50 protein-coding genes and 1 tRNA gene (2 of these 51 only partly in view) are annotated in these 56,743 nt (G+C 65.7%); 27 read left to right on the forward strand and 24 right to left on the reverse strand.

Features of this window, described 5'->3' with window-relative positions; all coding sequences use genetic code 11:
- Positions 1-448 carry the 3' portion of a MarR family winged helix-turn-helix transcriptional regulator gene (locus BUB39_RS11990; protein WP_073053472.1) on the forward strand. The gene continues 8 nt to the left of window position 1, outside the view, so the window shows 448 of its 456 coding nt (coding positions 9-456); the start codon falls outside the window, past its left edge; the stop codon is at positions 446-448.
- Positions 449-673: 225 nt separating this feature from the next.
- Positions 674-1,192, forward strand: coding sequence for a Dps family protein (locus BUB39_RS11995; protein ID WP_073053474.1), 519 nt, complete (start codon positions 674-676; stop codon positions 1,190-1,192).
- Positions 1,193-1,315: 123 nt separating this feature from the next.
- On the opposite strand, the gene BUB39_RS12000 is transcribed toward BUB39_RS11995, so the two are convergent.
- The 5 genes from BUB39_RS12000 to BUB39_RS12025 all read right to left on the reverse strand — a co-directional run bounded on the left by BUB39_RS12000 (position 1,316) and on the right by BUB39_RS12025 (position 13,035).
- Positions 1,316-6,511: a trifunctional serine/threonine-protein kinase/ATP-binding protein/sensor histidine kinase gene (locus tag BUB39_RS12000; RefSeq protein ID WP_084527274.1), complete on the reverse strand. Its 5,196-nt coding sequence runs from the start codon at positions 6,509-6,511 to the stop codon at positions 1,316-1,318.
- A gap of 215 nt (positions 6,512-6,726) precedes the next feature.
- Positions 6,727-9,021: an FdhF/YdeP family oxidoreductase gene (locus BUB39_RS12010; protein ID WP_073053477.1), complete on the reverse strand. Its 2,295-nt coding sequence runs from the start codon at positions 9,019-9,021 to the stop codon at positions 6,727-6,729.
- A gap of 176 nt (positions 9,022-9,197) precedes the next feature.
- Positions 9,198-10,385 (reverse strand): MFS transporter, encoded by a 1,188-nt coding sequence (locus BUB39_RS12015; protein WP_073053479.1) that lies wholly within the window; start codon positions 10,383-10,385, stop codon positions 9,198-9,200.
- Positions 10,386-10,532: 147 nt separating this feature from the next.
- Positions 10,533-11,648 carry an FAD binding domain-containing protein gene (locus tag BUB39_RS12020; protein WP_073053482.1) on the reverse strand — a complete coding sequence of 372 codons (1,116 nt, stop codon included), beginning with the start codon at positions 11,646-11,648 and terminating at the stop codon, positions 10,533-10,535.
- A 193-nt stretch (positions 11,649-11,841) separates the two neighbouring features.
- Positions 11,842-13,035 (reverse strand): cupin domain-containing protein, encoded by a 1,194-nt coding sequence (locus BUB39_RS12025; RefSeq protein WP_073053484.1) that lies wholly within the window; start codon positions 13,033-13,035, stop codon positions 11,842-11,844.
- A gap of 453 nt (positions 13,036-13,488) precedes the next feature.
- On the opposite strand from BUB39_RS12025, the gene BUB39_RS12030 reads away from it, so the two are divergent.
- The 4 genes from BUB39_RS12030 to BUB39_RS12045 all read left to right on the forward strand — a co-directional run bounded on the left by BUB39_RS12030 (position 13,489) and on the right by BUB39_RS12045 (position 17,160).
- On the forward strand, positions 13,489-14,325 hold the full coding sequence (locus BUB39_RS12030; protein ID WP_073053487.1) for an alpha/beta fold hydrolase: 837 nt from the start codon (positions 13,489-13,491) through the stop codon (positions 14,323-14,325).
- Positions 14,326-14,515: 190 nt separating this feature from the next.
- A complete protein-coding gene (locus tag BUB39_RS12035) occupies positions 14,516-15,973 on the forward strand; it encodes a two-component system sensor histidine kinase NtrB (protein WP_175561838.1) in 1,458 nt (485 codons plus the stop codon).
- Positions 15,970-16,626: a response regulator transcription factor gene (locus tag BUB39_RS12040; protein ID WP_073053493.1), complete on the forward strand. Its 657-nt coding sequence runs from the start codon at positions 15,970-15,972 to the stop codon at positions 16,624-16,626. Before BUB39_RS12035 ends, BUB39_RS12040 begins: the two co-directional genes overlap by 4 nt.
- 144 nt (positions 16,627-16,770) lie before the next feature.
- Positions 16,771-17,160 (forward strand): response regulator transcription factor, encoded by a 390-nt coding sequence (locus tag BUB39_RS12045; protein WP_244540231.1) that lies wholly within the window; start codon positions 16,771-16,773, stop codon positions 17,158-17,160.
- An 857-nt stretch (positions 17,161-18,017) separates the two neighbouring features.
- Here BUB39_RS12045 and BUB39_RS12050 read toward each other — a convergent pair.
- A tRNA-Ser gene (locus tag BUB39_RS12050) sits at positions 18,018-18,107 on the reverse strand.
- Positions 18,108-18,584: 477 nt separating this feature from the next.
- Between BUB39_RS12050 and BUB39_RS12055 the strand changes: the two genes are divergently transcribed.
- The 4 genes from BUB39_RS12055 to BUB39_RS12070 all read left to right on the forward strand — a co-directional run bounded on the left by BUB39_RS12055 (position 18,585) and on the right by BUB39_RS12070 (position 21,442).
- The gene (locus BUB39_RS12055) at positions 18,585-18,896 is read left to right on the forward strand and encodes a hypothetical protein (RefSeq protein ID WP_073053495.1); all 312 of its coding nucleotides are present in this window, start codon (positions 18,585-18,587) and stop codon (positions 18,894-18,896) included.
- A 31-nt stretch (positions 18,897-18,927) separates the two neighbouring features.
- Complete coding sequence (msrA, locus tag BUB39_RS12060; protein ID WP_073053497.1) at positions 18,928-19,593, forward strand: peptide-methionine (S)-S-oxide reductase MsrA; 666 nt, start codon at positions 18,928-18,930, stop codon at positions 19,591-19,593.
- Positions 19,590-20,225 (forward strand): 2OG-Fe(II) oxygenase, encoded by a 636-nt coding sequence (locus BUB39_RS12065; RefSeq protein ID WP_073053499.1) that lies wholly within the window; start codon positions 19,590-19,592, stop codon positions 20,223-20,225. Before msrA ends, BUB39_RS12065 begins: the two co-directional genes overlap by 4 nt.
- Before the next feature lie 92 nt (positions 20,226-20,317).
- Positions 20,318-21,442 (forward strand): NADH:flavin oxidoreductase/NADH oxidase, encoded by a 1,125-nt coding sequence (locus BUB39_RS12070; RefSeq protein ID WP_073053502.1) that lies wholly within the window; start codon positions 20,318-20,320, stop codon positions 21,440-21,442.
- Positions 21,443-21,488: 46 nt separating this feature from the next.
- On the opposite strand, the gene mepA is transcribed toward BUB39_RS12070, so the two are convergent.
- The gene (gene mepA, locus BUB39_RS12075; RefSeq protein WP_073053504.1) at positions 21,489-22,544 is read right to left on the reverse strand and encodes a penicillin-insensitive murein endopeptidase; all 1,056 of its coding nucleotides are present in this window, start codon (positions 22,542-22,544) and stop codon (positions 21,489-21,491) included.
- 290 nt (positions 22,545-22,834) lie between these two features.
- On the opposite strand from mepA, the gene BUB39_RS12080 reads away from it, so the two are divergent.
- The 3 genes from BUB39_RS12080 (at position 22,835) to BUB39_RS12090 (ending at position 24,379) form a co-directional block, all read left to right on the forward strand.
- Positions 22,835-23,482 carry a peroxiredoxin gene (locus BUB39_RS12080; protein WP_073053507.1) on the forward strand — a complete coding sequence of 216 codons (648 nt, stop codon included), beginning with the start codon at positions 22,835-22,837 and terminating at the stop codon, positions 23,480-23,482.
- Between the two features lie 349 nt (positions 23,483-23,831).
- Positions 23,832-24,128: a hypothetical protein gene (locus BUB39_RS12085; protein WP_073053509.1), complete on the forward strand. Its 297-nt coding sequence runs from the start codon at positions 23,832-23,834 to the stop codon at positions 24,126-24,128.
- Positions 24,125-24,379, forward strand: a complete 255-nt coding sequence (locus BUB39_RS12090) for a hypothetical protein (RefSeq protein WP_073053511.1) — start codon at positions 24,125-24,127, stop codon at positions 24,377-24,379. Before BUB39_RS12085 ends, BUB39_RS12090 begins: the two co-directional genes overlap by 4 nt.
- 35 nt (positions 24,380-24,414) lie before the next feature.
- Here BUB39_RS12090 and BUB39_RS12095 read toward each other — a convergent pair whose 3' ends face one another.
- The 3 genes from BUB39_RS12095 to BUB39_RS12105 all read right to left on the reverse strand — a co-directional run bounded on the left by BUB39_RS12095 (position 24,415) and on the right by BUB39_RS12105 (position 28,875).
- On the reverse strand, positions 24,415-26,271 hold the full coding sequence (locus BUB39_RS12095; protein ID WP_073053514.1) for an ABC transporter ATP-binding protein: 1,857 nt from the start codon (positions 26,269-26,271) through the stop codon (positions 24,415-24,417).
- 182 nt (positions 26,272-26,453) lie between these two features.
- Entirely contained in the window at positions 26,454-26,933 is a 480-nt protein-coding gene (locus tag BUB39_RS12100; RefSeq protein ID WP_073053516.1) for a VOC family protein, read from the reverse strand.
- 952 nt (positions 26,934-27,885) lie between these two features.
- Positions 27,886-28,875: an AraC family transcriptional regulator gene (locus BUB39_RS12105; protein ID WP_342168999.1), complete on the reverse strand. Its 990-nt coding sequence runs from the start codon at positions 28,873-28,875 to the stop codon at positions 27,886-27,888.
- A gap of 76 nt (positions 28,876-28,951) precedes the next feature.
- Between BUB39_RS12105 and BUB39_RS12110 the strand changes: the two genes are divergently transcribed.
- Positions 28,952-29,974 (forward strand): SDR family oxidoreductase, encoded by a 1,023-nt coding sequence (locus tag BUB39_RS12110; RefSeq protein ID WP_073053521.1) that lies wholly within the window; start codon positions 28,952-28,954, stop codon positions 29,972-29,974.
- 397 nt (positions 29,975-30,371) lie between these two features.
- On the opposite strand, the gene lepA is transcribed toward BUB39_RS12110, so the two are convergent.
- On the reverse strand, positions 30,372-32,177 hold the full coding sequence (gene lepA, locus BUB39_RS12115; protein ID WP_073054206.1) for a translation elongation factor 4: 1,806 nt from the start codon (positions 32,175-32,177) through the stop codon (positions 30,372-30,374).
- 56 nt (positions 32,178-32,233) lie between these two features.
- Complete coding sequence (locus BUB39_RS12120; protein ID WP_073053523.1) at positions 32,234-33,142, reverse strand: LysR family transcriptional regulator; 909 nt, start codon at positions 33,140-33,142, stop codon at positions 32,234-32,236.
- Between the two features lie 115 nt (positions 33,143-33,257).
- On the opposite strand from BUB39_RS12120, the gene BUB39_RS12125 reads away from it, so the two are divergent.
- From BUB39_RS12125 to prmB, 7 genes are all read left to right on the forward strand, one after another.
- Positions 33,258-33,824 carry a GNAT family N-acetyltransferase gene (locus tag BUB39_RS12125; RefSeq protein WP_073053525.1) on the forward strand — a complete coding sequence of 189 codons (567 nt, stop codon included), beginning with the start codon at positions 33,258-33,260 and terminating at the stop codon, positions 33,822-33,824.
- A 3-nt stretch (positions 33,825-33,827) separates the two neighbouring features.
- Positions 33,828-34,340, forward strand: a complete 513-nt coding sequence (locus tag BUB39_RS12130; RefSeq protein ID WP_073053528.1) for a GNAT family N-acetyltransferase — start codon at positions 33,828-33,830, stop codon at positions 34,338-34,340.
- 31 nt (positions 34,341-34,371) lie between these two features.
- Positions 34,372-34,713: a hypothetical protein gene (locus BUB39_RS12135; RefSeq protein ID WP_073053530.1), complete on the forward strand. Its 342-nt coding sequence runs from the start codon at positions 34,372-34,374 to the stop codon at positions 34,711-34,713.
- Between the two features lie 83 nt (positions 34,714-34,796).
- A complete protein-coding gene (gene copM / locus BUB39_RS12140; RefSeq protein WP_073054208.1) occupies positions 34,797-35,234 on the forward strand; it encodes a CopM family metallochaperone in 438 nt (145 codons plus the stop codon).
- Between the two features lie 182 nt (positions 35,235-35,416).
- On the forward strand, positions 35,417-36,169 hold the full coding sequence (locus BUB39_RS12145) for a hypothetical protein (protein ID WP_139251447.1): 753 nt from the start codon (positions 35,417-35,419) through the stop codon (positions 36,167-36,169).
- Positions 36,170-36,301: 132 nt separating this feature from the next.
- On the forward strand, positions 36,302-37,522 hold the full coding sequence (locus BUB39_RS12150) for an alpha/beta hydrolase family protein (protein WP_073053534.1): 1,221 nt from the start codon (positions 36,302-36,304) through the stop codon (positions 37,520-37,522).
- 52 nt (positions 37,523-37,574) lie between these two features.
- A complete protein-coding gene (gene prmB / locus BUB39_RS12155) occupies positions 37,575-38,522 on the forward strand; it encodes a 50S ribosomal protein L3 N(5)-glutamine methyltransferase (RefSeq protein ID WP_073053536.1) in 948 nt (315 codons plus the stop codon).
- A 35-nt stretch (positions 38,523-38,557) separates the two neighbouring features.
- Here prmB and BUB39_RS12160 read toward each other — a convergent pair whose 3' ends face one another.
- Positions 38,558-40,081: an MFS transporter gene (locus BUB39_RS12160; protein ID WP_073053539.1), complete on the reverse strand. Its 1,524-nt coding sequence runs from the start codon at positions 40,079-40,081 to the stop codon at positions 38,558-38,560.
- 244 nt (positions 40,082-40,325) lie between these two features.
- On the opposite strand from BUB39_RS12160, the gene BUB39_RS12165 reads away from it, so the two are divergent.
- Positions 40,326-40,937 (forward strand): TetR/AcrR family transcriptional regulator, encoded by a 612-nt coding sequence (locus BUB39_RS12165; RefSeq protein ID WP_073054210.1) that lies wholly within the window; start codon positions 40,326-40,328, stop codon positions 40,935-40,937.
- Between the two features lie 47 nt (positions 40,938-40,984).
- Here BUB39_RS12165 and BUB39_RS12170 read toward each other — a convergent pair whose 3' ends face one another.
- Positions 40,985-42,076, reverse strand: a complete 1,092-nt coding sequence (locus BUB39_RS12170) for a choloylglycine hydrolase family protein (protein ID WP_073053541.1) — start codon at positions 42,074-42,076, stop codon at positions 40,985-40,987.
- A gap of 310 nt (positions 42,077-42,386) precedes the next feature.
- Between BUB39_RS12170 and BUB39_RS12175 the strand changes: the two genes are divergently transcribed.
- Positions 42,387-43,121, forward strand: a complete 735-nt coding sequence (locus tag BUB39_RS12175) for a carbonic anhydrase family protein (protein WP_073053544.1) — start codon at positions 42,387-42,389, stop codon at positions 43,119-43,121.
- Positions 43,122-43,270: 149 nt separating this feature from the next.
- Positions 43,271-44,497, forward strand: coding sequence for a dual-specificity RNA methyltransferase RlmN (gene rlmN / locus BUB39_RS12180; protein WP_084527284.1), 1,227 nt, complete (start codon positions 43,271-43,273; stop codon positions 44,495-44,497).
- Between the two features lie 16 nt (positions 44,498-44,513).
- Here rlmN and BUB39_RS12185 read toward each other — a convergent pair whose 3' ends face one another.
- On the reverse strand, positions 44,514-45,071 hold the full coding sequence (locus BUB39_RS12185) for an ActR/PrrA/RegA family redox response regulator transcription factor (protein WP_073054214.1): 558 nt from the start codon (positions 45,069-45,071) through the stop codon (positions 44,514-44,516).
- A gap of 138 nt (positions 45,072-45,209) precedes the next feature.
- A complete protein-coding gene (locus BUB39_RS12190; protein WP_073054216.1) occupies positions 45,210-46,586 on the reverse strand; it encodes an ActS/PrrB/RegB family redox-sensitive histidine kinase in 1,377 nt (458 codons plus the stop codon).
- Positions 46,587-46,792: 206 nt separating this feature from the next.
- Between BUB39_RS12190 and phaZ the strand changes: the two genes are divergently transcribed.
- The 3 genes from phaZ (at position 46,793) to BUB39_RS12205 (ending at position 49,841) form a co-directional block, all read left to right on the forward strand.
- The gene (gene phaZ / locus BUB39_RS12195) at positions 46,793-48,340 is read left to right on the forward strand and encodes a polyhydroxyalkanoate depolymerase (RefSeq protein ID WP_073053546.1); all 1,548 of its coding nucleotides are present in this window, start codon (positions 46,793-46,795) and stop codon (positions 48,338-48,340) included.
- 119 nt (positions 48,341-48,459) lie between these two features.
- Positions 48,460-48,918 (forward strand): DUF2852 domain-containing protein, encoded by a 459-nt coding sequence (locus BUB39_RS12200; RefSeq protein ID WP_073053548.1) that lies wholly within the window; start codon positions 48,460-48,462, stop codon positions 48,916-48,918.
- A gap of 137 nt (positions 48,919-49,055) precedes the next feature.
- Positions 49,056-49,841: a M48 family metallopeptidase gene (locus BUB39_RS12205; RefSeq protein WP_084527336.1), complete on the forward strand. Its 786-nt coding sequence runs from the start codon at positions 49,056-49,058 to the stop codon at positions 49,839-49,841.
- On the opposite strand, the gene BUB39_RS12210 is transcribed toward BUB39_RS12205, so the two are convergent.
- From BUB39_RS12210 to BUB39_RS12245, 8 genes are all read right to left on the reverse strand, one after another.
- Positions 49,838-50,317 carry an MmcB family DNA repair protein gene (locus BUB39_RS12210; protein ID WP_073053550.1) on the reverse strand — a complete coding sequence of 160 codons (480 nt, stop codon included), beginning with the start codon at positions 50,315-50,317 and terminating at the stop codon, positions 49,838-49,840. The genes BUB39_RS12205 and BUB39_RS12210 overlap by 4 nt on opposite strands.
- A 66-nt stretch (positions 50,318-50,383) precedes the next feature.
- Positions 50,384-51,319: a lipid A biosynthesis lauroyl acyltransferase gene (locus BUB39_RS12215; protein ID WP_084527339.1), complete on the reverse strand. Its 936-nt coding sequence runs from the start codon at positions 51,317-51,319 to the stop codon at positions 50,384-50,386.
- Between the two features lie 55 nt (positions 51,320-51,374).
- Complete coding sequence (locus BUB39_RS12220; protein ID WP_073053552.1) at positions 51,375-52,373, reverse strand: pepsin/retropepsin-like aspartic protease family protein; 999 nt, start codon at positions 52,371-52,373, stop codon at positions 51,375-51,377.
- Positions 52,374-52,381: 8 nt separating this feature from the next.
- Complete coding sequence (locus BUB39_RS12225) at positions 52,382-53,407, reverse strand: zinc-binding dehydrogenase (RefSeq protein WP_073053554.1); 1,026 nt, start codon at positions 53,405-53,407, stop codon at positions 52,382-52,384.
- A gap of 131 nt (positions 53,408-53,538) precedes the next feature.
- Entirely contained in the window at positions 53,539-54,819 is a 1,281-nt protein-coding gene (locus BUB39_RS12230; protein WP_073054222.1) for a beta-ketoacyl-ACP synthase, read from the reverse strand.
- A gap of 15 nt (positions 54,820-54,834) precedes the next feature.
- Positions 54,835-56,049 (reverse strand): beta-ketoacyl-ACP synthase, encoded by a 1,215-nt coding sequence (locus BUB39_RS12235; RefSeq protein WP_073053556.1) that lies wholly within the window; start codon positions 56,047-56,049, stop codon positions 54,835-54,837.
- The gene (locus BUB39_RS12240) at positions 56,046-56,525 is read right to left on the reverse strand and encodes a 3-hydroxyacyl-ACP dehydratase FabZ family protein (protein ID WP_073053558.1); all 480 of its coding nucleotides are present in this window, start codon (positions 56,523-56,525) and stop codon (positions 56,046-56,048) included. The genes BUB39_RS12235 and BUB39_RS12240 overlap by 4 nt, the downstream gene beginning before the upstream one ends.
- A gap of 7 nt (positions 56,526-56,532) precedes the next feature.
- Positions 56,533-56,743, reverse strand: the 3' portion of a protein-coding gene (locus BUB39_RS12245) for an acyl carrier protein (RefSeq protein ID WP_073053560.1). It continues 71 nt past the right edge of the window; only the last 211 of its 282 coding nucleotides appear in the window; its start codon lies beyond the right edge, outside the window; it ends in the stop codon at positions 56,533-56,535.

Below are 56,743 nucleotides of genomic sequence, written 5' to 3' on the forward strand. Positions count from 1 at the left end.
GGACCTCGAAAGGTTGGGTCGAAAAATCAAAGCCGCACAGCACCGGCAGCACCGCACGCTGGATGCCGCGTTGGCACCCCTCGGAACAACCATCGTGCAGTGGGACGCACTCCGCGCAATTGGCGCGAGACCCGCTGCATCGGGCCATGAACTGGCGCTTGCGACATTTCAGACGGATCAGGCGTTTGGCACGCTGGCCACCAGGCTCGAAGCACAAGGGCTCATTGAGCGCCGCGCCGGGGAAGGCCGCCGTATTGACCACCGGCTGACGTCGGCAGGAGCCAGAATGCTCGATGCCGCTAACAAGGTCGCCAGCGATATCCGCGTTCAAATGTTTGCATCGCTCACGGATACGGAACGAGCAACGCTCGGGGCATTGTTGGACAAGCTCTTGGCGATGGCTGAGCCCGGACAGCTTCATCCCGCCAAACGGCCATCACCGCGATGATAGACGGGCTGACCATCGCCGCACTGCTCACGAGCGCTGTCTGGCGCCCGTAGACTTGATGGCTGAGAGCTGGGCCTAAACCCTCGTATAGGCCGGCCAACCGAACAGCCGATTTCGGCGGATCGCCGAGGCTTCTATTGCTGAAGCCGTGATGACAGCGCGTTTTGTGGCGAGCCCCGCCGGATGTCGCTGCCGCGCTCAGCCCCTGCTCAAGGAGAGAGTTCCATGACCACCCTCACGGCGAAGACGCGGCAGATCGCCCCGCTCCGCACGCCCACAGACCTCGGCGAAGAGGCGACGCGCGACATTGCCGCCGCCCTCACGACCTTGCTCGCCGACGTCTTCGCGCTCTATCTGAAGACCAAGAATTTCCACTGGCACATGTCGGGCCCGCATTTCCGCGATTATCACCTGATGCTCGACGATCAGGGTGACCAGCTCTTCGCGATGACCGACGACATCGCCGAACGGGCGCGCAAGGTTGGCGGCACGACGCTGCGATCGATCGGCCATATCCAGAGGCTTCAGCGGATCGCCGACAACGATGCCGCCTATGTGACCGCACAGGACATGCTCGCCGAACTCGCCAGCGACAATTTGCAGATCACGGGATACCTCCGCGCGACCCATGCGGTCTGCGACGAGTACAACGACGTCGCCACCGCCAGTGTCATCGAGAACTGGATCGACGAGAGCGAACGCCGCACCTGGTTCCTGTTCGAGGCGACGCGCTCACAGCATTGAAGTCGCCAACAGCGCGCTCGATGTGGATGAGCGGGACCTTTCGCGCGTTCCGCTCGCCGCTTCGCGCCGTCGATCTGATCGGCGTGATCGCAACGCTGGGCAATCCGGCTGCCGCAGGAGTGATCAGGATCCCATCTGGTGCGGCTCAGGCATCAGGCCGAGGGTGAAGGAGAAGGCGGTTCCCTCGCCGCGCCTCGATCGCACCTCCAGCGCGCCGCCATGAGCCTCGATGATCGAGCGACAGATCGCGAGGCCGACGCCCATGCCAGAATTCTTTGTCGTGAAGAAAGGCTCGAAGATGCGCTGGAGCATGTCGTCCGCGATGCCGGACCCCGTATCGCTGATGGCGAGGCAGATCGACCCCTCCTGATGCGTCGTCTCGACGACGAGGCGCTTCTCGCCGAGCGGCGTCGCCTCCATCGCGTGGATGGCGTTGGTGATGAGGTTAAAGATGACCTGCTGCAACTGGACCGGATCGGCGAGTACGACCCCGCGCGATGCGCCCATGCGACGGACGACCGTAACCTGATGCGTCTCCAATTCATTCGACGTCAGGCGCAGCACGTCCTCGGCCACGGCTTCGAGCCTGACGGGCGAGAAGGCTGCGGGCGCACGCTTGGCTAGTGATCGCAGTGATTTCACGATGCCGGCCGCGCGCAGCCCCGCAGCGCGGATGCTTTCCAACCCGCTCATCGCCTCGCCAAGATCCGGCTCCGCCCGGTTCAGCCAACGGATGGCGGCATCGGCATTGGCCACGACGGTCGCAAGAGGTTGGTTGATCTCATGCGCGATCGAAGCTGCAAAGCTGCCCATCGCCGTCATCTGCGATGTGCGCGCCAGTTCTGATCGCGCTTCGCGAAGCGAAATCTCGGCCTGCGCGCGAAGGGTGTTCTCGTCGACCAGATCTCGGTAGAGCCTGGCCGTGTCCAGCGAAATCGCGGCTTGCGGCGCCAGCACTTCCAGCATCGCCGTCCGGTCGGGCGTGAAGACGTTCGCCGCAAGGCTGTTCTCGAGATGGAGGACACCGACGAGGACGCCGCGCTTGATCAGCGGCAGGCAGAGCAACGAGCGCATGCCCCGCTCGTCCGATCCGGCCTTGCGCAGATGCGGGAGCTCGGCAAGGGCATCGCCAAAGACAACGGCCTTCCGCGTGCGCATCACAGTGTTCAGAACTGCCAGCGGAAGATCTCGGTCGGTAGGCGGAGACGTCCGGATATCAACCTTGACGTCCCGATGCTCGACGCGCGCCGTCGCCTCGATGAGTGGCTCGTCGTCGTGGATGAGCAGGAGCAGGCCGGTCTGCGCGCCGGCATGGATGATCATTTCCCGCATCAGTGTGCGGATGACCGGTTCGAGCCCCACTTCCTCGGCCAGCACCTGGGCGGATTTCGTCATGGCGGCGAGGTCGAGTGCGCTCTGTCCCTCATTTTGCTGCGAAGGCGGCTCGATCTCATCTCTCAGCCAGGGAAAGTCGCTGTGCAGATGCGCGACCTTTCCATCGGCGCCCCACTGGCGATAGAGCCTTATGGCGGCAAGGGCGTAGCCTTGCGCAGCAATGTCCAATCCCTCTTCTGACAAGTGGCGTGCCGCGAGTTCATGGGCGAGAGCCTGCTCGTGGATGAAGCCCGATGCCAGCGCGGCCTCGGCGGCCTGCGCGTAGAGCTTCTGCGCCGCTAGGCCGTGGCCGGCGAGCCGCGTCGCCTCCGCCTCGAGCAGCAGGGACTTGCTCGCGAAGGTCGCCGGATTGAGCGTTCGCCAGGCCGCGAAGCGGGCGCGGGCGCCGGCCATACGCGCGATGGCGTCCTTTGGATCGGTTCTGGCGCGTGGTGACCGCGCGATCGCCAATGCGAGGAACAGGCGGCAGCCGGCACCGTCGATATGGGCGGGAACAGCGCCGATCAGGCTTTCGGACGCTTCGAGATCGAGGATTGCGCGGTCGATATCGCCGAAGAAGAACGCCGTGATGCCGGCATAGAGGTGCACCCAGAACTGTGTCGGGATGGAGACGATCGGATCGGGCGGCACCAGCGCGCCGGCGTCATAGTCTCCGGAGACGAGCGTATCGACCAGGCGCAGTTGGGCGCCGAGGATGAGTTCGATGTCCCTGTAGTTGATCTGACGCGTCCAGATCAGTCCCTCCTCGATCTCGGCGCGGGTGGAACGCAGCGGTTCGCCCAGGATCAGTAGGTCGGAGGCGACGTGGTTGCGCGCATAGCAGGCCATGCCGAGATCGCCGGCCGCCTGACCGGCTGCTGCCGCCTCGCGGGCGCGGGCAAGGGCGAAGCCGAGAGGCTTCGTCCAGACCGCGACCTGATCGAGGGCAATGAGCGCTGCCGTGCGCTGCGCCTCATAGCCATCGCGCCGGGCGATCGCCACGGCCGCGGCGGCATAGGCCGCGCCGTCCTCATAGGCCTCGTAGTGATGAGCGCTGAAGACACCGAACCAGGCCAGTCCGTAGGCCGATTCAGGCGTCATGCCATGATCGAGCGTCAGTTCGACAATCTTGATCACGTGCAGAAATCGCAGTTCCCCGTCGACGAAGGCCGAAGCGATCAGCGTGGAGAGGAGAGAGAGTGCCGAGCGCCGCGTGGCATCCTGCATCTCTGGCAGGGCCGCGATCTCCGCCATCGTGTGGCGATCGAGCTTCGCGCGGCAGGCAAGGTAGGCCTGCCTCAGATGTTCCGGATCCGGCGAGCGATCGAGATCGATGCCAAGCAGTTCCAGTCCGGCGAGCGCAGCGTCGATGGCACGGCGATAGTCGGATTGGATGGTATGGGCGATGGCCTTCAGGCGGAAGGCCTCGGCCCGGTCGAGCGGCTGACTGGTATCCTCCAGCAACCCGTCGATTGCCCGCAGCGCTTCATCTGCGGCCGAGAGGGCGAGCAGGCAGTCGCAATGCAGCAGCTCGACATCGAAGAAGAGGCGCTGATGGCTCCCGCGCCACTCCGGCGGCATCATCCCCCTCGCCGTCAGCAAATAGCTCGCGGCCCGGGGAATCGCGCCGGCTCTGCGCGCACGTCGGCCCGCCGCCGACAGGATGCGGACGAAGGACAGCCTTTCCGCCTCGCTGAGCATGGTCCGTTCGCCGCGCTCGATCTGGCTGGCGATGTCGAAGGCGAGTTCGGCGTGATCATCCCCATAGAGCGCGATCAGTTGCCGGGCGATCGCGGTATGTGCCGCCGGCCGGTCCTCCTCGGGGGTCAGCGCATAGGCCGCCTCCAGAACGCGGTCATGCGCCGCAGCATAGTCGGCGCCTTGATGGACGAGGAGGCCGCTTTCGGTCAGCAGCCCGGCGATCTCATCCAATTCGGCCCGGCGCCGACCGAGCAGGCGCTCCAGCAGCGCTGGGGAGCAGCGACCCCCGGCGCAGGCGAGCAGGCGCAGAAACTCCCGCTGGCCTTCAGGCAGGCCGTCGAGCCGGTGAAGCATGAATTCGCCGATCGAGCGCTGCTGCCCGAGCCGGCTTTGATCCCATGCCCATCGCTGTCGCTCGGTATCGAAGGACAAGATCTTCTCGTCGACGAGCTTTCGCAGCAGCTGTCCGACATAGAAGGCGTTGCCATGGGTCTTGCGATGGATGATGTCGGCAAGGGGCGCGACATCGGCCGAGGCGCTGTCGAGCGCGCTGGCGAGAAGCTCGCCCATATCGGCGGACGAGAGCGGCCGCAGGGTGAGTTCCAGCGCTGGAACCGATCCGGACCGCGCACTTGCGAGGAGGGCGACCAGATCAGGGCGATCAGCAAGTTCCTCGGTCCTGTAGCTGCCCATCAGCAGCACATGCGGGGGCGCCTCGCTCAGGAAGGACTTGACGACGGCGAGGCTTGCGTCGTCGGCCCATTGCAGGTCGTCGAGGAAAAGGACGAGCGGGGCCTCAGGCCGTGCGATCGCGGCAACTGCTTGAAGGATCACGCGGCCGATCCGCAGTTGTGTGAGGGTCGCCGACGCGTCGGGCAAGGGGGCGCTGTCGCCGAGTACGAACGCGGCCTCGGGCACCATGTCGACCAAGAGACGGCCATAGCCGGCCAGGTCGGCGATGAGCCGCGCGCGAATCGATTGGAGGACCGCGGCGTTCTCGCTGAGAATTCGTCCGATCAGGGAGCCGAGCGCCTGCGTGAACGGCGCATAGGGAATGTCCTTCTGCAGAAGGTCGCTCTTGCCGATCGCGAACTGAAAGTCAGCCGGCAGGATCTTCGACAGTTGCTCGACCAGCGCCGACTTTCCCATGCCGGCCTCGCCGGAAATGAACACGACCTCCATCCGGCCCAACTGGCGGACGCGCCCGACTGCGGCGACGAGATCGGCGCGTTCGCGTTCGCGGCCGAACAGGCGCTTCGACAGCGAGGTCCTCGGCGAAAGGTCGCCGCGACCTACGGCGAACACGTCGACGGTTCCCGTCCCCGACAGCAATGCGCGCGCATGCTGCAGGTCCGCGAGCAGCGTATCGGCGCTCTGGTAGCGGTCGTCCGGGTCCTTGGCGATCAGCTTCAGCAGGATGGCGTCGATCCCGGGCGGGGTGTCGGTACGCACGAGACTCGGCGGCGGCACGGCGATCGCGACATGGGCGTGCAGCCACGCGGCAATGCTGTTCGCCTGCAGCGGCAGGCTTCCGGTCAGGACTTCGTACAGTATCACGCCGAGCGCATAGAGATCACTGCGGGCATCGCAATGCGGATCCTGTCGCCGCGCCCGCTCCGGCGCGGCATAGCCGATGTCCGGAACCGACAAAGCCTCATCGCCGGTGATGGGGGGAAGCGCGGCAGCGAGGGAACGGCCGAACCCGGCGAAGCGCAGGCTGCCATCGTTGTCGACCAGCACGCGTGCCGGATGCAGGCTGCCATGTACGATACCGAGCGCGTGCAGCTTTGTGAGCGATCGGGCTGCCGCCAGAGCGAGATCGATGAACCGCTCGAGCGGAAGCGTGCCGGCGGCGATATCGGCAAGGGTCGCTGCGTCACGGGCCGGATAGACGAGGATGACCCGCTCGCGATGGCCGATCTTCTGCGGCAACTCCGCGATGGTGATGTCGAGCAGGCTGACCAGCGCCGCCTCGTGCTCGAGTCGCGCGGCGGCGGGCGTGCCATGGGCCGTGCTCAGAATGCGCCAAGATTGGCCGTCCGGCTCGCGCCCAAGATGGATGTCGACCCCGTCCTCGGTCCCTTCCGGCGAGACAGCGAGACGGCTCCACCATATGCCGTCGATGCGGTCGAGCCCCGGGCCCGGCGCAGCGACATTGTCCACGTCGCAAGATGCGCCTGGAAGGTCATCGCCTGGCCGCGTCGTCCCACGACCTGGCTGACCGAGCTCTTCCTCGATGCGCATGCGTCCGTCTCCCAGGGGATCTCGATATGGGCGGCGACGTGATTCAGTTTGGCGGCCTGGCCGCGTGTCAGCACTCCCTATTGCAAACAAGACGGGCAGGAAAGAGCAAGGCCCGCGAGACAGGCAGCTATCCCTGAATGGTAGTGGACGCCGATGGCGAGCGCGGCGGGCGTTTGCGGCCTCGGCTCTCGGCACGCGGCTCTCGGCCGCAGGTTTCAGCCGGCGGTCCTTGACGGAGCGACGCGCACGAGCCGCACCGGGATTCCTTTCGACGCCGGCGTGAAACTCTCGGGATCATGGGCATAGAGCGGGATCAGCGGATTGGTCTCGGGATAATAGGCGGCGCAGCCGCCATCGGGAAACGCATAGGGCACCACTAGAAATCCGCGGACCGCGCGCTCGATGCCGTCATTAGAAAGAGTGATGATGTCCACCCGGTCATCGGCCTCGAGGCCGCGCTTCGCCATCTCGCCGGCATTGAGGAAGATAACGTCGCGCTGGCCGTAGACGCCGCGATACCGGTCGGAAAGCGAATAGAGCGTCGTGTTGTACTGGTCGTGGCTGCGGACCGTCGTCAGCCACAACATCGCGTCGTCCGCCTCGGCGTCGTCCTCGCAAAGCCCGGCACAGACCAGGAAATTGGCCTTCCCCGTCGGCGTCGCCCAGATTCGCTCGCGCGCCAGCGAGTTGAGGTGGAAGCCGCCCGGCTGCCGGATGCGCTCGTTGAAGCCCTGGAAGATCGGAAAGACGGCCTCGATGTCGTCGCGGATGAGCGCGTAATCGGCGATCCGGGCCTCCCAGTCGACCTTCGATGAGGCTCCAAGAGTTGCGCGTGCCATGCCGGCAATGATGGCCGGCTCGCTCCTGAGGTCGGACGATGCTGGTGCATTATGTCCGCGGGAGGCATGCACCATCGACATCGTATCCTCTACCGTCACCGCTTGCAGGCCGGTCGCCTGAAGGTCGCGTTCCGTCCGTCCGAGACAGGGTAGGATCAGCGCGTCGCGGCCATGGACGAGATGGCTGCGGTTCAGCTTCGTCGCAATATGGACCGTGAGGTCCAGCTTGCGCATCGCGGCCTGGGTCTGCGTCCAGTCGGGAATGGCGGCGGCGAAGTTGCCACCGAGGCCGATGAAGACCCTGACATCGCCGCGCAGCATCGCCTGGAGGGCGGCGACGACATTATGGCCGAAGGCGCGCGGCGGCTCGAATCCGAACCGGGCCTTGAGCCCGTCGAGCAGCGCGTCGGAGGGGATTTCGGTGATACCGACCGTGCGGTCGCCCTGCACGTTCGAATGGCCGCGCACGGGGCAGATACCGGCGCCCTCGCGACCGACATTGCCGCGCAGCAGAGCAAGGTTGGCGAGTTGCTGGACATTCTTCGTGCCGTGGCGGTGCTGGGTGATGCCCATGCCATAGACGAGGATCGCCCGATCGGCTTTGGCATAGACTGCCGCCGCCGCCGCGATGTCGGCGCGGGCGATGCCGGACCGGCGCTCGATGGCGTCCCAGCTGGTTGCTTCGAGATCGGCCAGCAACGCGTGGAGGCCGGCGGTGTGGCCGCGGATGAAGTTCCAGTCGAGCACCGGTTGCCGATGTTCGCGCCGTGCCGCCGCATCCGCCTCGACGAGGCACTTCATCAGACCCTTGATGAGCGCGACATCGCCGCCGATCTTGACCTGATAGAGGCGTGAGGAGATCGGCGTCGAGCTCAGTGTCGCCATCTCGACGACGCTCTGCGGTGACTGGAAGCGTTCCAGCGCGCGCTCCCGGAATGGATTGAACGACAGGATGGCGGCGCCGCGGCGCGAGGCGTTGCGGAGCTCGGTCATCATGCGCGGAGAATTGGTGCCCGGATTCTGGCCGAAGATAAGGATGCAATCGGCCCGGTCGAAATCTTCGATGACGACGGTTCCCTTTCCGACGCCTATCGAGGGCGGGAGGCCGACGCTCGTCGCCTCGTGGCACATGTTCGAGCAGTCGGGGAAGTTGTTTGTGCCGAACTCGCGGGCGAACAGCTGGTAGAGGAAGGCTGCTTCGTTCGATGCGCGGCCGGACGTGTAGAACTCCGCCATGTCGGGGTCGGGCAGGGCCTTGAGGTGCTGCGCCACGAGGGCGAAGGCGTCGTCCCAGCTCACCGGCTGATAGCGATCGCTGGCAGCGTCATAGCGCAAGGGATGGGTGAGCCGTCCCTCCATCTCGAGCTCATAGTCGGAGAGACGGGCCAGGTCGCTCACCGTATGGGCGGAGAAGAACGCCGGCGTGCAGCGTTTGGTCGTCGCCTCCCAGGCGACGGCCTTGCCGCCATTCTCGCAATATTCGAACCGCGAGGTGTGCTTCGGCTCGCCCCAGCCGCAGCCGGGGCAATCGAAGCCGTCCGGCTGGTTCATGCGCGCCAGCGTGGCCATGCCGGAAACGGCGATGTGCTGCTCGACGAGCGCCGTACCCATGGACTTGAGCGCGCCCCAGCCACCGGCCGGCTGGTGATAGGGACGGATGGACTTGGCCATGGCGGGCTCCTTCATTGCACAGGACAGCGCGGGGATGGGCGACTGCCCGCCACCTTTGCTCTGCGGCCCATTATGGCGAGGATCTGCAGCGGAGACATGATCCGCTGATCTGGCCTTGGCAAACCAAGGTATGAGTGCCGCGAACCGGAGTGACCGACCGAGCGTCGAGGGCGGTGCTAGCGTCTCCGCCAGGCGAGCACCTGCATCCCGGCGGCGACAGCCGAGAACGCCGTGCCGAGCGCACTGACCCAAAGCCAGCCGCCCACGGTCCAGGCCAGCGTTGCGCTCGCGGAGCCGACGGCCCCGCCGAGAAACATCGTGCCCATGAGGACGGTGTTCAGTCGCGCCCGCGCCGCTGGATCCAGCGAGAACACGATATGCTGGTTGGAGACGAGGGCGCTCTGGATGCCGAAGTCGAGCAGGATCACGCCGAGAACGAGACCGGGCATCGTGGTCCAGACGCCGAATACCAGCCAGGCGACGAGCGTCACGATCGCTCCGAGCACGACGACGTCGTCGGGGCCCTTTCTGTCGGCGAAGCGGCCTGCAATCGGGGCGGCGAGGATGCCGACGGCGCCGACAAGGCCAAACAGTCCGGCAATCCCGGCGCCGAGGCCGAAGCGGGGCTCGGCGAGGTGAAAGGCGAGAATGGTCCAGAACGCCGTGAAAGCCGCGAACAGCGCCGATTGCGTCAGCGCCGCCAGGCGGAGCGGCGGGTATTGCCGCCACAAATGCCAGATCGAGCGCAGCAGCTGCGGATAGGTCAGCGTCGATTGCGCCCGGCTCTTCGGCAGGACGACAATCATCAGGACGCCCCCGGCGACGGAGAGCGGCACGGCGAGCCAGAACATCTCGCGCCAGCCTGTCCCCGCGGCGACAAGGCCGGCAAGGGTCCGGCTGAGCAGGATGCCGGTCAGGAGACCCGCCATCACCGTGCCGACCGTGCCTCCCCGCTGCTCCGGACGGGCGAGATGGGCGGCGAAGGGCACGATCTGCTGCGCGACGGTGGAGCAGAGCCCGACCGCCAGCGACGCCAGAACCAGGAGCATGGCATTGGGCGCCAGCGCCGCAAGGGCCAGCGCAGCGGCGAGGAGCAGGAACTGCACGACGATCAGGCGCCGGCGTTCGACGAGGTCGCCGAGCGGAACGAGCAGGAAAAGCCCCGCAGCATAGCCGAACTGCGTGGCGGTGGGGATGGCACCGGTGAGTCTCCCGGGCAGATCCTGCTCGATCAGTGCCAGCATCGGCTGGTTGTAATAGATGTTGGCGACGGCGAGACCGGCAGCCGTCGCCATCGCGTAGGTTGCTCCGACATGGAGTTTCGATCTTGCGTTGGGATCGTCGGTGGCGCGAACAGTGGTCATGGATTTTACCTCTCCAGGGAAGTCGACCGTTCGAGGTCGCTTTGCTGCGTTGATGACCACAGTGGGCCGGCGGTGCATCTCGCGACATCGGTCCTTGATTTCGCCGGGCCATACGATGGTTTGCAGGATGATCTGGCGACGCCGCCGCTAGCCGAGTGCGGCGCCGAGCCGCACGCCATAGGCCACGACGGCGCGGTCGATATCGAGGCGCGAGCGCTCATAGGCTGCGAGTGCCTCCGGAAGATCCGGATAGCGAACGAGCGCATCGCGAAGCGCGAAGGCATCGCCCGCGGCCTTGGCGACGCCCATCGCCGTATGCGGCCGCGCGACGAAGGCGGCGTCCCCGAGCAACGCGACGCCGTCTTCGACCATTCGTGGCGCGTTGTAATCGAAGATCGCGTGCACGAAGGGGCGCGGCTCGGCTAGGACCGCCGCGGCGAAGGCCGGCGGCAGGAGGTCAGCCGCGTCTGCATGCAGTCTTTCGACCGCCGAGCGCGGAACCTGCGGCGGCGCCAGCGAGAACGGGTGCACCTTCCCGTCAGCGTCCGTGAGAACCGACGAGAGTTCCGTCTCGGAATAGCGCCGATACCAGACCCAGTTGTAGCGGCGGCGTCCGGGCTCGACAGAGCCGTCGGCACCTGGCACGAGATAGCCGAGGATGTGCGAGCCGGGCATTTCATAGAAGGCGAACCGTTCGAACAGCGTCTCGGCAGCCGCCGCCGGCATCGCCGCTTCAGGCACCAGGCCGCGCCAGGTGGCATAGCCGACATAGCGCGGGCGGGATTCATCGCCCGCCACAGCGGCGCGGATCCGCGAGCCGATGCCGTCCGCGCCGATGACGAGGTCGGCGCGCTCGCCGGTGCCATCGGCATGGCGCAGGATCAGCCCGGCGCCATCGCGTTCGACCCGCTCGATGCCGACACCGCCTTGGTAACGCTCGCTCGGGATCATCGCCCTGAAGGTCCGGAACAGCGTGTCCCAAGACAGCTGCGTCTGTGGCATGCTCTGGCGCGAGAGGATTGCGCCGGTCCGATCGAGATAGATCCGCTCTTTCGCCGTTACGCCGAAACGGGCGAGATCGACCCGCCCGATCTCACGCAGCATGTCGAAGACTTCGCGCTGGGCGACGAGGCCGGCGCCTCGTCCATCGAGACCGTGGATCGATCGTTCGCGGATGGAGATGTCGAACCCTTCGCGCTGCAGGAGCGTCGTGACGAAGAGGCCGCCAATCGAACCGCCGACGACCAGAATATGGGGGGACATGATTGTCTTCCGATTCAAGAATGGCGCGCGAGCGCGGCCGGGCCAGCATGGGTGTCGGTAGCGCGCGTTGGCACGGCCGCACCGGTTAAGGGGTCGGTGAGCGATCGGCATGCCGATCGGGTATGGATGAATGGGCGATGACGGCCGCAGGCGATCGGTGCCTGCGCCCCGTCAGGGCTGGCTCGGCGATAAGTCAGCGCAGCAACGTCGTGTCGCCGGTTGGAATCGTTTCGATCTCGGTGCCGGAGAGCCCGGTATGGGCGGCGACCGCCTGTTCCGGGAGCGCCCGCAGCCACTTGTTCAGGGAGATTTCCTGGAAGCTCGGCGCGACGAACATCTCCAGGAAGACGAGGTCTTCATCGCCGGTATTCTCGATGTAGTGGCCGGCCATCTTGGAGACGAAGCCAACGTCATTGGCGTTGAAATCCATCGTCCGCGCGGCTTCCTGGCCCGGAAAGACGGTCATCCTGCCTCTGCCCTTCAGCCAGTACTGCCATTCGCTGCCATTGGGATGCCAGTGCATTTCGCGGATGCAGCCCGGCCGCACTGTCACGATGGCGGCGGCGATCTTCTGCGACGCCGGGAAATTCCGAGAGTCAATGATTTTGACGCTGCCCGCTTCGCTTTGCTTGGTCGGCGTCATGGAGCCAGCCTTGAATGTGTAGCTAAGCTCCGGAGCCGGCGCGAAGCGCCTGACATCGGCGAGCTCATCGGCAAGCGACTTTGCCGGCTCCTCGCTGGCGAAGATATAGAGCGGCTCGCCCTTCGGCAGCTTCGCGATCGCTTCGGGCGGGAGACGGAAATTCCGCTCGAGGATCTCAGGCGGTGTGTGCTTCAGCCAGTCCGAGAGGAGCAGCGTGCTCTCCTCCGAGAAGTTGCCCTGGTTGAAGACGAGCAGGAATTCGCAGCCGTCGTCGCCAAGTGCCTGGATCGAATGCGGCGCGCCGGCCGGGAACAGCCAGAGGTCGCCCTCGGAAACATCGTCGATGAACATGGCGCCATCAGGTGTGAAGACGGTCACGCGGGCACGGCCGGAGAGCATGATCGCCCACTCGTCGGCAAGATGCCAATGCAACTCGCGGAAGCTGCCCTTGGTCAATCGCATGTTGACCCCGGCCATGTCCGTGGAGATCGGCAGCTCGCGTGCGGTGACCTGATGTGTCCAGCCGCCTTCCTGAATGCGGCGATGCGTCAGATCGAAGGAATACCAGAACGGCTCGACGACACCGTGGTCGGTCGGAGGGGGGATGTCGGAATTCGGATTGAGCTGGACAAGGCGGGTGTTTCGCGGACCCGGATTGCTGGCGGAGATACCGTGTTCAGCCTTGTCGGTTTCGAGCGAGAGGGTGCCATAGAGTGAGCGCTGATCATCGGGGGATGTAGACATCGCTTGGTTCCGTCCTAATCGAGGTGCCAGGGTTCCTCCGGAAACCTTCGCCTGTAACGGATCAACTGAAAATAATACGGGGCCGCCATACCGTCATGTCTTGGGATTGGCGACCCGATACCTTCGTATGAAGGCCTCGCTCTGAGGACGACGAGACTGTGCTCTTCGTTCCGCCTAATGATATCCGACCTGTCGGCCCCGCCACTGCGCCAGGCGGTATGAACGCTCGTTGGTCGGCTCATCCGGCGCGTCAAGGCTGCCAATCATATCAAGGTATGAGGAGGTAATCGACAGTCACTATCCGAGAGATCGTTCGGATCAATTGCAGCAAGGGCTCAAATCCTGAAGATTAGCTGGCATGGAAGCGGACGACGACCGACCGAAGAATTCGCAAAGCCATCGGTCTCCATTCCAAATGATAGTAGTTAGCCTCTCGCAAAATGGAAAACGATCATGCCTTTCGTCACGACCAAAGACGGTGTTGAGATTTTCTACAAGGACTGGGGTTCCAAGTCGGCGCAGCCGATCGTCTTTCATCATGGCTGGCCGCTGTCGTCCGACGACTGGGATGCGCAGATGCTGTTCTTCCTCTCAAAGGGCTACCGCGTCGTGGCGCATGACCGGCGTGGCCATGGCCGTTCCGAACAGGTGTCGGATGGTCACGACATGGACCACTACGCCGCGGATGCCAGCGCCGTCGCAGAGCATCTCGACCTCCGCAATGCCGTGCATATCGGTCATTCGACGGGCGGGGGCGAAGTGGCCCGCTATGTCGCCCAGTATGGCGAACCGCAGGGCCGCGTCGCCAAGGCCGTCCTGGTCTCGTCTGTGCCGCCGATCATGGTGAAGACCGAGAGCAATCCGGACGGCACGCCGATCGAAGTCTTCGACGGCTTCCGCAGCGCGCTTGCTGCCAACCGCGCCCAATTCTTCCTCGACGTCGCGGCCGGCCCGTTCTACGGCTTCAACCGCCCTGGCGCCAAGGTATCCGAGGGCGTTATCCGCAACTGGTGGCGGCAGGGCATGACCGGCTCCGCCAAGGCGCACTACGAGGGCATCAAGGCGTTCTCGGAAACCGACCAGACCGAGGATCTCAAGGCGATCAGCGTGCCGACGCTTGTCCTGCAGGGCGATGACGACCAGGTGGTGCCCTACAAGGATGCCTCGCGGCTGCAGGCGAAGCTCCTGCAGAACGCCACGCTCAAGGTCTATCCGGGTTTCCCGCACGGCATGCTGACCACGCATGGCGATGTCATCAACCCCGACCTCCTGGCCTTCATCGAGGCCTGAGGGCGATGGGCGCGAGATTGCGCGCCCGACACCGCTCCGGCCCCCGTCCCCTGCCAATCGGCAGGCGGACGGGGGCCGGCGCAGATCGCGGAGACGGGGGACCTTGCGGCATACCTACGTATACGTCCCCGCAACGCAGGCGTTTGCTAGGGTGGGCATGTCATTGGCTGCGGAGGCGATCGGAACCGACGTGCGTGAACCTGTCGCCCAGCAACGATGGGTCGCCATCCCGACCACAATGGTGCTCGCCATCGCCGCCGGCTTGGCGATCTTCATTGTCGATACGTTCACGCCGCTCGATACGGCGATCGCGGCGCTCTACGGCGCGATCGTGATGCTTCTCGCCGATCGCCTGCCGAGACGGGGCATCATCCTTGCTGGCGTTCTCTGCATCGCGCTCACTTTGCTCAGCTTCTTGGCCACGCATGGCGCGAGCCTCGAGCCTTCGGCGCTAATGCGCTGCGCCGTGAGTGTCAGCGTGATCGCCGTGGTGACGCTGCTCGCGGCGCGCACCGTCGCCGCCCGCCAGTCGATGCGCGATCAGGCGGAACTGCTGGATTTGACCCACGATGCCATCGTGGTCCGCACTCTTTCAGACGAAATCCTCTACTGGAATCGCGGCGCTGAGGACCTCTATGGATGGAGCCGGCACGAGGCGGTCGGCCAGGGGACCGACCGCGTCTTGAAGACGGATCCTCGAAGCGCGCCCGCGGACGCCGTGGAGCAACTGCTCCGCGCCGGCCGCTGGGAAGGCGAATTGCGCCGTGTGCGCCGCGATGGCAGCGAGATCATGGTCGCGGTCCGATGGGGTCTTCAGACAGACGGGAGCGGAAAGCCTGTCACCGTGATCGAGACCAGCAACGACGTCACCGGGCGGCTGGAGGCGCAGGCGGCGCTCAGAGCCGCACAGGCCGAGCTGGCCAACGTCAGCCGGGCCGTGATCGTTGGACAGTTCACGGCCGCGCTGGCGCATGAGATCAACCAGCCGCTCGCAGCCGTGCTCACCAATGGGGCAGCCGGCCTCCGCTGGCTCGATCGGCCCGAGCCCGATGTTGCCGAGGCACTCCAGACGGTGCGGCGGATCGTCGAGAACGGCCGCCGCGCAGGTGATGTCGTAGCCCGGCTGCGGGCATTGGCGCGCGGCGAAGAGCGGACGACGGCGCCGCTTGATCTCGGGGCAGTGGTCACCGATGGTCTCGCCGTCATGGAATGGGATCTTGACCAATGCGGTGTCGTTCTCGACACGCGGGTTGATCCGGCGATGCCCAAGATCTGGGGCGATCGGGAGGCGCTGCTGCAAGTGGTCATCAACCTCATCACCAATGCGGCGCAGGCCATGCAGGACATAGCGCCGCCCCGCCTCGTGACGGTCATTGGATATCCAGAATCCGTCCCTGGCGGCGCGGCCGCATGCATCGAGGTGCGCGACCGGGGGATCGGTATCGATCCGGCGCGCCTTGCCAGCATCTTCGAGCCATTCAACAATGCCCAGCCCGGCCGTCTTGGGCTGGGGCTCTCCATCTGCCGGACTATCGTCGAGGCCCATGGAGGACAGATCGATGCATCGATCAATGGTGAAGGCGGCATGACTTTCCGTTTCGTGCTGCCCGCCAGATCGGCAATCCAGCCAGAGGAGGCGCAGTCGTGAATTCGCCTGCAAGTCGGTCCGGGGTTCCTCAGGCCGCCGCCCCGCTCGTCATCGTGGTCGATGACGATCTCGGTGTCCGGGAAGCCTTGTCGAGCCTGTTCCGTTCGGTCGGGCTTGAGGTAGCTCTGTTTGGATCCGCCGCCGAACTGCTGGCGGCCAAGCTTCCGGACAGGCCGCGTTGCTTGGTGCTGGATATCCGGCTGCCTGGAGTGAGCGGGCTCGACTTCCAGGCTCAGCTTGCAAATTCTGCGCTCGATATGCCCATCATCTTCATGACTGGCTATGGCGACATCCCGATGTCCGTCCGCGCCATGAAGGCAGGTGCAGTCGACTTCCTCACCAAGCCGTTTCGGGAGCAGGACATGCTCGATGCCGTATCGAGCGCTGTCGAAAAGGATCGGGAGGCTCGTGCCTCGGCGAAGGCTCTGGCAGGTGTCCAGACACTCTATCAGGGACTCACGGCGCGCGAGCGGGAGATCATGGCTCTCGTGACCGCGGGATTGATGAACAAGCAGGTCGCCGGGCAAGTGGGGCTGTCGGAAATCACGGTGAAGATCCATCGCGGCAACGTCATGCGGAAGATGGGCGCTCGTTCGCTCGCCGATCTTGTCCGGATGGCCGAAGCGCTGGGGCTCGACAACGCGCGACCCTGATCGTTTTCGCCGCCCGCAAGGCGGATGAACCGATGAGCCCGGCAAACGTTGACGGAATTCAGGACTGCAGACTTCAGGCGATCATACACGAAGAACAGAACACGGTGCTGCTCTCGGTAGTCAGCGGCGCGGAAGGATGCGGACATGACCCCGATGGAGACCCGCCGGCCAGCGTTGGTCGCGATCATCGATGATGACGAAGCCGTGCGCGTGGGGACCGCCAGCCTCATTCGTTCGGTCGGGCTGAAGACGGCGACATTTTCCTCCGCTGAAGACTATCTGCAGTCCCCACTCCGGCCGGCCAGCGATTGCGTGATCACCGATGTCCAGATGCCGGGCATGGGCGGACTCGGCCTTCAGACCGCACTCCGGGCTCTCGGGAGTACGGTGCCCTTCATCTTCATCACAGCCTTTCCGGAGGAGAATATCCGCCGACAGGTGGAGGAGGGCGGCGCGGTAGGGTTTTTCGCCAAGCCCTTCGACGGCGAAGCCATGATCTCGTGCCTAAAGGCGGCCCTCGGAGGCACCGCCTGATCCGAAGAGCCGGCCAGGCGCCACAAAGGCGCAGGCGGGTAGCTTGGCCGAGGTCGGCGAGGCCCCTCGGGTCGTCGCGGTTCATTGTAATTACGTCGAACTCTCGATCGATCGGTCAGCGTTGCTGCAGAGGCAAGATTTCTGATCGATGAAGGTTTCGAGTGGGGTCGACCACCTCAATCCGGGTGATCTCACAACCGAAAGCGATGCGCTCTCACTCGTTGCAACGCCATCGCCATCAACTGAGACATGCTTTGACCCGAGCGAGCAGAGCATCGTAAAGCCGTCGTTCCAATCGTCGCAAAGGGGCCGGCCTTGAATTGCGGTTGGTCGTGCCAAGGACGGCAACGGCGTCTTCGCCCGTCAGAATCTCGTCCGCGTTCTCCCCCAGTCACCTCGGATACTCGATCGTGTTGTTGCTAATCCCGACATGACGATATCGACGCTCTGGGATTGCGAGCAGATGACGTCTTGGCGCGTCACCCACCGTTCTGATTGGCCTCCTCGCCTGACATGGGGTGCGCAATACTTAAGGGTCGCCAGCAACCCCTTTATCCGCTCCTCCGGGCTGGATGTTTGACGGCCACGGAGCTTGCGTGCGCGCAGCCCTCAGCGCTGATGTACCTTTCGCCGGAGTGTGAACTCGAGTGCCAGCTTGCGCTCGCGGAGTTGGGCCGCTACCGGCGGATCGGAACGCCCCCGCCAAAGAAGCCGAAGATGTCGAGACTAATCATTCCCTCTCGCAAGCCGCCTGAAGCGAAATGTGTAGCGATTTGAGGAACGGCGGGCCAGCCAATGTCAGAAATCGGAAAATGCCGACACATTCAGCCAGTTGCCGGCGGCGCGGAGACGTTCAGTGGCGGAGGGAGCGGGATTCGAACCCGCGATACGGTTTCCCGTATACACACTTTCCAGGCGTGCGCCTTCAACCACTCGGCCACCCCTCCGTCGCGCCCACGGCGCTGCCGTTGGCGTCACGCTGCGGCAAAGCCGGCTGGACGCCGTGCGGGCTGTGGAACAGCCGGCCGGACGAGCGGTGCGGTATCACGAAGCGCGGCGGCGGCGCAAGGGCGGTCGTTGCTCTGGGAGGCGGGTCTAGGGCCCAATTGGGCGGGACATCCCCCGTCCGGACTCTGTTTCCCCTCGGAGCATGCGGTGTGGGCAGCCCGCGCCACGTCTCCGACTTGCCGGAATGCGGCCACCATCCCACATATCGGCTCGTTCCTCTGGTACGACTGCACTGACGGAAGGCGGGCGATCGGCGGCACAGCTGCGCTTGAGTTCGTCGTCTCCCGACTGCCGCTGTGTTGCTGTCTCTCAAGCGTTGGCTGTGCAACTGGCGGGGCCGTTGCTTGGCCTTGTCCCGTCGATGCGGCATGATCTGCAGCGTGCGGCACATGTTGAGTGGTTCTGGAGATGTCCGGATGCTTCGTCTTTTCGTGCGTCTTGGGGGCTTGTTCGCGCTGGCGGGTGCAGTGATCGCTCTGGTCGTCGACGGCACGAAGTCGATTGCGGCATCGGCACTCGTCCTGACGCCGCTCAGCGAGGCCTGGCTTGCGGTCAATTCGGTAAGCCTTGGCCGTGCCGAGTCGTTTATCGAGGGTCATCTCGGCCGGTTTGCGTGGGAGCCGCTTGCGACCGCTCTGCTGGGGTTGCCGGTATGGCTCGTGTTTGGCGCGATTGGCGCTCTGCTTCTTCTGGCCGTCCGGCCGGCGCGGCTTCGCGTCGCAGCCTGACGGCGCTTCAACCCGAACTGGGAGACCGACCATGAATCTCCTCGACCTCTTTGCGCGACGCGCCAGTATGCCTGGGTCCGGACGTGCGCTGCCCGGCCGCGCCGAGCCCATCACGACACCCGGTGCGCATTTCGTCAATGGCCGTCCGATCGCAGGACCATATCCTGACGGCATCCGCACGGCCGTGTTCGGCCTCGGCTGCTTCTGGGGTGCCGAGCGGGCGTTTTGGAAGGCGCCGGGGGTCTATGTCACGGCCGTTGGCTATGCGGGCGGAGAGACACCAAACCCGACCTATGACGAGGTCTGTTCCGGCCAGACCGGCCAGAACGAGGTCGTGCTCGTCGCCTATGATCCGAAGGTCACCTCCTACGAGGCGCTGGTGAAGCTCTTCTTCGAAAGCCACGATCCGACGCAGGGGATGCGTCAGGGCAATGACGTGGGCACGCAATACCGCTCGGGCATCTATGTCGCCGATGCGGACGAGCGCGCGACGGCCGTTCACGTTCGGGATGCCTATGCCGCCGAACTAGCGAAGCGCGGCTATGGCGACATTACGACCGAGATCGCCGACCGGGGTCCGTTCTATTTCGCCGAAGACTATCACCAGCAGTATCTTGCCAAGAATCCGGGCGGCTATTGCGGCCTTGGCGGCACCGGCGTTGCGTGCCCGGTTGGCGTCGGCGTGGCCGCAGCTTGAGCGACGCGGCCGCTTCCGCAGATCCGCCGCCAGCGCTCGATGCGCTGATGGAACAACTCGCGGCGGCGGGCTATGCCGTCGCCGATGACATCCTGCCGATCGGGCTCGCTGCAAGTTTGCGGACGGAGCTGCTGGCACTCGAGGCTGCGGGGGCGCTCAGCGTCGCCGGAATTGGGCGCGAAACCGCCTATCGACGCGACGGCGATGTCCGCCGCGCCGCCATCCGCTGGCTTGACGGCGGCACAGCCGCTGAACGCGAACTGCTGAGTCTCGCCGAGACCCTCAGACGGGTCATCAACGCCCGCCTCTTTCTTGGCCTGTTCGATTTCGAGTGCAACTACATCGCCTATCCCATCGGGGGCTTCTATGGTCGCCACCTCGACCGGCTGCAGGGTGAGCGCAATCGCGTGGTGTCCTTCATTGCCTATCTCGATCCCGATTGGACCGAAGTGGATGGCGGGGCGCTGCGGCTCTGGCGCGATCCCGACGACGCTGGCGAACCGGTCCTAACCGTGCTGCCGCGTGCCGGTCGCGTCGTGTTGATGCTCTCGGAAGAGATTCCGCATGAGGTTCTGCCGGCCAATCGGCCACGTCATGCGATCGCCGGCTGGTGGCGCATCAACCGAGCGTGATCAATCTGCGTCGTCGCCTGGTCTTCCGCTTGCAAGGCAGGCGGCCTATCTCCGGCCATCGCCGATCTTTTCCTCCCATGTCTGGACGCCTTATGACCTCTGCCCTGTTCTCCCAGCTGACGCTTGGACCGCGCACCCTTTCCAACCGCATCGCCATCGCGCCGATGTGCATGTATTCGGCCGATGATGGTTCGGCGACCGACTGGCATCTCCATCATTGGACCTCACTCGGCATTTCCGGAGCGGCGATGGTCACCATTGAGGCGACAGGGGTCGAGCGCCGCGGCCGCATTTCGCATGGCTGTCTCGGTCTCTATTCCGATGCCAACGAGGCCAGCGCGCGCCGGGCGCTCGAGGCTGCGCGCCGCTACGCGCCGACGAGCACCGTCTGGGGCATCCAGCTCGGCCATGCGGGACGCAAGGCGTCGACCCGGATTCCGTTCGATGGCCAGGGCGGTCTCGGACCGGACGAGGATCCCTGGCAGACGGTGGCGCCGTCGGCGATCGCGTTCTCGCCTGACTATCCGATGCCCGAGGCGCTGGACGAGGCGGGCATTGCGCGCGTCATCGCCGCCTTCGTTCAGGCGGCGCTGCGGGCCGAGCGCGCGGGCTTCGATTTTGTCGAGCTGCATGGCGCGCATGGCTATCTCCTGCACGAATTCCTGTCGCCGATCTCTAATCAGCGCACCGATCGCTGGGGCGGCAGCCTTGAGAATCGCATGCGGCTCATCGTGACGATTGCGCGCGAAGTGCGCGCTGCTTTGCCGGCACATATGTTCGTCGGTGCCCGCCTTTCGGCGAGCGACTGGGTCGAAGGTGGCTTTCAGGTCGAGGATGCCATCGAGGTGGCAAAGGCGCTGAAGGCTGAGGGCGTCGTCTATATCTGCGCTTCGTCCGGCGGCAATGTCCTCGACGCGAAGATCCCTGTCGGCCCGCTCTATCAGGCGCATTTCGCCGAGGCGATCCAGCGCGAGGCCGGGATCCCGACCCGGGCCGTGGGCCTGATCACGACACCGGCCGAGGCCGAGGAGATCGTCGCCTCTGGCCGGGCCGACATGGTGGCGCTGGCCCGCGCCGTCCTTGCCGATCCGCGCTGGCCCTGGCGGGCTGCTGCCGAGCTTGGCGCGAAGCTCGACGTCGTCGATCAATATGCCCGCAGCCAGGCGACAATCCGCCACTGGATCACGCCACCGGCGCCGGCGCGCACGGCAGCCTGATCCTCCGACTGCCGACGCTCAGCAGGCGGCGGCAGTCTGAATGCGCCTAGTGCAAAGATCCGGTCGACAGTGTGTCGGCCGGATTTTCCACGTCGACGCCGGGCGGGCTGTCTTCGGCAGGCAACGCGGAGGCCGCCCGGCCAGCGCCGACGATATGCTGTGGTGCCAAGCCGGGCGGCGCGCCGAGCAGCACCTCGCGGCAGGCCGGCGGCAGGTCGGAGAGCATGATCTGGCGCGGCGGCGCTGGCGGCTTGACCGGCTTGGTCGGCGGCTTGACCGGCTTCGGCGGCTGCAGCCAGGCATCGAGCTCCGGTCCGCAGCCATCGCCTGGCGGCGGTGCCTTCTGCGGAACGCAGCTCGACATGCCGGCGGGGCAGTCGAGGCGGACATGGAAATGATAGGTGTGGCCCCACCACGGCCGCACCTTGTTCAGCCAGCCGCGATCGGCACCGGCGCTGACGCAAAGCTGCTTCTTGATCGCCGGGTTGACGAAGATGCGGGCGACTTCCGGATCGAGCGCGGCACGGCGGATCAGCTTGAACTGACCGCTCGTCCAGGCCGACGGATCGATCCGGCGCGCTTTCACGTCGACCATCGACTTCGGCGCCATGGTCTCGCGCTCGTCGAGCGAAAGAGTCCGCTTCGGCATCGGCGTCAGCCACAGGTCGACATCGAGTCCGATCTGGTGGCTGGCGTGACCGGTGAGGGCCGGGCCGCCACGCGGCTGGCCCATGTCCCCGACAAGCAGTCCTGGCCATTTGTCGAGCGTCTTGGCGCTGTCGGCCAGGCGCTCCGTGAAGGCGATGAGCTCGGGCGTACCCCAGTTGCGATTGCGCGAAAGGCGCATGGCCTGCCAGTCGGGACCATCGACCGGCAACGCGACGGCGCCGGCAAGGCAGCCCTTGGCATAGGAGCCGATCGAGCGCGCCTCCAAAGGCAGTGGCGTGTTCATGCGGCTGAAGAGGACTTTCGCAGGCGTCGTCTGCAGGGAATCGCTGGCGAGCGCTGGAAGCGCGCCGCTCAGCAGCAGGGTCAGCGTTGCCCCAAGCAGCCGCGCATTGCGGCCAAGGTTCGATCGGGCAGCGCGCGATAATTCCGCCATCGAAGTCGTCCTCGTTCCCTTCAAAGCCCTGCCCACTGCAGCAGTTTGACGTGATTTCGTTAAGGATTCATCAGCCATCCCGCCTCGCGGGCTTAGGATGAATTTTTCGTCACATATGCCCCGAAGGCGCAAATTCGGAATGAAATGGCGGAGAGGGAGGTCAAACGGCGGTTTCATACTCCAAAGCAGCGGAATTGCGCGATTGACCCGGCGGTTCGTCCTGCGATAATCGCCGCTTGAAATAGAGTGACGGCGCGTGATGCGCCGCTTGAGGACGAGGGCATCTCGACATGGCACTGAATCTCGGCGATGTGGTTCCCGATTTCGAGGCCGATACCACGGAAGGCCGAATCTCCTTTCACAAGTGGCTCGGCGACGGCTGGGGCGTGTTGTTTTCGCACCCGAAGAACTTTACCCCTGTTTGCACCACCGAGCTCGGCGCCGCGGCGAAGCTCAAGCCGGAATTCGACAAGCGCAACGTCAAGCTGATCGGGCTTTCGGTTGATCTCCTGTCGAATCATGACCAGTGGACGCAGGACATCAAGGATGCGACCGGCGCGACGCTGAATTTCCCGCTCATCGCCGATCACGACAAGACTGTGGCCAATCTCTACGGCATGATCCATCCGAACGCCTCTGACACGACGACGGTGCGCTCGGTCTTCGTTGTCGGACCGGACAAGAAGCTGAAGCTCTCCCTGACCTATCCGGCCTCGACGGGCCGCAACTTCGACGAGATCCTCCGTGTCATCGACAGCCTGCAGCTGACGGCCAAATTCTCGGTCGCGACGCCGGCTGATTGGAAAAATGGCGACGAGGTCATCATCGTCCCCTCGGTTTCCGACGATGCCGCCAAGGAGAAATTCCCGGCCGGCTGGAAGGCTGTGAAGCCGTATCTCCGCTATGTCGCGCAGCCGACGGCCGGCAAGCCGAGCTGAAGACTTCGAGAATTCCCAGAAACGGAAGGCGTCGGCTCTGGCCGGCGCCTTTTTCGTTTTGCAGAGGCCCACACACGCGCCGCACAATCAATGCAACCATAGCGCGATCCGCCCTCAAAATCATTCGAAAGTTGAAGTCGGCGCTCTGCCCACCCATATCAAGTGCACGGTCGAAGGTGCGATCGCCGCGCCGCCGGGGTCGCCGGTTGCAGGGCGCGACCGCAGCGGCCCCTGATCATCTTACGATGGCAACCAGCGCAATGGACTGACCGCGACGCCTAAAGGCGCCGTGACGCGGGCCGGCATCATGCAGGCGCCGTTTTCGTCGACGAGCAGCAGGAGAGCCGCCATGAACAGCCGCAACAGCTACCAGACATACGCCAATGGCGCCGTCGTCAGTGTCGACCGCGAAACGCTGCAGGGGCCGCGTTCCGAAGGCCCGTTCCGCGTTCTCCGCCGCTATCTCGTCGAGAACATGCAGGCCATCTATCGCATCACCAGCCTCCTCGGCACAGGCGAGCGCATGGTGTTCGAATCCGAGCTGATCCCGGTTCGCGTCACCGTCGCCGGCAGCACGATGCGCGGCGGCAACGCCGTCTCGCGAAATGTCGACGTGTCCGGCTTCACCTATGGGCCGGCGCGATGAGCATCCGGACCGCCGTCTCCAATGTGACGTTCCAGCGGCCGTTCCGGCTCCCCAATATGGATCGCGCCTATCCCGCCGGGCGCTATGCCATTGAAACAGAGCAGGAGACCCTGGATCAGGTCTCGCTGCTTGCCTATCGCCGCATCGCGACCCGCATCCATCTCGTCAGGCCGGGCTTGACCGAAGTTCTCACCATCGACCCGGCGCATCTGCAGGACGCGCTTTCAGCGGATCTCGCCGAGGCCGGCTGAGGTGTCGGCCGGCGCGTTTGCGCGCGCCAGCCACCCTAGATCCGCCCCTGGACGCGGTGCAGTCCCGCATAAACCCCATCCCGTGCCATCAGTGCGTCATGCGTGCCTTCTTCCACGATGCCGTCCTCCGTGAGCACCAGGATGCGATCGGCATGGCGCACCGTCGAGAGCCGATGCGCGATCACCAGCGTCGTCCGCCCGCGCGTCAGCGCCAGCAGGGCTTGCTGCACGGCACGTTCGCTCGCCGTGTCGAGGGCGCTGGTCGCCTCGTCGAAGATCAGGATCGCCGGATCCTTGACGAAGGCGCGGGCGATGGTCAGCCGCTGCTTCTGCCCGCCTGAAAGCTTGACGCCGCGCTGGCCGATATCGCTGTCATAGCCTTGCGGCAGGCCGAGGATGAAGTCATGCGCATGCGCCGCCTTCGCCGCGGCGATGACTTCGGCGTCAGACGCCTCGGGCCGGCCGTAGCGAAGGTTCTCGGCGACGCTGCCGGCGAAGAGATAGACATCCTGCTGCACCACGCCGACCGCGCGCCGGAGCGAGGCGAGCGTCACGTCGCGGACGTCGACGTCGTCGATGAGCACGCGCCCGCTTGTCGCCTCATAGAAGCGCGGGATCAGCGCCGCGAGCGTGCTCTTGCCGACCCCTGACGGCCCGACCAGCGCCACGAACTCGCCCGGCGCGATGCTGAGCGAAAGCGCGCTGAGCACCGGCGGCCCGTCCGGCCCGTAGCGGAACGACACACGCTCGAAGCGGATCGCGCCGCGCGGGCTCCCGAGATCGCGCGCGCCCGGCCGGTCGACGATATCGGGCGCGACGTCGAGCAGCTCCATCGCCCTGACAAAGCCGCTATAACCCTCCTGCCAGAGCCGCACGAAATTGGCCAGCCGGTTGACTGGATCGACCAGCACGGCGACGCAGAGCAGGAACGTCAGCATGTCGGCGACCGTGAGGTCCGCCGTCACCACGCGCACCGCGCCGAGCACGATCACCAGCACGGTGACGAGTTCGGCAAACGTCGTCGTGCCGACCGAGAACCACGCCTCGCTGCGATAGCCGTCGCGGCGACTGTCCAGGAAGCGGGCATTCTCGACGTCAAAGCGTCGCGTCTCCAGCGCCTCGTTGGCGAAGCTCTGCACCACGCGGATGCCGGCCAGCGAATCCTCGACCCGCTCGTTGACGGCGGCGATCCGCTCCCGGCTCGCCTGCATGGCCTTGCTCATATGCGCGTTGAAAGTGAGCGCATAGGCCGTGGCGAACGGCACCAGCACCGCGATCGCCAGCGTCAGCACCGGATCGATGAAGGCGAGGATCGTCAGCGCGCCAAGAAATTTCAACAGCGCGATCGCGAGGTCCTCGGGCCCGTGGTGATAGAGCTCGCCGAGCCAGAAACTGTCATTGGTGATCCGGCTCATCAACTGGCCGGTGCGCTCCTTGTCGTAGAAGCCGAAGGACAATCGGGCGCAGTGCTCGAACAATTGCTTGCGGATGCGCGCCTCGATCTTGGCGCCCATCACATGGCCTTGATAATCGACGAAGAACACGCAAACGACCTGCAGCGCCAGCAGGCCGAGCATGGCCGCGCCGATCATGAGGATCGGCCGCAGCGGATCGGGCCCGGCCGCGAGATCGCCGAGCCGTCGCGTCACCAGATTGGCGGCAAGCGGCAGCAGCAGCGCCGTCGCCGAGACCAGCACGGCCGAGGCGATATCGGCCGCGAGCAGCCATTTATGCGGCGCGTAATAGGACAGGAACCGCCGCGCGTGATCGAACGGGCGGCGATGGTTCAAAGGCTTCTCCGCCGGCGCGGCGGCGCGGCGGAAGGGGTTCAGGCGAAGGCGTCTAGGGCGCGCATCGGCATCGCGAAGCGCTGGATCGGCGGAGGAAGGCATCGAGGCTCATGTCCCGGTGAACAGAAAATTCCGTCGTCTTGGACATGAACGCTCTCATCGGGATCTCCTCGCGCAGCTCTCAGTAGACACCCCGATTATGGCGCCATCGCCGCCGCCGCGACAACCCGCCCGGCCAAAATGGCGGGACGCTGTGACCGATCGGGCACAAGGCGCCCCTTCGGTCAGCCGCGCCGGGCGGCCTCGATGGCGGCGACGTCGATCTTCGTCATCTCCATCATCGCCTCGAACGCGCGCTTCGCCTCGTCGCCGCCGGCCGCCAGGGCGTCGGTCAGCGCGCGCGGCGTGATCTGCCAGGAAATGCCCCAGCGGTCCTTGCACCAGCCGCAGGCGCTCGGTTTGCCGCCATTGCCGATAATGGCGTCCCAATAGCGGTCGGTCTCTGCCTGGTCGTCCGTGGCGATCTGGAACGAAAACGCCTCGCTGTGCTGGAACATCGGCCCGCCATTGAGGCCGAGGCACGGGATGCCGAAGACGGTGAACGTGACAGTGAGCACATCGCCCGCCTTGCCCATCGGATAATCGGAGGGCGCGCGATGAACGCCCGTGACGGCGCTGTCCGGAAAGAGGCCGGCATAGAAGTGGGCCGCCGCCTCGGCGTCCTTGTCATACCAGATGCAGATCGTGTTCTTGGCCGTTGCCATGGTGCGTTCTCCTCCACAAAGGCGCTGTTCGCCGTCGCCCGAAGCGGGCAGGCTCGACCAAGGACGGATGGCAAACCGGCCTTCCGACAGCATGGCGGAAAAGCCGGGCAGAGGCGCGAAGTTCCAGCCAGCCGCATCACGCCATGCCGCGCGCCGCCGGGCAAGCCCCGAGGCCATGGCGAAGCGCCCGCGCGCCGAAGCGCGGGTGGCGCCGATCGGTCGATCGGCCGGACGAGGGGCATTTGAGCCGCGAAGAGGAGCGCGGGGCGCACGGTTCGTCGGCGCCCAGGCGGCGCGCCGGCGAAAAGAGGGGGATGGGGTTTGCCTGGACCGCTTGGGAAGCGGACGTTCCGGCGCCCCGCGCGCGAAGGTTCGGCCCGGACGCCTTGAAACCCGGGTGGTCGGGTTCGCCCCACGAAGATGAGCCGCGCGGTCCGCCCCAGCAAAGGAGCCGCCCGGCGCAGCGCGTCGCCGCTGCCCCGCATACGGGGCTGGCATCGAGACACCTGCCGACCTCTCCCGCCGGGATCGTGACCCCCGCCGGCAAAAGGCCTCCGCACCCCACCCGCAAACGGAACGACCGGTTCGCCCTCTTCATGGACGGGGATGAACGGAGTGTAAGCCCGGTCAGTGGGGGCGGGGATTGTTATTTTTGGTGGGGGGGAAGTAAAACGAGCGGCAGAAGCACACGTGGCTAGGTGAGTGTGTGAATGGCTGTTATGGGGCCGGGAGCGGACTGTCCGCTATTGGGTGCTTCAAGCGAGAAGCGGACATATCGCCGATGAAAGTCGAGGGCAGGAACTGGCCCAAAGCGGTCGTTGGCGCTTCAGAGCACGGACCCGATGGGAACAACCAACGATCGTATGCGCCTAAGTCATTGTATAATAAAGGACATCATCACGAATTGAACCATTTGTGAATCGGTCAGTGCTAAGCGCCGGCTGGCTTCAGATTAAGTCCAGCCGAGACCAGCTTCGGCGGCGGAATGATCGAGCGGCGACGAAGGGGCCGGCTGGTCCGATCGCCGGCACGTCTTTGGCGACCTCCCCGTGACGCGCTTGAAGGCGTTGCTGAATGCACTCTCCGACGCGTAACCCAGCCTCTGCGCTATGCTGGCCATTGGGGTGGCCGTCTCTCGCAGGGCCTGCTCGGCCAGACGCATACGCCAGTCAGTAAGATAGGCTAGGGGCGGAACGCCGGCGGATTCCCTGAAATGCGAGGCGAACGTTGTTCTGGACATGCCGCAGGCACGGGCGAGCTCCTCGAGACCCAAGGATCGGTCGGGCGACCCGTGCATTAGTCGAAGGGCAGGAGCTATCCTCGCGTCAGCCAGGGCGCGCAGCCAGCCGGCGGCCATTGGGCTTCCCGATTTCAGGTGCGCCCGCAGGATATGGATGAACAGCAGCTGGGTGAGCTGCGTCGAAGCAAGCTGTCCGCCTGGCCGAGCGTCGGCGCGCTCGATAACCAGCTGCGAGAACAATGCCCGGAAAGCAACGGCCTCGGGGGATGCCGCCCGGATGTGAATCCAAGCTGGAAGAACACTCCTCACGACCGATGCTTGCGCGGGATCAAAAAGCACGTGCCCGCCGAAATGCTCAAACGCGCTGCCGTCGCCAATCACGGCCGTGGTGCGCCCGGCACCCGAGAAGAGTGTCACCGCGTCCACAGGTGTCACGCTCGGTGCGCTGCTCAGGACGAAGGGGCGCTGCTCGGAAAGCAGTCCCACGTCGCCGGTCTCGAATTTGACCGCCTCGCCTCCGTCGTCGAAGCGAGCCCAGCACTCCCCTCTAACGACACCGAAGAACTTGACCTTGTCGCGCGCCGGAAAGCGGATTGCCCAAGGACCTCCCGCAGTGAAGCCCCCGGTCACTGTGGGCTCCGCCTTGACCAGCCGCAAGACGTCGGAAAGCGGATCAATCTCCATTTCCGTACTTTCGCGCATGAATTCCGCACTTTCAAGCATTCAAAGTGCGACGTCGCACGATTATTTTGCCCTCATGGAAAAACGGAGCTGACAGATGAACGAACTCGTTCTGGTCACCGGCGGCACTGGCTTCATTGCGCAGCACTGCATGCTGTCCCTCCTGGCGGCCGGCTACCGCATCAAGACCACGGTGCGAGACCTCGCGCGGGAAGAAGAAGTCCGCCGCAACCTGAAGACCGGCGGTGCCGAACCCGGCGAGCGGCTCTCGTTTGTGCGCGCCGATCTCGGCTCCGATGAGGGCTGGAGCGAGGCGGCCCGCGATTGCGCCTATGTATTGCACGGCGCCTCCCCGACCCCTTCGGGCAATCACCAAACGGAAGAGGACTGGGTGCGCCCGGCCGTTGACGGCAATCTGCGGGTGCTTCGCGCAGCGCGCGCCGCCAGCGTGAAGCGTGTGGTTCTTACCTCTGCGTTCGGTGCGATCGGCGTCGGTCATAAAACCCTCGACCGGCCCTTCATCGAAACCGACTGGAGCGATCTCAGCGGCAATGTCGCCCCTTACCAAAAGTCAAAGACGCTCGCAGAGCGCGCCGCATGGCATTTCATCGCAGAGGAAGGGCAAGGCATGCAACTCGCGGCGGTGAACCCCACCATGGTGCTGGGGCCGGCGCTGGGCCCCGACTATTCGCATTCGATCCGGACCATCAAGGAGATGCTGGACGGACAGCCGGGCTATCCCAGGATCAAGAGCTGTGTCGTCGATGTGCGTGACGTGGCCGACCTGCATCTCCGCGCCATGACCGATCCCGCGGCGAACGGCGAGCGCTTCCTGGCAACCTCCGGGGACAGCCTATTTCTGGCCGAGATCGCCAAGATCTTGAAAGAGAACATGGGGCCGGCGGGCGCCGAAATTTCCACAAACCAGATCCCCGACGTGGTCATCAAGACCATGGCCCTGACCAACTCAGCAATGAGGGGCCTGGTGCCACTCCTCGGCGTCAAACTGGATGCGAGCGGGGAAAAGGCGCAGCGCGTTTTGGGTTGGAAACCGCGTGCGCCGAAAGAAGCCATCCTGGCGACCGGCGAGAGTCTCGTCAGGCTGGGCCTTGTCGGATGACAACACAGCCGTGGTACCGGGGTCGCAGAAGAATGTTAGCGTCATTGAGCCGGTGAGGGCCGGCCGGCTCTGGCAGCTCTGCGAGCGCCGCACCGGCGTGCGGATCGACTAACTTCGAAAGAGCAGACGGCCTCCCCTTTTCGAACGGGCGGCCGTCTGCACTGCTCGCCAGGGGCTTGCCTTAGGTGGGCGCGACGGCAGGATGTGAACTCGTCGCCTCGATGGCCGCTTCTGGCGCAAAGGTGCCAATGCGCCCTCCCTCGCTCATGTCGGCTTCTGGGCCGCGGCCGCTACTAGGGGCGATGACCAAGATGAGGGCGCAAAGCGGATTTTCGCAACGGCGTGTCGGGAAGACCGCTTTGGGTCAACCGCGAACCATGAAGAGGGTGCCCGTCCCCTACTCGTCCATCTTCAGCGCCGCGATAAACGCTTCCTGCGGGATATCCACCTTGCCGAACTGCCGCATCTTGCGCTTGCCCTCTTTCTGCTTGTCGAGGAGCTTGCGCTTGCGGGTGATGTCGCCGCCATAGCATTTGGCGGTCACGTCCTTGCGCATCGCCTTCACGGTTTCGCGCGCGATGATCTTGCCGCCGATCGCGGCCTGGATCGGGATGACGAAGAGATGCTGCGGGATGAGGTCCTTCAGCTTCTCGCACATCGCGCGGCCGCGCCGATCGGCCTGCGTGCGGTGGACGAGCATCGAGAGCGCGTCGACCGGCTCGGCATTGACGAGGATCTGCAGCTTGACGAGATCGCCGGCCTTGTAGTCGGAGAGGTGATAGTCGAACGAGGCATAGCCCTTCGAGACCGATTTCAGGCGGTCATAGAAATCGAACACCACTTCGTTGAGCGGCAGGTCATAGGTGACCATGGCGCGCGAGCCGACATAGGAGAGGTCGGCCTGCACGCCGCGCCGATCCTGGCAGAGCTTCAGGATCGCGCCGAGATATTCGTCCGGCGTCAGGATCGTGGCGCGGATCCACGGCTCGCGGATCTCCTCGATCTTCATCGGATCGGGCATGTCGGCCGGGTTGTGCAGCTCCATCTCGGAGCCGTCGGTGAGCAGCAGCTTGTAGACGACCGAAGGCGCGGTCGCGATCAGGTCGAGATTGAACTCGCGCTCCAGCCGCTCCTGGATGATCTCGAGATGCAAGAGGCCGAGGAAGCCGCAGCGGAAGCCGAAGCCGAGCGCGGCCGAGGTTTCCATCTCGAACGAGAACGAGGCGTCGTTGAGGCGCAGCTTGCCCATCGCGGCGCGCAATTCCTCGAACTGCGCCGCATCGGCCGGGAAGAGGCCGCAGAAGACGACCGGCTGCGCCGGACGGAAGCCCGGCAGCGCCTCGGCGGTCGGCTTGCGGGCGTCGGTGATCGTGTCGCCGACGCGCGTATCGGCGACTTCCTTGATCGAGCCGGTGAAGAAGCCGATCTCGCCCGGGCCGAGACTGTCGACCACGACCATCTTCGGCGTGAAGAAGCCGACGCGCTCGACGTCATAGGCGGCGTCGGCGCGCATCATGCGGATATGCGCGCCCTTGGTGAGCCGCCCGTCGATGACGCGCACCAGCACGACGACGCCGAGATAGGTGTCGTACCAGCTATCGACGAGCAGCGCCTTCAGCGGCGCGTCGGGATCGCCCTTCGGGGCGGGGAGGTCGGTGACGATCGCCTCCAACACGTTCTCGACGCCAAGGCCGGTCTTGGCCGAGATCAGCACGGCGCGCGAGGCGTCGATGCCGATGACTTCCTCGACCTGCGCGCGGATGCGCTCGGGCTCTGCGGCCGGCAGGTCGACCTTGTTGAGGACGGTGACGATCTCGAGATTGTTGTCGATCGCCTGATAGACATTGGCGAGGGTCTGCGCCTCGACGCCCTGCGAGGCGTCGACGACGAGCAGCGCGCCTTCGCAGGCCGCGAGCGAGCGCGAGACCTCATAGGCGAAGTCGACATGGCCGGGCGTGTCCATGAGGTTCAGGACATAGGTCTTGCCGTCCTTGGCCTTGTATTCGAGGCGGACCGTCTGGGCCTTGATCGTGATGCCGCGCTCGCGCTCGATCTCCATCGAATCGAGCACCTGATTGGTCATCTCGCGGTCGGTCAGCCCGCCGGTGAGCTGAATCAGCCGGTCGGCAAGCGTCGACTTGCCATGATCGATATGGGCGACGATCGAGAAATTGCGGATATTGTCGAAGGGCACGGTGCTCATGGCGCGCTGCATAGCATCAAGCCCCGGCCCGGCAAAGCGCCGAAACAGCGCGTTTTTCAGCGGCGATCGGCCTCGAGGATATGAAGCGCCTCCGCGCGGGCGACGAGGCGGGCGGCAAGGTCGGCGACGAGCGGGCGCTCCGCCGCCCCGGCAAAGCCCGCGACGAGGGCCGAGCGGCGCGTCATCGGCGGCATGTCGACGGGCTCGATCTCGGCGAGCCGGCCGCTCGCGATGTCCGCGTCGACCTGGGGCGCGAGCAGATGGCCGACTGCCGCGCCGGCGTCGATCAGCGCCCGGCTCGGCTCCAGCGGCATCAGCGAGGTCGTGCGGGCGCGGCGGTTCATGGCGAGGATCGCTTCCGGCGTCACCTGCCACCACAGATGCGTGACGAAGCGCGGCGCGATCTCGAACACGCGGTCAAGCGTCGGCGCCGGGCCGATCGCGGCGGCGAGCGCGGGCGCTGCCACCAGCCGCGCCTTTTCGCTGAACAGCGCCAACGGCTGCAGCGGATCGAGCAGCGGATCGACATTCGGCCAGGCGATGATGGCGAGCTCGACGCGCCGGTCATGCAGCCATTCGGCGATGTCGCGGTGGCGACCTTCTTCGACATCCAGCGCGACCTGCGGATGCGCGGCGAGGAAATCGCTGACCGGCGGCGTCACCAGCGTCGGCACGACGCTGCGCAGCGTCGCGAGCGTCAGATGGCCGCGATCCATGCTGCGCATCGCCTCCTCGCTCTCGACCAGCGTCGACAGGATGCGGCGGGCATAGGGCAGGAAAGCCGCGCCGCGCTCGGTCAGGGCGACCTGGCGGCCGCGCGCGAAGAGCGGCCCGCCGGCGGCGTTTTCGAGCGCCTTGATGCGCATCGAGATCGTCGCCTGCGTCACATTGAGCCGCGCCGCCGCCTTGGTGAAGCTGCCGTCCCGCACGATGCGGTCGAAGCTGCGCAACTGATCGACATCCATCGAAAAATCCAATGCCACACTTTGGAAAAGCTTATGAAGCCAGAGGCTTAGATTGACACGCGCGATGGATCGGCGCGATAGGGAAAGCAAGTTCCCGAGCTGAAGGCGCCCGCCGATGCCCCATCCCGATGCTGTCGCTCTTGCCCGTCACGTAGATGCGATCACCGTGCGCGCGCTCACGGCCACGGAGGCCGAGGCGGCGCTGCCCGGCCTCGGCGCACTGCTCGCCGATGTCGTCGCGCATGGCGCCTCGGTCAATTTCATGCACGGCTTCAGCGCGGTGGATGGCGAGCGCTTCTGGCGCGGCCAGCTCGCGCTGATCGCCGAGGGGCAGCGCATCCTGATCGTCGCCGAGAATGGCGCCGACATCGTCGGCACGGTGATCGTCACCTTCGCGCCGCAGCCGAACCAGCCGCACCGCGCGGATATCGGCAAGATGCTGGTGCATTCGGCGATGCGCCGGCGCGGGCTCGGCCGCCGTTTGCTCGCGGCAGCCGAAGCCGCTGCTGGTGCCAATGGCCGGACGCTGCTGGTGCTCGACACCGAGACGCAGAGCGCCGGCCACGCGCTCTATGCCGCCTGCGGCTGGACCGAGGTCGGCACCATCCCGGGCTACGCGCTGACACCGGACGGACGGCCCTCGGGCGCCACCATCTTCTACAAAGAGATCGCAGGGGTTTGACGCATGGATATCCGCATGGCCGGAGAGGCGGATCTTCCGGCGATCCTCGGGATCTACAACGATGCCGTGGTCAACACGACGGCGATCTGGAATGACGATACGGTCGATCTTGAAAACCGACGGGCGTGGTTCACGGCGCGCCGGGGACAGGGCTATCCCGTCTTCGTGGCGATCGAGGGCGACGCGGTGCTCGGCTATGCCTCCTATGGCGATTTCAGGCCCTTCCAGGGCTATCGCTTCACCGTCGAGAATTCGGTCTATGTGGCGAGCGAGGCGCGCGGCAAGGGCGCTGGTGCAGCGCTTCTCGCGGCGCTCGTGACGCATGCCGCGGCCGCGGACAAGCATGTGATGATCGCGGCGATCACGGCCGGCAACGAGGCGTCGATCCGCTTGCATGCGCGGCAAGGCTTCGTGGCGACCGGCCGCCTCAGTGAGGTCGGGTACAAGTTCGGCGCCTATCTCGATCTCATCCTCATGGAAAAGCGACTCGCGGGATCGTCATCGCCGGCGCCTTGACGGGAGGGTGGTCGCGGACCAGCATCGGCGCATGCGTCGCGCCATAGGCATCGCCCTCGTCCTGCTCGCCCTCGCCGGTATGCTGCTCGCCAGCATCGCCGAGGCGGGCATGCTGCCGGGCGCCGCAATGACGGAGATGGCGGCCACCGACTGCCCGCATCATCAGGCCGAACCGGTCGTTGACCATTCGACCGTTAGCGGCGGGAAGGCGCTGGCCTTCATGCTCTGCTGCTTCGGCGTCGGCTCCGGCGTCCTTGCGGAGGCGACGGAAAGCCGGCCTGTGCGGCTCGCCGCGCTCTGGCTGCGGCCGGCGTCCGACATCGTTCCCCATGCCGGCATCCCCTCGCCGGAACCGCCGCCGCCCCGCGCCTGATCGATCGTCCCATACCCGATCGCTGCTCGCCCCGTTCGCGGCGATCGATGTCGGCTGTCTTTATCGATCAGGATTGGAACATCATGAAGATCAACACCCTCGCTCTCGCCCTCGTTCTGCTCGCGGCGCCTTTCGCTGTGTCAGCCGAGGAGGCGACGCACCCGATGAACCATGACGACATGCAGATGGAAGGCATGCCGATGGAAGGCATGGCCAAGCATGGCGCGGAGGACGCCACGCCCGCCACCAAGGCCTTCAAGGCGGCTGACGCCGCGATGATGAAGGACATGGCAATCGACTACAGCGGCAATGTCGATGTCGATTTCGTGCGCGGGATGATTCCGCATCATCAGGGCGCCATCGCCATGGCGAAGATCGAACTCCAATATGGCAAGGACCCGGAAATCCGGAAGCTCGCCGAGGGCATCATCAAGGCCCAGGACGACGAGATCGCCTTCATGAAGGCCTGGCTCGCCAAGAACGGCGGCGCAGCCAGCAAGAATGGTGGCGCCGCCAAGTAGACCTTTCACCTCCAAACTGGCGCGTCGGCTGTACAGCCGCGCGCCAGGACCATCATCACTCGGCGGGCGGCACCCGTCCTGGTGGTGCAGATCGTTGACAGCCGCGATGCCTGGATGTTCCCTCAGCGGGACGACGGCATCGCGCCATATCGGCGCATGCCTTGGGGGGAGGACATCGCATCATGAGGTTCGCAGTCCGACTGGCCGCAATGACGGCCGGATTGACGCTCTGCATTATGGCAGGCGCGGCGGTTGCAGCGACGAAATCGCCGGCCATGCAGGCCTGCTCGGACCAGTGGTCGCAGCTCAAGGCCGACGACAAGGTGCCGGCCGGCCAGACCTGGCCAAAGTTCTGGAGCCAGTGTGCCAAGGACTACGCGGCGGCCCATCCAGCGGATGCCGCTGCGGCAGCTGAGACGACGGCCGCCGCGCCGGCAGAGCCGCCGCCGGCCAAGAAGGCCAAGGCCGTCGCCCCAGCCGCGACACCGCCGCCGGCCGAGGACGCTGCAGTCGGCAAAGGCAAGTCACCGGCCATGCAGGCCTGTTCCGATCAGTGGGCGAAGCTGAAGGCGGACGACAAGGTTCCGGCGGGCCAGACCTGGCCAAAGTTCTGGAGTCAGTGCTCGAAGGACTATGCCGCGGCTCATCCCGAGACGGCTGCGCCGGCCAAGCCTGCCGCCAAGGCTGCCAAGGCGGACGACGAGGAGCTCGGCGCGCCGCTGCCTGATCCCGAGGCTGCCGCCAAGATCGACCCGGCCAAGCCGCTCGCCGGCAAGAAGGAACCGACCCCCGGCCAGAAGGCGGCGTGGGCTCGCATGCGTGCCTGCGGCTCCGACTGGCAGGCGCAGAAGGCGGCCGGAAAGCTCGCCGTCGGCGCCAAGTGGCCGCAATTCTGGAGCGACTGCAACAAGCGCCTGAAGGCCAAGGGCCAGTAGGGCGTCAAAGCGCGGAGCGCGGGAACCGCGCCTCGCCCATCGGGATGGCCACGGCCCCGACGCGCCTGTCGCGCCGGGGCTTTGCGTTGCCGTTACCCGGAAGCACACATTGATCTTGAGGATGGGACGCCCATGGGATTGCTGTTCGAAGACCACCTTCATGACGAATTCGCCAGCTGGCTGTTCGCCTATATCCCCTCTGGCGGGCCGGATTTCGGCGAGATCGCCGCGATCGGTCAGGCGGTCGGCAAGGGCGACGACGCGGCCTTCCATGCAGCCTTCCTGGCGGCTGCGGATCGCAATATCGCCGAGGGCGAGGCAGCCGAGCGCGCCGGCCGACCGGACAGTGCGCGCGAACTCCATCTGCGCGCCAGTGCCATTCTCGACGCCTCCTATCACCCGCTCTATGGCGCCCCAACCGATCCGCGGCTGCTCGCGGCCTGGCGGCGCCAGATCGAGATCATGGAGCGCGGCTTCGCCCTCTCCGACCCGCAGCCGCAGCGTCTGGCGATTCCCTTCGAAGGTGTCGTCATGCCGGCCTGGTTCGTCCCCGCGGCGGCCCATGCCGAGGCGGTGCGACCGCTGGTGATCTTCACCAACGGCTATGACGGAACGGTCACGGACCTCTTCTTCGCCTCGGCCGTCGCAGCCTCGCGGCGCGGCTATCACAGCCTCATTTTCGACGGGCCGGGACAGGGCGGCATGCTTTATGAGCATGGCCTGCCGCTCCGTCCGGATTGGGAAACGGTCATCGGTGCCGTTGTCGACGTGATGGTTGATCATCCACTCGTTGATCCGACCCGCATCGCGCTGAACGGCTGGAGCCTTGGCGGCTATCTCGCCCCGCGCGCCGCTGCCTGCGAGCCGCGCCTGGCGGCGCTCATCGCCGATCCGTTCCTGCCGAGCGTCGCCACCGGGGTCCGCGCCATGGCGATGAAGTTCGGCGCGACGGCCGAGGCGGCCTCCGATCTCCGCCATCTGGACCCCGCCATCATTGCTGCGATGGAAAGCACCATCGCGGCCGATCCCGGCCTCGACTGGAAGATCCGCAAGCGCGCCTTCTGGGTGCATGGCGTCTCGAGCCTCGCCGACTATTTCGCGGTCTCCGAGGCGTTCACGGTCGAGGACCGCCTGCATGACATCCGCTGCCCGACGCTGATTACCGTCGCCGAGCAAGACGGGCTGGCGAAAGGCGGACCGGCGGCCTATGAGGCGCTCACCTGTCCGAAGACGCTGATCCGGTTCTCAAGCGTGGAAGGCGCCGGTGGTCATTGCGAGATGGGCAACCGTTCCCTGCTCAACCGGCGCACATTCGACTGGCTGGACGATGTATTCGCCGGGAAGGTGGGTTAGTAGGAGGCCAACGCCAGAATCCAGCCATCAGCACGAACCTGCGAGCCGAGACGTGACCGAACAAAGCCCCGCTGCCGATCATCTTGTGACCCTGCGCGACTTTCTGCGCTATGCCGTCAGCCGCTTCGGCGCCGCCGGGCTCGCCCATGGCCATGGCGCGTCGACGGCCTTCGACGAGGCTGCCTATCTGGTGCTCGAAGGCCTCAAGCTGCCGATCGACGAGCTCGAACCCTTTCTCGATGCCAGGCTGCTGCCGGAAGAACGCGCCCGTCTCGCCGATCTGATCGAGGCGCGTGTAACGACGCGCAAGCCCACTGCCTATCTGCTCAACCGCGCCTATGCCCAGGGCATTCCGCTCTATGTCGACGAGCGCGTGATCGTGCCGCGGTCGTTCATCGGTGAATTGCTGTTCTCGGAGCTGTTCGGCGGTGATGAATTCACGATCGTCGAGGATACCGGTTCGATCGAGAGCGTGCTCGATCTCTGCACCGGCTCGGGCGCGATCGCCATCCTCGCCGCCGAGGTGTTCGAGAATGCCGATATCGACGCGGTCGATCTCTCGCCGGAGGCGCTGGAGGTGGCTGCGATCAACGTCGCCGCGCAGGGCCAGGGCGCGCGCATCTCGCTGATCGAGGGGGATCTGTTCGCCCCACTCGACGGCCGGACCTATGATCTGATCCTCACCAACCCGCCCTATGTCGACGAAATCGCGATGGAGGAATTGCCGGCCGAATATCGACACGAGCCGGTGATGGCGCTCGCCTCCGGCCTCGACGGGCTCGACATCGTTCGCCGCATCCTCGGCGAGGCTGGCGCCCATCTCAATCCGGGCGGCGGGCTGCTCTGCGAGATCGGCGCCGGTCGCGAGATCATCGAGGCGGAGTATCCGGACCTGCCCTTCCTCTGGCTCGATACCGAGGAAAGCGAAGGCGAGGTGTTCTGGCTTCCGGCCGAAGCGCTGGGCGTGCAGCCTTCGAGCACGATCGGCCCGGTCGAGTAGCGCCCCGGCTGCTGCCGGCCGGGGCGCCCTGAGGTTCAGGCCTCGATTTCCAGCATCCGCTCGCGCCGGCGTGGGCCCGGCCGGAGGACGAGGGCGAGGAAGGTCACCAGCGCCGCGGCGAAGGTGATGCCGGCGGCGATCAGCATCGTTGCGCGGAAGGCGCTGCCATAGGCGGCGGCGAAGACCGCATGCGGCACGGCAGGGGCGAGCTGTGCCGCATCCTCAAAGGCGCCATTGGCGACGGCGAGCGCGAGGCCTTCGATGGCATCGCCTGTGCCGGGCAAGCCCGCGCCGACAAAGGCGGCGAGAACCGCGCCGATCACCGCGATCGCAACGGTCTCGCCGGCAACGCGCATGGTGCCGAAGATGCCGGTGGCCATGCCCGCGCGCTCGGTCGGCACGACCGAGATGGCGAGATCGTCCATCAGGCCCCACGGCATGCCGGCGCCGATGCCGACAAGGAGCAGCGGCGGAATGAACGCCATCGGTGCGGCGCCGGGCGCGATTGCCGCCAACCACACGAGCCCGACCGCCGACAGCACCAGCCCACCCGAGGCCAGCACGCCTGCGGGAATGAAGCGTGCGAGATTGGCCGCGGTAAACGGCACGATGGCGATCGGCGCCGACAAAGGCAGCAGCATCAGGCCCGCCTGCAACTCGCTCATGCCCTCGACCCGCACGAAGCGGATTGGCAGCAGAAACAGCGGCACGACGAAGGAATAGGCGACCGCGACAGGCAGCGCCTGGATGCCGACGAAGCGGCCATAGGTGAACAGCGCCAGGTCGAGCATTGGCCGCGTGGCCAGCTTCTCCACCGTGATGAAGGCGATCAGCAGGGCGCCTGCCAGCGCAAACAGGCCGATGACCAGGGGATGATCGAAGCCGAGCGCCGGGCCCTCCATGATGGCGAAGATCAGCGCGACCAGCGTCGCCGTGAACGTCGCGGCGCCAAGGCTGTCGATGCGTGTCGCGCCGGGATCGCGGGTCTCGCGCAGCCGTGGCGCCCCGAGGGCGAGGATGAGCGCGCCGGCGGCGGCGGTGGCGAAGAAGATTGCGCGCCAGCCGAACGAGGCGATGAGGAGCCCGGCGATGATCGGCCCGAAGGCGATGCCAATACCGAAGCCCGAGCCGATCATGCCGAGCGCGCGGGTGCGTGCCGGACCTTCGAATTCCTGCGCCAACGCTGCAAAGCCGGCCGATAGCGCGATGGCGCCGGCGACGCCTTGGACGCCGCGCATCAGGTCGAGCACGAGCACGTTCGGCGCGAAGCCGATGACGAAGGAGACGAGGGTGAAGGCCGCCATGCCGAGCGTGAACATGCGCTTGCGGCCATATTGGTCGGCCAGCGCGCCGCCCAGCATCACGGTCGAGCCGATCGCCAGCATGAAGCCGGAAACGATCCAGTTGAGTGCCGTGACGCTGCCGCCGAGATCGTGACCGATGGCGGGAATGGCAACGGCCGGACCGGTGAAGGAGATCGGGATGGTGACGGCGACAAGGAAGATGGCGGCGAGAATGAACGCCTTCTTCCGCGCCGCATCGGGGGATGCGTCGGTCATGACTTGTCTCTTGCAGTTTGAAGCCGCCGGCGAAGATCGCTGCGGGGAATAGGGGCCTGGACTGCGCGGCGGGAGAGGCGCCGCGCAGCCCAGCGACGGTGAACCGCCGTCGGCGATCCCTCATCTGTAGGGATCGTTACACAAACAATAAGCCCTTGATTCTGGCCGTCAAGGCTTTTATTTAGTGATCATAACAGAAATGAGACCGGGCTCGCTGCAAGGGCCGGTTTCGAGGATGCGCAAGATGGGTGCACGTGGCAGGCCGCGCGGTTTCGATCGCGACGCCGCCCTTGAACAGGCGATGGATGTCTTCTGGGCGCGCGGCTATGCCGGGGCGTCGATCGCCGAACTGACCGAGGCGATGGGTATCAATCCGCCGAGCCTCTATGCCGCCTTTGGCTCCAAGGAACAACTCTTCAAGGAAGCCGTCCGCCTCTATGCCGAGACGGACGATGCCTGCACGCTGGAAATGCTGGAGGGCGATCTCTCGACGCGCGAGTCGATCGCCGCGATGCTGCAGGTGAGCGCGCGTTCCTGTGTCCGGCCGCACAAGCCGGCGGGCTGCTTCATGACGCTCGGCGCCACCAATGGCGGCCCGGAGACGGATGCTGCGCAGCAATATCTCTGCGACCAGCGCCGCGACATGGCGAGCCGCATCCGCGCCCGTCTGGCGCGCGGCGTTGCCGATGGCGAACTGCCGGCGGGCCTCGATCTCGCCCGCGTCACGGCCTTCTTCGCGACCGTCATCAAGGGCATGTCGATCGAGGCGCGGGACGGCGCCGATATCGAGACGCTCGCCGCCGTCGCCCGCAGCGCGATGCTCGGCTGGGACGCGATTACCTCGACGCAGGGGTAGTTTTGCGGGACGGCGGGCCGCGCCTTGCGGCCGCCCGCCGTCGATGATCAGGGCGCCAGGGCTTCCGCGCCGACCGTGGCCGCCGGATAGGGCAGGTCCGTGACGAGCTTCGACATCGGCTGGCTGCTTGCGAAGATCGGCGCGAGGTCGATCGTCAGATAGCTGGTACGATGCGCATAGTCCGAAATGGTCAGGCGATTGTTGGTGAGGTCCTTGATCGACACCCACTGGGTGTAGTCCGAGACCACCGTGTCGCCGTCCTTCGATTCCGCGACGCCGATCGGGATGTCGACCGTGTTCAGCACATGCGTCACGGCCTGGACGGCTTCGGCGGCATCCTTCGGCTCGGGCACGGAATGGCGCATGAAGGCGGCGCGCACGAAGCGCGACGGCGGCGTGAAGTCGCCCGGCAGGCCCATAGTGCCGCCGCCCTGGCCGATCGCCGTGACATTGGCGGTGCCATACTGGCGGCTTTGGGCGCCGATGGCCGAGATGTTCACGTAGTTGCGCAGGTTGGTGAGATGCCAGTCATAGGTCGGCGCGTTGGTGAGCACATGCGCGGCGTTGTCGTGGATCTGGACCTCGCCGTCGACATATTCGACGACGATGCCGGCGCCGCTGCGATCCGTGAAGACGAAGTGGATATAGGGCGGGGTCGGCCCGGTCGGCAGGGCCGGATCGGTCCACACCTTGGTCGTTTGCAGCGCCGCCTTGACGCTGGCGACATCCTTGAAGCTGCCGAGCGCCCATTTGCCGAAGGAGAGGATCTCGACAAAGTTCGCGTCGGCCGGAGTCACCTGCTGATAGGTGGTGAAGCCCGGCAGGAAGTTGCCGCTCATGCCGAGCCCGGCTTCGTTCTGCCCCTCGAGGATCGCGCCGCCCGGTATGATGTTGGCGCTGATGCCGGCGAGCGCATAGCTCGTGGTCACCGTCTTCTCTGCCATGCCCTTGGGCGCCGGCAGCGTGAAGGTGGTGCCCTTCGGGACGCTCTCCAGCGTCCACTTCATGTCGATCGCCCATTCCATCGTGCGCCCGGCCACGACCGACTTGTCGGCCGCGGTGATGTCCACCGCCGTGCAGGCCAGCGCGGCATGGGTCATGATGGCAAGCGAGAGTGCCGCGGCGAGTGTTCGAAGCATATCGGGTTCCTCTTCGGGACATTGCAGGCCCCATCATACGGACCTAACGACATGGACCTTTAAGGTCGTCTGAACGGCCCCAGGCCAAATATCAGAAGCCGAGACACGACATGGACTGCCCGACAGTCTCCGCGGCCGGCAAAGTACCACTCAAATGCTATCCAATTGAAGTATTCATCAATTCGAAGTAGATAGTATTGTCCTGCTCTGCGGCAGGCAAGGAGTTTCGTTGCTGAATGAGGCTTCGCTCGGCTTTGATTAAATAGTAAAAATATAGAGCATCATATCTATTCGGGGGAAATATCAAGATATGTGTGAGCATTCGTCGAATGGCCTGCATCGCCGCTCCCTTTTCAAGCGGGCGGCTGCAGCATCCGCGTTGGCGGCGACCAGTCTTGCGGGCATTGGCGTGCCGTCTCTTGCCTATGCTGCGGCGATGACCAGGGAGCAGCGGGACAAGATGTCTCCAGACGACATCATCGAGAGCTTCAAGGAAGGCAATCGGCGCTTCCGCGACGGCAAGATGATGCAGCATGACTATCGGGCGCAGAAACGCGCGACGGCCACGGGTCAGTTCCCGGCCGCTGTGATCCTCAGTTGCATCGATTCCCGCACGCCGGCGGAGATCCTGCTCGATGTCGGCATCGGCGAAACCTTCAATGCGCGCATCGCCCGGAACATCCAGAACGACGACATTCTCGGCAGCATGGAATTCGCCTGCGCCGTTGTCGGCGCCAAGGTGGTGCTCGTCATGGGCCACACCGCCTGCGGCGCCATTCGTGGTGCGATCGACGGCGCCGAACTGGGCAACCTCACCGGGCTGCTCGACAAGATCAAGCCGGCCATCCCGCGGACGAAGTATGACGGCGACCGCTCGGGCAGCAATTACGACTTCGTCGACGCGGTGGCGCGGACCAATGTCGAAATGACGATGGAGCAGATCCGGTCGAACAGCCCGGTGCTCAAGAAGCTCGAGGACGACGGCGAGATCAAGATCGCCGGCAGCATGTACCATCTCGTGGGCGGCGAGGTGGAGTTCTACTGAGCAGACCATGACGGCATGCGGCCGGGCAATTGCAGGGCACGGCCGCAAATCTCCTGATTCTCGGGCCGGGATGTGTTAAGAGGCGGCCAACATCATGCCGCCGGTCCCGATGCGCCTCAGCGCCGGGACGGCCCCGAGCCGGATTCGCCATGACCGCATCAATCGCCGCCGCGCCCGAAGCCGCGGTTTCCAACATATCCCGCCGCACGCCGGTAGCCGAGACGCCGTCGCTTGTCGGCCTGTCGCGCGCCGGCATTGGTGCCGAGCTTGCCCGCATCGGCGTCGAGCAGAAGCAGATCCGCATGCGCACCGCGCAGATCTGGAACTGGGTCTATGCGCGCGGCGTCACCGATTTCGGTGACATGCTGAACGTCTCCAAGGACATGCGCCAGACACTGTCCTCGGCCTTCACATTGAAGCGCCCCGAGATCGTCACCGAGCAGGTCTCCGAGGACGGCACGCGCAAATGGCTGATGCGCTTTCCCGCTCGCGGCGCCGGTCGCCCGGTCGAGATCGAGACTGTCTATATCCCGGAAATCGGGCGCGGCACGCTCTGCGTCTCCAGCCAGGTCGGCTGCACGCTCACTTGCTCGTTCTGCCACACCGGCACGCAGAAGCTGGTCCGCAATCTGACTGCGGAGGAGATCGTCGGCCAGATCCTGGTTGCACGCGATCGTCTCGGCGATTTCCCGGATAAGGCGACGCCGGTCGGTGCCGCTGTTCCCACCGAAGGCCGCCTCGTTTCCAACATCGTCATGATGGGCATGGGCGAGCCGCTCTATAATTTCGACAACGTCAAGGAGGCGCTGCTGATCGCCTCCGATGGCGAAGGCCTGTCGCTCTCCAAGCGCCGCATCACGCTGTCGACCTCGGGCGTCGTGCCGGAGATTCCGCGCGCCGGCACAGAGATCGGCTCAATGCTGGCGATCTCGCTGCACGCTGTGCGTGATGATCTGCGCGACATGCTGGTGCCGCTCAACCGGAAATATCCGATCGCCGAGCTGCTCGAGGCCTGCCGCAACTATCCTGGCCTCTCGAACGCCCGTCGCATCACCTTCGAATATGTGATGCTGAAGGACGTCAATGACAGCCCGGCCGATGCGCGCGAACTGGTGCGGCTCCTGAAGGGTATCCCCGCCAAGATCAATCTGATCCCGTTCAATCCCTGGCCGGGCGTCAACTACCAGTGCTCGTCCTGGGAGACGATCGAGGCGTTCTCGGACATCGTCAACCGGGCTGGCTATGCCTCGCCGATCCGCACGCCGCGCGGCCGCGACATCCTCGCGGCCTGCGGCCAGTTGAAGAGCGAGAGCGAGCGGATGCGGGCGCGCGAGCGCCTGGCGCTCGAGGCGATGATCACCGACGACGGCGAGTAAAGCGCGGCGGCGCCCCCTAGCGGGGCGCGCGCTTGGCAAGGATGCGCTGCAAGGTGCGGCGATGCATGTTGAGCCGGCGCGCCGTCTCGGAGACATTCCGCTCGCACAGCTCATAGACGCGCTGGATATGCTCCCAGCGGACGCGATCAGCCGACATCGGATTGTCGGGCGGCACGGCCTTTTCCGTCGGATCGCGCGTCAGAGCCAGGAAGACCTCGTCGGCATCGGCGGGCTTGGCGAGATAATCGACTGCGCCGAGCTTCACCGCCGTGACGGCGGTCGCGATATTGCCATAGCCGGTCAGCACCACCATTCGCGATTCCGGTCGCTTGCGGCGGATCAGCTCGATCACGTCGAGCCCGTTGCCGTCCTCGAGCCGCATGTCGACGACCGCATAGGCCGGCGGCCGCTGATCGACCTTGCGCATGCCCTCGGCGACGGTGTCGGCGGTCTCGACCGCGAAGCCGCGCGTCTCCATGGCGCGGGCGAGCCGCTGGAGAAATGCCTTGTCGTCATCGACGATGATGAGCGATGTGTCTGTGCCGGCCAGCCCGGCGCTGTCGATATCCGTCATCGGATCCTGCCTCGGCCCCCCGTTCATTGTTTTCGTTCCTCTTGGCCGGGTTATAGGAAGCGGACGCGCTTCCGCCAACCCCGCGCGTTGTTTGCGATCATAGACGGCAAATCGCCGCAATGCGCGTTCTCTTGCAGATCAGGTCGCGGCGAGGGGGCGCCGGCCCTTCTCGTCGCGCTCCCGCGCCTCGGTTCTGGCCGCATCCTTGACCAGTTCGCGGTCCATGGCATTGCGTGGCCAGTCGATGCGGACGATCGCGCCATGGGCCGGCTGCAGGCGGTTGGAGAGTTCTACCTTGGCCTGAGAGCGCTCCAGCAGCGTCTTGGCGATGAAGAAGCCGAGCCCGAGTCCGCCGGCGCGCTCCTCGCCCTCGGCGCCCGAGGGCGCGCGCGTCGTGACATAGGGTTCACCGATATGGTCGATGACATCGGGCGCGAAGCCCGGCCCGTCATCGGCGATCACCAGCGAGACGCTGTCCTCGGTCCAGATGGCCGAGACTTCGACGAGGCTTTCAGCAAAATCGACAGCATTCTCCAGAAGGTTGCCGACGCCATACATCACCGCCGGGTTGCGGCGGCCGACCGGCTCGGGGCCGGACTTCCCGACGAGGCGGACATCGATCCGCACGCCCGTTCCCTGATGGGGCTCTACCACCTCGGCGATCAGATGGCTGATCGGCAGGCGATCAAGATGCTGGTCGGTCTGCGTCGACATCGAGGTGAGCTTGCCGAGAATGTCGCGGCAGCGGTCCGACTGGCTGCGCAGCAGCGCGACGTCCTCGGCATAGGGGCTTCCCTCAGGCAATTCGCGCTGCAGCTCCTTCGTCACGAGAGCGATGGTCGCGAGCGGCGTGCCGAGCTCATGCGCCGCCGCAGCCGCGAGGCCGTCGAGGGCCGAGAGATGTTGCTCGCGGGCAAGGACCAGCTCGGTCGCCGCCAGCGCTTCGGCGAGCTGGCGTGATTCTTCGGCGACGCGAAAGGCATAGTTGCCCATGAAGAAGACGCCGGAGACCAGCGCCACCCAGACGCCCGCGACATAGGTCAGCGGCAGGCTGATCGGCTCGCCGGTCCAGGGCAGCGGCAGATGGAAGACCGCGAGCACGCTGACGGCGCCGAGCACCAGCGCCCCGAGCGCGATCGTCAGCCGCGGGTCCAGCGTCGTCGCCGAGACCATCACCGGCACGATCAAAAGGATCGAGAACGGGTTCTGCAGCCCGCCCGTCAGATAGAGCAGCGCCGAGAGCTGCAACACGTCATAGGCGAGCAGCAGCGCCGCGGTGCGGCCCTTGAGGCGTAGGCTCGATGGATAGCGGATCTTCAGGAAAAGGTTGAGCCAGGCCGACAGGGCGATCGCGCCCAGGCAGAAGCCGAGCGGCATCGGGAAGTCGAGCCAGAAGCGAACGATCACGACGGCCGCAGTCTGCCCGGCGACGGCGAGCCAGCGCAGGCGCACAAGCGTATCGAGCTTGAGGCGCGGCCGGTTGGCGTTCTGCGAGGGCAGGCTTTCCTCAGCCATCGTCATGATCAGGCGCTCCTATTCTCTGCCGGCTTTGCCCGCGAGCATAGCATGGCGCAAGACCGCTGCCCGTGCGCCGGGAGACATGACTTGCGCGGCGAAGAAATTCGTTCTTACATATTGCGGTGCAAAAAGAGCCGGCCCCGCCTCTGCCCGACGGTCATGGCCGACTTCCAGCTTCCGCCGAGCGGCAGACGGACTGTCGAATGACGCCTTTTTCCTATTACCAGCTTTATGAGTTGCACCACGCCGCGATGACGCCCCTGCGCGCGGCGGCTGATGTCATGAAGCTCGCTTTGCAGAATCCGCTCAATCCGTTCGCCCAGTCGCCGATTGGCAAGAACTGGTCGGCGGGCCTTGAACTGTTCGAGCGCGCGACGCGCCGCTATGGCAAGCCCGCCTTCGGGCTGCCCACGACGCTGGTCAGCGGCACGCGCGTCGCTGTCACCGAGCGCGTGGTCTGGAAGCGGCCGTTCTGCAATCTCATCCATTTCGAGCGCAGCCTCGACCGGCCGCGCAACGATCCGAAGCTGCTGATCGTCGCGCCGATGTCGGGCCACTATGCGACGCTGCTGCGCGGCACCGTCGAGGCCATGCTGCCGAAGCACGAGGTCTATATCACTGACTGGATCGACGCCCGCGCCGTGCCGCTCAGCGATGGCAGCTTCGATCTCGACGATTATATCGATTACCTGATCTCGATCCTGCATGCGCTCGGCGGCGACACGCATGTCGTGGCCGTCTGCCAGCCGGCGGTGCCGGTGCTCGCGGCTGTTTCGGTGATGGAGGCCAAGGGCGATCCCTATGCGCCCCGCACCATGACGCTGATGGGTGGCCCGATCGACACGCGCATCAATCCGACGGCAGTCAACAAGCTTGCCGAGGGCAAGACGATCGACTGGTTCCGCGACAATGTCGTCATGAAGGTGCCGTTTCCTCATCAGGGCTTCATGCGCGACGTCTATCCGGGCTTCCTGCAGCTCTCGGGCTTCATGTCGATGAACATGGACCGCCATGTGAACGCCCATAAGGAATTCTTCGGCCATCTCGTCGCCGGCGACGGCGACAACCAGACCAAGCACCGCGATTTCTACGACGAGTATCTCGCGGTCATGGACCTTTCGGCCGAGTTCTACCTGCAGACCGTCGATGCGGTATTCATCAAGCATTCGCTGCCCAAGGGCGAGATGATGCATCGTGACACGCCGGTCGACCCGTCAGCGATCCGCAATGTGGCATTGCTCACCGTCGAGGGCGAGAACGACGACATTTCCGGCGTCGGCCAGACCGAGGCGGCGCAGCGGCTCTGCGTCAACATCCCTGACGATATGCGCGCCCACTATGTGCAGCCGAAGGTCGGTCACTACGGTGTCTTCAACGGCTCGCGGTTCCGCGCCGAGATCGCCCCACGCATCGGCGACTTCATCCTGACGCACAACCGCCGTCCGCCGGCCGGATCGGCTGCTGTCCCGCGCGTTGCCGCAAAGCCATCCAGCAAGGCTGCCGACACGCTGGCGGCGATCGTGCTTGCCAAGCCGAAGGGCGCGGCCGACGATCTGAAAGAGATCGCCGGCGTCGGCCCGAAGCTCGAGCAGACGCTGAACGCGATCGGCATCTTCCATTTCTGGCAACTGGCCGGCCTGACGCCGCCGCAGATCGAGGAACTCGACGGACGCCTCGCCTTCAAGGGCCGCATCGCGCGCGACCGCTGGGTCGAGCAGGCGGCGGAGCTGGCGCGCGAGCACACGGCCTGAACCAAGGTGCATGGTGGATCGAGGTGTATGGCGGCGCCTCGATCCGATTTTTCTTGAAGTAGGGGGTGATCCTTCCCACCTCAATTCCCGTTGGGGATTTCCAGGAAGGAAAGGGATCCATGACCCATACTCAGGCCTTGCGTCCGGGCTGGACGCCGCTCACCATCGCGATGATGGTCCTCGGCTTCGTCGTGTTCTGGCCGCTCGGTCTTGCTATGCTCGCCTACATCATCTGGGGCGACCGCATCCCCGAGTTCCGTCGCAGTGCGGAAGGCGTCAGGGACGACTTCAAGCGTTCGTTTGGAGGCTGCGGCGCGAAGCGCTGGAGCGCCGGCAGCACGTATCAGAGCGGCAACACGGCCTTCGACTCCTATCGGGCCGCCGAGCTGAAGCGTCTTGAGGAAGAGCGCCGCAAGCTCGACGGAGAGCGCGCGGAATTCGAGGAGTTCGTCCAGAACCTCCGCCGTGCCCGCGACCAGGAAGAGTTCGATCGCTTTAAGGCCGATCGCAGCCGCGCCCGCACGGCGCCGGCCAGCGAGCCGCGCCAGAACGGCGACGGTCCGGTCATCGACCTCTGATCGAGGCACGACCACCCGGTTTCGGGTGACAAGGGATGCGGCCGGGCAGCGATGCCCGGCCTTTTTCGTGCGAGAATCGGCAGCGCGATTCGGCCGGCCGCTCGGGCCGGTTCTGTCGAGGCGGGAGCGAAGGCCGCATGACGGGCTTCTTTTCGAGACTGCTGGCGCCGCCGCCCGCCCGGGACCGCGTGACCGGTCGAGCCGGCGCGGCCCTGCCGGACCATTGCCATGTCGAGATCGATGGCAAGGCCGTGCAGGTCGCTATCAACTGGAACCCGCGCGCCAGCCGCTACACGCTGCGCCTGGCCGGTGCCGTGCGTCAGCCGGTGGTCACGATCCCGGCCCGGGGCAGCCTCCACGAGGCGCGGAGCTTTCTTGAGCGCCACCGCGGCTGGCTGAAGGCGCGCCTCGACGCCTTGCCAGCATCAACGCCGTTGGCCGATGGCGCTCAGGTGCCGCTGCGCGGCGAGCTGCTGAGGATCCAGCATCGGCCCGGCCGCGGGCTGGTGCGCGTCGAGCGCAGCGGCGGCGAGCCCATCCTCGTCGTTTCGGGCGACATCGCGCATCTCCCACGCCGTGTCACCGATTTCCTGAAGCGCGAGGCCCGCATCGATTTCGAGGCCGCGACGGCCCGGCATGCGCGGGCGCTCGGCGTCGGCGTGAAGGCCGTCCGCCTTGGCGATCCGGCGAGCCGCTGGGGCTCCTGCTCGAGTTCCGGGACGATCTCCTATTCCTGGCGCGTGGTGATGGCCCCGCCCTCGGTGCTCGACTATCTCGTCGCGCATGAGGTGGCGCATCTGCGCGAGATGAATCACTCGCCGCGTTTCTGGAAGCTGGTGCGCCAGCTCTGCCCCGATCTCGAGGCGGCGAAGACCTGGCTTACCCGCAACGGCGCCACGCTGCACGCGATCGGCGCGGCCTAGATCTCGGAAAATCCGGCTTCCGGATCGAAAAGCCCATGCAGCCGATGCGCGGCGACCTTGCCGAACTGGATCATCATGGCCTTGCGTCGTGCGGCCGTCAGCGGCGTTGCAGGCGACTCGCGCATGATTTCGGCGCCATAGGCGTCGGCGAGGATGAGACCGGCCTCCAGCGGAAAGATCTCGGATGGCACGCCGGCATGACTGGCGAAATAGAGTCGGTCGCAATAGGGCGCATAGTCGAACCATTTGCGGTCGGCGCGGAAATCCTCGATGGAGGATTTGATCTCGACGATGGTGAATTCGCCGCCGGGGCCGAGCGCCACGATATCGGCGCGACGGCCGCTGGCGAGCACCAGCTCGGACAGCACGGCGTGGCCGCGGGCGCGGAAGAGGCGCCCGATCCCCCGTTGCAGGGCGAGCGCCGTGTCCGATTGCCGTCCGTCACGCGGAAAGGCGATGGCTGCGGAATAAACCATGAACGGATTTTGCCACGCCGCGCTGCGCGAGAAAAGACCGACCTGCGAAATCGGGTCGCGTTTCGGCTAGCGCCAGCGATTATGCAGCCAGAGCCACTGGTCCGGATGCTCGCGCACCCAGCCTTCGACCACCGACATGACCAAAGCGGTGCCGCCGGCGACATCGATGCGGCCTTCGGCATCGCGCGGCATGTCGAGCGGCGGGGTCAGCTCGACGCGAAAGCGGCCGTCCGGCAAGCGGATGGTGCGGGCGCCATGCACGGGGCATTCATATTGTCGCGCAAGGCGCGCAACGAGCGGATTGGCAGAGACGAGGCGGCCGAAGAACGGCACGCGCGGCCCGCCGGTATGATGCTGGTCGGTGAGGAGGCCGAGATGCTCGCCGCGATCAAGCGCCGCCGCGACCTCGAAGGTGGCGCCGCGGCCTGAGGCGACGAGCGTGCCCATCAGTTCCTCGCGCCGCGCCATCAGGTCTTGCGCGATGCGGTTGTTGCTCGGCATGCGGAACAGCGCGACGACTGGAAGGTCGAAGCGCGCCGCGACGATCGCGAGCGCTTCCCAATTGGCGAGGTGAGCCGAGAAGATGATGCCGGGCTTGCCGTCCTCGCGCAGCGAAAGGAACTGGTCGAGCCCCGCGATCTCGGTGCGTCCGCGCTCGGGATGGTGCGGGTCGATGTCGATCAGCTTGTCGATATGAACATATTCGACGACGGTGCGGCCGAGGCTCGCCCAGGCGCCGTCGAGGATCGCCTGATGCTCTTCCGGCGTCTTTTCAGGGAACGCCGCTGCCAGATTCGCGCGCGCCAGCCGCGACTCGGGTATGAAACGCCCGACGAATCGCGACAGCCGGTCGGCAAGCCAACCGGAGGCTTTCGGGCCGAGCAGGCGCACAAAGCCGATCAGCCCGCGCACCGTGCCACCAATGATCGCGTTGACGAGCGGGGAGCGCAGAAGCTTCCGCGTGAATTCCTTGCGTTGCCGCTTGCGGTCGGCCTTGCTCATCGCACTGTCCTGAAAAGCGGGCGGCGCATTGTATCGCGCAGAATCGCCGTCGACATCATGGCGCCCTGAATCCGATCCGCCCATGGGCGCCGTCGAAAGCGACCGCGACGGCATGGAAGAGCGCCTGGCCGAGATTGGAGTGGGGCGTCGCCTTCGGCATGATGTAGGTCGACCGGTCCGTCAGCAGGGACAGGTCGAGTGCGTCCGGGATCTGCAGCGACAAGGTCTGGCCAGGCAGCAGGAAGCCATGCGGACCGACACGAAGGTTCGTCAGGGCCCCTCCGTCGAAAACGCCGTCGACTGCGCCGGTATCGAAGATCAGCTTCTGGCAGGACGCCGCCGCTTCATCGACGGCATAGCAGCCCGTGATGGACCCGGCGTCCCAGGATGCGATGTCCGGCGACGACTGCGCCGCTGGCTGGAGGGAGGCGAAGCGGAATCCCTTGAGACTATCGGACGTCAGGCCGATCGTGACATGCGGCGGCTCGCCCGTCAGCATGTCGACGATGAATCCCGAATTGAGATTGCCCGGGAGTTGCGCCAGCGGGCTGATCAGCGCGCCGCTCGCCTGCAGGCTGACACCCATCACGCCGGGCCGCTGGTCGCTGGCGGGGCAGTTCGGCTTGTCGTCGGCGCATGAGACCCGCGTGATCACGCCGATCGAGATCGGCTGCGCAGTCTCGACGCCCGCCTCGACAAGGCGCACCGTCGCGAGGCCGACATAGCCTTCGAAGCGCGTGCCGTCGACATAGCCCTGATGGATCGGCGTGCTGGTTTGCTGGACATCGGGGCCGATGTCGGCCGCCATCACATAGAGGCCGGACGAGCCTGTGTCGAAATTGACCGGAACCGGGGTTCCATTGCCGACGCTGATCCGCACGAGGGTCGGCTTATGGTCCGGCCGATCGGTGAACATCGGCAATTCGGCGCTCGCCGGCACGGTATCAGCGGCCGCAGGCCGGCCTACGAACAGGCTGGCCACCAGGCACGCAGCGGCGAAGACGGCCGCCCGCCGTCGCGGGCGGGCCTTCGCTCCTGCCGAGGTATGGCTCATCCGCGCCTTCAAAGCGTGACGATGATCTTGCCGAACACCTGGCGCTGCTCGATCCGGTCGAGGGCGCTGTCGATATCCTCGAGATCGACCACGCTGTCGATGACGGGCGTGACGATGCCGGTGCCGATCTTGCCCATGGCGTGGGCGATGTTCTCGATGCGGCAGCCGAACGAGCCGATCAGCCGCAGCTGCTGCTGGTAGAGCTGGAAAAGGTTGATCTCGGCCGAGATGCCGGTGGTCGAGCCGCAGGTGACGAGCGTGCCGCCACGGCGCAGCGAGAACATGCTGCCCGCCCAGGTGTCAACGCCGACATGTTCGAACACGACGTCGACGCCGCGCTTCTTGGTCAGCTTGCGGACGACGCCTTCGAACCGCTCTTCGCGATAATTGATGACGTGATGCGCGCCGAGCTCGCGCGCCTTCTCGGCCTTTTCGGGGCTGCCGACCGTGGTGATGATCGTCGCGCCGGCTGCGCGGGCGAGTTGGATCGCCGCCGTGCCGATGCCGCTGCCACCGGCCTGGATCAGGATCGTCTGGCCGGCTTCGAGCTTGGCATTGTCGAATAGCATGTGCTCGACGGTGCCGAAGGTGACCGGCGTGCAGGCGGCATCGCGCACCGTGACGCCTTCGGGCGCCGGCACGACGAGGCGTGCCTTCATCGTCACATAGTCGGTGGCGAGGCCGTCGATATGGAAGCCGCGCACGCCGGCGACGTTTTCGCAGAGATTGTCGCGGCCCGCATGGCAAGCCGGACACATGCCGCAGGTTTCCGCGCCATAGATCGCGACGCGCTGGCCGACGGCAAGCCCTTCGACCGACGGGCCGATCTTCTCGATCGTACCGGCCGCCTCGGCGCCGATAGTCAGCGGCAGCTTGCGCTTGGCAAAGGCCATGCCGCGCCAGCCCCAGACATCGATGTGATTGAGCGCGACAGCACCGATCTTGACGCGGACTTCGCCGGGACCGGGCTCCGCCGCCATCGGCACGTCGACGATCGAAAGCTTGCGGTCGGAAAGGAGCTGAAGCGCGCGCATCGGGGTCTTGTTCCATCCGGCCGCGATGGCGGCCGTCCTTCGGCAGGTCTTGCCGCCGCCAGAAGGCGGCCGCAGGTTCAGGCTGAGGCTTTAGCGGTTCGCGCGCTCTTGCGCCAGAGCGCTACGCCGGCTCAGGCGGGCTCTGCGGCGATCAGCAGGCAGGCATTCTGGCCGCCGAAGCCGAACGAGTTCGACAGAACCATCGATACGGGCTGCGACCGCGCGACATTCGGCACCACGTCCAGCGGGATCGCCGGGTCGGGATTCTGGTAGTTGATCGTCGGCGGAATCAGGCCCTCGGCGATCGTCTTCAGCGAGAAAACCGCCTCGATGGCGCCAGCCGCCGTCAACGTGTGTCCGATCATCGACTTGTTGGACGAGATCGGAATGCCCTTCAGCGCGTCGCCGAAGACGGCCTCTAGCGACATCGCCTCCATCTTGTCATTCTCCGGCGTGCCGGTGCCATGCGCGTTGATGTAGTCGACATCGGCGGTCGAGACGCCACCATCATCGAGCGCCTGCTGGATCGCGGCGATGACGGGCGAGCCATCCGGCTTCGAGCGGGTACGGTGGAAATCGTCTGCCTTCTCGGCGATGCCCCTGACAACGCCGAGAATCTTGGCGCCGCGCGCGCGGGCCGCGTCATAGTCCTCGAGCACCAGGGCGCCGGCGCCTTCCGCCATCACGAAGCCGTCGCGATCCTTCGAGAACGGGCGCGAGGCCCTTTCCGGATCGTCATTGCTGGTCGAAAGGGCGGAAAGCAGCGAGAAGCGCACGAGGCCTTCGATGCGCACGGACCCGTCGGTGCCGACAACCAGCGCCGCCTCGGTATCGCCGCGTCGGATCGCCTCGACGCCGAGCTGGATCGCCGAGGCGCCCGAGGCACATGCGGTCGACAGCGAGATCGGCGCGCCGCGTGTGCCGAAATGGTCGGCGGTGCGGTCGGCGACGCAGCCATAGAGCGCAAATTCATAGGTGTCGGGATCGTTCAGCGACAACACGCGCTGGATCATCCGGTCATAGGCATCGCCTGCTTCGGGATCGGTGCCGGCAAAGAAGTCGCGACGTGCCGGCCACTCGATCTCGACCGGCGGCACCGCCATGAACAGCATGCCCGGGAAATCGCCGGGCGCGCCGATGCCCGATTGCTCGACAGCCTCGGCGGCGGCGAGATGGGCGAGCCGCTCGGACAGGACAGGCGAACGCACTTCGTCGGGAAACAGGAAGTCGACTGTTCCGGCGATCGTGGTCCGCATATGCAGCGTCGGAAACCGGGTGATCCGATGAATGCCCGACTTGCCGGCGGTCAGGGCCGCCCAGTTGTCGTCGATGCCCTGGCCGAGCGAGGAGACGACGCCCATGCCGGTGACGGCGACCACAGGCCGTCCGAGGTGATCGCGAGTCTTGGCCATCGCCATGTCCTTCCTTCAGTCCGCCGCCTCGACGAGCGCCATGCCCTCGCCGCGCCAGAAGCCCCAGCTGGTGGCGAGAATCTGCGCCGGCGTCTCTGCCGGCTGCTCGATGCCGCTGCCATCGGTTGGAAGATAGAAACCGTGCCGCGCGATCGCCAGTGCGGCAAGTGCGACCTGAACCGGGAAAGCTGCCTCGATCGGATTGCCGATCAGGGTTTGCGTGGCACGAACGCCGCCGATCTTGCCCTCGGTGGCGAGTTGCTCCCAGAGCCCGCGCTCTTCAGCAGTTGCCGCCGCGATGCCGTTAGCCCCCGAAAGAACGCCGGGTGCCTTGGCGCCAAACCGGGCGGAAAGCTGGTCGAACTGCTTGCGCGCAACCGCGCTCGCATCGCCGGGACCGCGGCGGCTTCGTCCCGAAAGAACGGCCGAAAGCTTCGCATAGGCCGATTTGCCGCGCGCCTCGGCATGAGCGCGCGATTCGAGCACGAGGAAGGCGCCGGCCGAGCCGGTGATCATGCCGCCTTCCGCTGTCGTGCCGCGCTCCCAGACCGATGCCGGCTCGCCCTGCCAGAGCGTCCGGCCCATGGCGAGCGACAAAAGCATGTCCTTGCGCTCGGCATTATAGGCCGCGCCGACGAGGAACAGATCGCCCTGGCCGGCGCTGATGCGCCGCGCCGCGACCTCGACGGCGCTGATGCCGGCGATCTCCTCGCCCATGAAAGTGCGCGAGGAGCCGGTCACCTTGTGGACGATCGAGATATTGCCGGCGAGAAGGTTGGAGAGCTGCGCCAGAAACAGCGTCGGACGCAGATCGTTGGCGAGATGCTCGTTAAGGAACGAGGCCGGTTCGGCGGCCGTCTCGAGGCCGGCGAGGATCTGACCGTCGACATCGAGGTCGCGTTCGCCGCCACCGGCCGCCACGACCATGTCCATCCGCGCCAGCCGCTCGGCATCGCCGGTGAGTCCGGCATCGTCGAGCGCGAGGCCGGCGGTATAGGTGCCGAGCCGCTGCCAGGTTTCCATCTGCCGGATATCTGCGCGGCGCGGAATCTGCTTCTCCAGCTCCAGCGGCACCATCGGGAAGACCGGGAACGGCTTGAACTTGTCGGTCTCGGCGGGATGAGGCCGCGCGCCCGTTTCGGCCATCGCCTGCCAATGCGCATCGAGCCCCTCGCCGAGCGAGGAGACGAGGCCGATGCCGGTAACGAGGACGTCGTTCGGGGCGCTCATGTTGCTTCCGTGATAGGTGCGGCGCCCGGCACGAGGCCGATCGCCTCCGCGCGCTTGACGAGCTCGCCGCGCAGTTCGGCGGCAGGGAAATCCATGATGCGCAGAGTCAGTTCGGCATCGCAGACCGGGCCGTCCTGCTCGATCCGCGCATTGGTAACCGTGAAGCCGGAGCCCTCATGGACGAGGCTGGCATGGACGTCGAGCGTCGCGCCGGGCTGAATGAACTTGCGGAACTTCGCCTTCTTCACGCCCATGAAGAAGGGCATGCGCGACAGCTCGTTGAGGCCGAGGATCAGATAGCCGGAGGCCTGTGCCATCGTCTCGATGAGCAGCACGCCCGGCATGATCGGATAGCCGGGAAAATGACCCTCGAACACGGGGCTGCGCTCCGGGACGATCGCCCGGCAGTGAATGGTTCCGGCAGCGGCGTCGAAGGCGACGACGCTGTCGATCATCTGGAAATATTCGAGGCGCATCTCGCCGTCAGGCGTTCTTCTTGGCGATCAGTTCGTCGATATGGGCGCAGAGATTCTTCAGCAGGAAATATTCCTCGACCGAGGCTTTGCCTGCGTTCACTTCCTGCGTCCACTGCTCGAGTGGGATCTTGATGCCGAACTTCTTGTCCAGCGCGAAGACGATGTCGAGGAAGTCGAGGCTGTCGATGCCGAGGTCGTCGATCGCGTGCATCTCCGGC

Source organism: Kaistia soli DSM 19436, assembly GCF_900129325.1.
Classification (GTDB): Bacteria; Pseudomonadota; Alphaproteobacteria; order Rhizobiales; family Kaistiaceae; genus Kaistia; species Kaistia soli.

Bases quoted from the DNA above. Each gene is read 5' to 3' on its own strand.
- BUB39_RS11995 (WP_073053474.1), top strand. From the start codon at position 674: ATGACCACCCTCACGGCGAAGACGCGGCAGATCGCCCCGCTCCGCACG.
- BUB39_RS12000 (WP_084527274.1), bottom strand. From the start codon at position 6,511: ATGCGCATCGAGGAAGAGCTCGGTCAGCCAGGTCGTGGGACGACGCGG.
- BUB39_RS12010 (WP_073053477.1), bottom strand. From the start codon at position 9,021: ATGGCCAAGTCCATCCGTCCCTATCACCAGCCGGCCGGTGGCTGGGGC.
- BUB39_RS12015 (WP_073053479.1), bottom strand. From the start codon at position 10,385: ATGACCACTGTTCGCGCCACCGACGATCCCAACGCAAGATCGAAACTC.
- BUB39_RS12020 (WP_073053482.1), bottom strand. From the start codon at position 11,648: ATGTCCCCCCATATTCTGGTCGTCGGCGGTTCGATTGGCGGCCTCTTC.
- BUB39_RS12025 (WP_073053484.1), bottom strand. From the start codon at position 13,035: ATGTCTACATCCCCCGATGATCAGCGCTCACTCTATGGCACCCTCTCG.
- BUB39_RS12030 (WP_073053487.1), top strand. From the start codon at position 13,489: ATGCCTTTCGTCACGACCAAAGACGGTGTTGAGATTTTCTACAAGGAC.
- BUB39_RS12045 (WP_244540231.1), top strand. From the start codon at position 16,771: ATGACCCCGATGGAGACCCGCCGGCCAGCGTTGGTCGCGATCATCGAT.
- BUB39_RS12055 (WP_073053495.1), top strand. From the start codon at position 18,585: ATGCTTCGTCTTTTCGTGCGTCTTGGGGGCTTGTTCGCGCTGGCGGGT.
- msrA (WP_073053497.1), top strand. From the start codon at position 18,928: ATGAATCTCCTCGACCTCTTTGCGCGACGCGCCAGTATGCCTGGGTCC.
- BUB39_RS12070 (WP_073053502.1), top strand. From the start codon at position 20,318: ATGACCTCTGCCCTGTTCTCCCAGCTGACGCTTGGACCGCGCACCCTT.
- mepA (WP_073053504.1), bottom strand. From the start codon at position 22,544: ATGGCGGAATTATCGCGCGCTGCCCGATCGAACCTTGGCCGCAATGCG.
- BUB39_RS12080 (WP_073053507.1), top strand. From the start codon at position 22,835: ATGGCACTGAATCTCGGCGATGTGGTTCCCGATTTCGAGGCCGATACC.
- BUB39_RS12085 (WP_073053509.1), top strand. From the start codon at position 23,832: ATGAACAGCCGCAACAGCTACCAGACATACGCCAATGGCGCCGTCGTC.
- BUB39_RS12090 (WP_073053511.1), top strand. From the start codon at position 24,125: ATGAGCATCCGGACCGCCGTCTCCAATGTGACGTTCCAGCGGCCGTTC.
- BUB39_RS12095 (WP_073053514.1), bottom strand. From the start codon at position 26,271: ATGCCTTCCTCCGCCGATCCAGCGCTTCGCGATGCCGATGCGCGCCCT.
- BUB39_RS12100 (WP_073053516.1), bottom strand. From the start codon at position 26,933: ATGGCAACGGCCAAGAACACGATCTGCATCTGGTATGACAAGGACGCC.
- BUB39_RS12105 (WP_342168999.1), bottom strand. From the start codon at position 28,875: ATGCGCGAAAGTACGGAAATGGAGATTGATCCGCTTTCCGACGTCTTG.
- BUB39_RS12110 (WP_073053521.1), top strand. From the start codon at position 28,952: ATGAACGAACTCGTTCTGGTCACCGGCGGCACTGGCTTCATTGCGCAG.
- lepA (WP_073054206.1), bottom strand. From the start codon at position 32,177: ATGAGCACCGTGCCCTTCGACAATATCCGCAATTTCTCGATCGTCGCC.
- BUB39_RS12120 (WP_073053523.1), bottom strand. From the start codon at position 33,142: ATGGATGTCGATCAGTTGCGCAGCTTCGACCGCATCGTGCGGGACGGC.
- BUB39_RS12125 (WP_073053525.1), top strand. From the start codon at position 33,258: ATGCCCCATCCCGATGCTGTCGCTCTTGCCCGTCACGTAGATGCGATC.
- BUB39_RS12130 (WP_073053528.1), top strand. From the start codon at position 33,828: ATGGATATCCGCATGGCCGGAGAGGCGGATCTTCCGGCGATCCTCGGG.
- BUB39_RS12135 (WP_073053530.1), top strand. From the start codon at position 34,372: ATGCGTCGCGCCATAGGCATCGCCCTCGTCCTGCTCGCCCTCGCCGGT.
- copM (WP_073054208.1), top strand. From the start codon at position 34,797: ATGAAGATCAACACCCTCGCTCTCGCCCTCGTTCTGCTCGCGGCGCCT.
- BUB39_RS12145 (WP_139251447.1), top strand. From the start codon at position 35,417: ATGAGGTTCGCAGTCCGACTGGCCGCAATGACGGCCGGATTGACGCTC.
- BUB39_RS12150 (WP_073053534.1), top strand. From the start codon at position 36,302: ATGGGATTGCTGTTCGAAGACCACCTTCATGACGAATTCGCCAGCTGG.
- BUB39_RS12160 (WP_073053539.1), bottom strand. From the start codon at position 40,081: ATGACCGACGCATCCCCCGATGCGGCGCGGAAGAAGGCGTTCATTCTC.
- BUB39_RS12165 (WP_073054210.1), top strand. From the start codon at position 40,326: ATGGGTGCACGTGGCAGGCCGCGCGGTTTCGATCGCGACGCCGCCCTT.
- BUB39_RS12170 (WP_073053541.1), bottom strand. From the start codon at position 42,076: ATGCTTCGAACACTCGCCGCGGCACTCTCGCTTGCCATCATGACCCAT.
- BUB39_RS12175 (WP_073053544.1), top strand. From the start codon at position 42,387: ATGTGTGAGCATTCGTCGAATGGCCTGCATCGCCGCTCCCTTTTCAAG.
- rlmN (WP_084527284.1), top strand. From the start codon at position 43,271: ATGACCGCATCAATCGCCGCCGCGCCCGAAGCCGCGGTTTCCAACATA.
- BUB39_RS12185 (WP_073054214.1), bottom strand. From the start codon at position 45,071: ATGACGGATATCGACAGCGCCGGGCTGGCCGGCACAGACACATCGCTC.
- BUB39_RS12190 (WP_073054216.1), bottom strand. From the start codon at position 46,586: ATGGCTGAGGAAAGCCTGCCCTCGCAGAACGCCAACCGGCCGCGCCTC.
- phaZ (WP_073053546.1), top strand. From the start codon at position 46,793: ATGACGCCTTTTTCCTATTACCAGCTTTATGAGTTGCACCACGCCGCG.
- BUB39_RS12200 (WP_073053548.1), top strand. From the start codon at position 48,460: ATGACCCATACTCAGGCCTTGCGTCCGGGCTGGACGCCGCTCACCATC.
- BUB39_RS12205 (WP_084527336.1), top strand. From the start codon at position 49,056: ATGACGGGCTTCTTTTCGAGACTGCTGGCGCCGCCGCCCGCCCGGGAC.
- BUB39_RS12210 (WP_073053550.1), bottom strand. From the start codon at position 50,317: ATGGTTTATTCCGCAGCCATCGCCTTTCCGCGTGACGGACGGCAATCG.
- BUB39_RS12215 (WP_084527339.1), bottom strand. From the start codon at position 51,319: ATGAGCAAGGCCGACCGCAAGCGGCAACGCAAGGAATTCACGCGGAAG.
- BUB39_RS12220 (WP_073053552.1), bottom strand. From the start codon at position 52,373: ATGAGCCATACCTCGGCAGGAGCGAAGGCCCGCCCGCGACGGCGGGCG.
- BUB39_RS12225 (WP_073053554.1), bottom strand. From the start codon at position 53,407: ATGCGCGCGCTTCAGCTCCTTTCCGACCGCAAGCTTTCGATCGTCGAC.
- BUB39_RS12230 (WP_073054222.1), bottom strand. From the start codon at position 54,819: ATGGCCAAGACTCGCGATCACCTCGGACGGCCTGTGGTCGCCGTCACC.
- BUB39_RS12235 (WP_073053556.1), bottom strand. From the start codon at position 56,049: ATGAGCGCCCCGAACGACGTCCTCGTTACCGGCATCGGCCTCGTCTCC.
- BUB39_RS12240 (WP_073053558.1), bottom strand. From the start codon at position 56,525: ATGCGCCTCGAATATTTCCAGATGATCGACAGCGTCGTCGCCTTCGAC.